The sequence below is a fragment of the Paenibacillus sp. MZ03-122A genome (genome assembly GCF_024213325.1).
Lineage (GTDB): Bacteria > Bacillota > Bacilli > Paenibacillales > Paenibacillaceae > Paenibacillus > Paenibacillus polymyxa_B.
On sequence record NZ_JANAVI010000015.1, the window covers coordinates 1 to 57,671 of the forward strand.

61 protein-coding genes (1 of these 61 running past the window's edge) are annotated in these 57,671 nt (G+C 42.3%); 40 read left to right on the forward strand and 21 right to left on the reverse strand.

The window, feature by feature from the left end; genetic code table 11:
• Positions 1-78 precede the first annotated feature (78 nt).
• Positions 79-729, reverse strand: a complete 651-nt coding sequence (locus tag NLX74_RS21880) for an undecaprenyl-diphosphatase (RefSeq protein ID WP_254330151.1) — start codon at positions 727-729, stop codon at positions 79-81.
• 147 nt (positions 730-876) lie between these two features.
• Between NLX74_RS21880 and NLX74_RS21885 the strand changes: the two genes are divergently transcribed.
• Both NLX74_RS21885 and NLX74_RS21890 read left to right on the forward strand, forming a co-directional pair.
• Positions 877-1,587, forward strand: coding sequence for a response regulator transcription factor (locus NLX74_RS21885; RefSeq protein WP_250261460.1), 711 nt, complete (start codon positions 877-879; stop codon positions 1,585-1,587).
• Positions 1,587-2,963 (forward strand): sensor histidine kinase, encoded by a 1,377-nt coding sequence (locus tag NLX74_RS21890; protein ID WP_254330152.1) that lies wholly within the window; start codon positions 1,587-1,589, stop codon positions 2,961-2,963. The genes NLX74_RS21885 and NLX74_RS21890 overlap by 1 nt, the downstream gene beginning before the upstream one ends.
• Positions 2,964-3,045: 82 nt before the next feature.
• Here the strand turns inward: NLX74_RS21890 and NLX74_RS21895 are convergent, their stop codons facing one another.
• On the reverse strand, positions 3,046-3,519 hold the full coding sequence (locus NLX74_RS21895; RefSeq protein WP_235306311.1) for a C40 family peptidase: 474 nt from the start codon (positions 3,517-3,519) through the stop codon (positions 3,046-3,048).
• Positions 3,520-3,869: 350 nt separating this feature from the next.
• On the opposite strand from NLX74_RS21895, the gene NLX74_RS21900 reads away from it, so the two are divergent.
• Complete coding sequence (locus tag NLX74_RS21900) at positions 3,870-4,904, forward strand: glycosyltransferase family 4 protein (protein WP_254330154.1); 1,035 nt, start codon at positions 3,870-3,872, stop codon at positions 4,902-4,904.
• A gap of 5 nt (positions 4,905-4,909) precedes the next feature.
• Positions 4,910-5,653: a succinylglutamate desuccinylase/aspartoacylase family protein gene (locus tag NLX74_RS21905; RefSeq protein ID WP_254330156.1), complete on the forward strand. Its 744-nt coding sequence runs from the start codon at positions 4,910-4,912 to the stop codon at positions 5,651-5,653.
• 104 nt (positions 5,654-5,757) lie between these two features.
• Here NLX74_RS21905 and NLX74_RS21910 read toward each other — a convergent pair whose 3' ends face one another.
• Positions 5,758-7,101 carry a sugar phosphate nucleotidyltransferase gene (locus NLX74_RS21910; RefSeq protein WP_254330158.1) on the reverse strand — a complete coding sequence of 448 codons (1,344 nt, stop codon included), beginning with the start codon at positions 7,099-7,101 and terminating at the stop codon, positions 5,758-5,760.
• Between the two features lie 61 nt (positions 7,102-7,162).
• Positions 7,163-7,999 (reverse strand): DUF6492 family protein, encoded by an 837-nt coding sequence (locus NLX74_RS21915; RefSeq protein ID WP_254330160.1) that lies wholly within the window; start codon positions 7,997-7,999, stop codon positions 7,163-7,165.
• A 208-nt stretch (positions 8,000-8,207) separates the two neighbouring features.
• Between NLX74_RS21915 and NLX74_RS21920 the strand changes: the two genes are divergently transcribed.
• The gene (locus NLX74_RS21920) at positions 8,208-9,050 is read left to right on the forward strand and encodes a YheC/YheD family protein (RefSeq protein WP_254330162.1); all 843 of its coding nucleotides are present in this window, start codon (positions 8,208-8,210) and stop codon (positions 9,048-9,050) included.
• A 16-nt stretch (positions 9,051-9,066) separates the two neighbouring features.
• On the opposite strand, the gene NLX74_RS21925 is transcribed toward NLX74_RS21920, so the two are convergent.
• Positions 9,067-9,549, reverse strand: a complete 483-nt coding sequence (locus tag NLX74_RS21925; RefSeq protein ID WP_250261454.1) for a DinB family protein — start codon at positions 9,547-9,549, stop codon at positions 9,067-9,069.
• A gap of 137 nt (positions 9,550-9,686) precedes the next feature.
• Between NLX74_RS21925 and NLX74_RS21930 the strand changes: the two genes are divergently transcribed.
• Both NLX74_RS21930 and NLX74_RS21935 read left to right on the forward strand, forming a co-directional pair.
• Positions 9,687-10,235, forward strand: a complete 549-nt coding sequence (locus NLX74_RS21930; RefSeq protein ID WP_250261453.1) for a CGNR zinc finger domain-containing protein — start codon at positions 9,687-9,689, stop codon at positions 10,233-10,235.
• 195 nt (positions 10,236-10,430) lie between these two features.
• Positions 10,431-11,210, forward strand: a complete 780-nt coding sequence (locus NLX74_RS21935; RefSeq protein WP_254330164.1) for an ABC transporter ATP-binding protein — start codon at positions 10,431-10,433, stop codon at positions 11,208-11,210.
• Positions 11,211-11,226: 16 nt separating this feature from the next.
• Here the strand turns inward: NLX74_RS21935 and NLX74_RS21940 are convergent, their stop codons facing one another.
• Positions 11,227-12,153 (reverse strand): AEC family transporter, encoded by a 927-nt coding sequence (locus NLX74_RS21940; RefSeq protein WP_254330166.1) that lies wholly within the window; start codon positions 12,151-12,153, stop codon positions 11,227-11,229.
• A gap of 209 nt (positions 12,154-12,362) precedes the next feature.
• Positions 12,363-13,256: an oxygen-dependent tRNA uridine(34) hydroxylase TrhO gene (gene trhO, locus NLX74_RS21945; RefSeq protein ID WP_250261451.1), complete on the reverse strand. Its 894-nt coding sequence runs from the start codon at positions 13,254-13,256 to the stop codon at positions 12,363-12,365.
• 210 nt (positions 13,257-13,466) lie between these two features.
• On the opposite strand from trhO, the gene NLX74_RS21950 reads away from it, so the two are divergent.
• The 3 genes from NLX74_RS21950 (at position 13,467) to NLX74_RS21960 (ending at position 18,336) form a co-directional block, all read left to right on the forward strand.
• A complete protein-coding gene (locus tag NLX74_RS21950; RefSeq protein WP_254330167.1) occupies positions 13,467-14,756 on the forward strand; it encodes a glycoside hydrolase family 27 protein in 1,290 nt (429 codons plus the stop codon).
• A gap of 257 nt (positions 14,757-15,013) precedes the next feature.
• On the forward strand, positions 15,014-16,057 hold the full coding sequence (locus NLX74_RS21955) for a carbohydrate kinase family protein (protein WP_254330169.1): 1,044 nt from the start codon (positions 15,014-15,016) through the stop codon (positions 16,055-16,057).
• 539 nt (positions 16,058-16,596) lie between these two features.
• Positions 16,597-18,336, forward strand: a complete 1,740-nt coding sequence (locus NLX74_RS21960) for a proline--tRNA ligase (RefSeq protein ID WP_254330171.1) — start codon at positions 16,597-16,599, stop codon at positions 18,334-18,336.
• Here the strand turns inward: NLX74_RS21960 and NLX74_RS21965 are convergent.
• On the reverse strand, positions 18,333-19,079 hold the full coding sequence (locus NLX74_RS21965; RefSeq protein ID WP_254330173.1) for a spermidine synthase: 747 nt from the start codon (positions 19,077-19,079) through the stop codon (positions 18,333-18,335). The two genes, NLX74_RS21960 and NLX74_RS21965, sit on opposite strands and share 4 nt — an antisense overlap.
• Positions 19,080-19,315: 236 nt before the next feature.
• On the opposite strand from NLX74_RS21965, the gene NLX74_RS21970 reads away from it, so the two are divergent.
• Positions 19,316-20,035, forward strand: a complete 720-nt coding sequence (locus tag NLX74_RS21970) for a YebC/PmpR family DNA-binding transcriptional regulator (protein WP_250245220.1) — start codon at positions 19,316-19,318, stop codon at positions 20,033-20,035.
• Between the two features lie 284 nt (positions 20,036-20,319).
• Positions 20,320-20,586 (forward strand): hypothetical protein, encoded by a 267-nt coding sequence (locus NLX74_RS21975; RefSeq protein WP_254330175.1) that lies wholly within the window; start codon positions 20,320-20,322, stop codon positions 20,584-20,586.
• Positions 20,587-20,664: 78 nt separating this feature from the next.
• Here NLX74_RS21975 and NLX74_RS21980 read toward each other — a convergent pair whose 3' ends face one another.
• The 4 genes from NLX74_RS21980 to NLX74_RS21995 all read right to left on the reverse strand — a co-directional run bounded on the left by NLX74_RS21980 (position 20,665) and on the right by NLX74_RS21995 (position 24,933).
• Positions 20,665-22,386, reverse strand: a complete 1,722-nt coding sequence (locus NLX74_RS21980; protein ID WP_254330181.1) for a hypothetical protein — start codon at positions 22,384-22,386, stop codon at positions 20,665-20,667.
• 402 nt (positions 22,387-22,788) lie between these two features.
• Entirely contained in the window at positions 22,789-23,982 is a 1,194-nt protein-coding gene (locus NLX74_RS21985) for an oxalate decarboxylase family bicupin (RefSeq protein ID WP_254330316.1), read from the reverse strand.
• Between the two features lie 88 nt (positions 23,983-24,070).
• On the reverse strand, positions 24,071-24,550 hold the full coding sequence (gene ybaK, locus NLX74_RS21990; RefSeq protein WP_254330183.1) for a Cys-tRNA(Pro) deacylase: 480 nt from the start codon (positions 24,548-24,550) through the stop codon (positions 24,071-24,073).
• Between the two features lie 17 nt (positions 24,551-24,567).
• Complete coding sequence (locus tag NLX74_RS21995) at positions 24,568-24,933, reverse strand: ribosomal protein L7/L12 (protein WP_483311662.1); 366 nt, start codon at positions 24,931-24,933, stop codon at positions 24,568-24,570.
• A gap of 282 nt (positions 24,934-25,215) precedes the next feature.
• On the opposite strand from NLX74_RS21995, the gene NLX74_RS22000 reads away from it, so the two are divergent.
• The 10 genes from NLX74_RS22000 (at position 25,216) to NLX74_RS22045 (ending at position 35,461) form a co-directional block, all read left to right on the forward strand.
• Positions 25,216-26,124 (forward strand): ROK family protein, encoded by a 909-nt coding sequence (locus tag NLX74_RS22000; protein WP_081330751.1) that lies wholly within the window; start codon positions 25,216-25,218, stop codon positions 26,122-26,124.
• 35 nt (positions 26,125-26,159) lie between these two features.
• Positions 26,160-26,768 (forward strand): DUF1349 domain-containing protein, encoded by a 609-nt coding sequence (locus NLX74_RS22005; protein WP_254330186.1) that lies wholly within the window; start codon positions 26,160-26,162, stop codon positions 26,766-26,768.
• A 209-nt stretch (positions 26,769-26,977) separates the two neighbouring features.
• Positions 26,978-28,393 (forward strand): glycoside hydrolase family 1 protein, encoded by a 1,416-nt coding sequence (locus NLX74_RS22010; RefSeq protein WP_250245222.1) that lies wholly within the window; start codon positions 26,978-26,980, stop codon positions 28,391-28,393.
• 317 nt (positions 28,394-28,710) lie between these two features.
• Entirely contained in the window at positions 28,711-29,091 is a 381-nt protein-coding gene (locus NLX74_RS22015) for a VOC family protein (protein ID WP_023988486.1), read from the forward strand.
• Positions 29,092-29,113: 22 nt separating this feature from the next.
• On the forward strand, positions 29,114-29,230 hold the full coding sequence (locus NLX74_RS22020) for a maltose acetyltransferase domain-containing protein (RefSeq protein ID WP_254330188.1): 117 nt from the start codon (positions 29,114-29,116) through the stop codon (positions 29,228-29,230).
• 111 nt (positions 29,231-29,341) lie between these two features.
• Positions 29,342-29,893, forward strand: a complete 552-nt coding sequence (gene yfcE / locus NLX74_RS22025; protein WP_254330190.1) for a phosphodiesterase — start codon at positions 29,342-29,344, stop codon at positions 29,891-29,893.
• Between the two features lie 118 nt (positions 29,894-30,011).
• On the forward strand, positions 30,012-31,043 hold the full coding sequence (locus NLX74_RS22030) for an agmatine deiminase family protein (protein WP_254330192.1): 1,032 nt from the start codon (positions 30,012-30,014) through the stop codon (positions 31,041-31,043).
• Between the two features lie 29 nt (positions 31,044-31,072).
• Positions 31,073-31,948 (forward strand): N-carbamoylputrescine amidase, encoded by an 876-nt coding sequence (gene aguB / locus NLX74_RS22035; RefSeq protein ID WP_254330194.1) that lies wholly within the window; start codon positions 31,073-31,075, stop codon positions 31,946-31,948.
• Between the two features lie 380 nt (positions 31,949-32,328).
• Positions 32,329-34,350, forward strand: a complete 2,022-nt coding sequence (locus NLX74_RS22040; protein WP_254330196.1) for an NAD(P)/FAD-dependent oxidoreductase — start codon at positions 32,329-32,331, stop codon at positions 34,348-34,350.
• Positions 34,351-34,540: 190 nt separating this feature from the next.
• A complete protein-coding gene (locus tag NLX74_RS22045) occupies positions 34,541-35,461 on the forward strand; it encodes an aminoglycoside phosphotransferase family protein (protein WP_254330202.1) in 921 nt (306 codons plus the stop codon).
• A 44-nt stretch (positions 35,462-35,505) separates the two neighbouring features.
• Here NLX74_RS22045 and NLX74_RS22050 read toward each other — a convergent pair whose 3' ends face one another.
• Positions 35,506-35,937, reverse strand: coding sequence for a hypothetical protein (locus NLX74_RS22050; RefSeq protein ID WP_235306293.1), 432 nt, complete (start codon positions 35,935-35,937; stop codon positions 35,506-35,508).
• 180 nt (positions 35,938-36,117) lie between these two features.
• Here NLX74_RS22050 and NLX74_RS22055 point away from each other — a divergent pair, with 180 nt between their 5' ends.
• From NLX74_RS22055 to NLX74_RS22070, 4 genes are all read left to right on the forward strand, one after another.
• Positions 36,118-36,567, forward strand: a complete 450-nt coding sequence (locus NLX74_RS22055; RefSeq protein WP_061830167.1) for an Imm63 family immunity protein — start codon at positions 36,118-36,120, stop codon at positions 36,565-36,567.
• Positions 36,568-36,700: 133 nt separating this feature from the next.
• Positions 36,701-37,684: an ABC transporter substrate-binding protein gene (locus NLX74_RS22060; protein WP_235306291.1), complete on the forward strand. Its 984-nt coding sequence runs from the start codon at positions 36,701-36,703 to the stop codon at positions 37,682-37,684.
• 33 nt (positions 37,685-37,717) lie between these two features.
• Positions 37,718-38,743, forward strand: a complete 1,026-nt coding sequence (locus NLX74_RS22065; protein ID WP_235306290.1) for a FecCD family ABC transporter permease — start codon at positions 37,718-37,720, stop codon at positions 38,741-38,743.
• Positions 38,740-39,747 carry a FecCD family ABC transporter permease gene (locus NLX74_RS22070; protein WP_254330203.1) on the forward strand — a complete coding sequence of 336 codons (1,008 nt, stop codon included), beginning with the start codon at positions 38,740-38,742 and terminating at the stop codon, positions 39,745-39,747. The genes NLX74_RS22065 and NLX74_RS22070 overlap by 4 nt, the downstream gene beginning before the upstream one ends.
• A 165-nt stretch (positions 39,748-39,912) precedes the next feature.
• Here the strand turns inward: NLX74_RS22070 and NLX74_RS22075 are convergent, their stop codons facing one another.
• The gene (locus tag NLX74_RS22075; protein WP_254330205.1) at positions 39,913-40,488 is read right to left on the reverse strand and encodes an NAD(P)H oxidoreductase; all 576 of its coding nucleotides are present in this window, start codon (positions 40,486-40,488) and stop codon (positions 39,913-39,915) included.
• A gap of 233 nt (positions 40,489-40,721) precedes the next feature.
• Between NLX74_RS22075 and NLX74_RS22080 the strand changes: the two genes are divergently transcribed.
• Positions 40,722-41,093, forward strand: coding sequence for a winged helix-turn-helix transcriptional regulator (locus tag NLX74_RS22080; protein ID WP_061830172.1), 372 nt, complete (start codon positions 40,722-40,724; stop codon positions 41,091-41,093).
• A 101-nt stretch (positions 41,094-41,194) separates the two neighbouring features.
• On the opposite strand, the gene NLX74_RS22085 is transcribed toward NLX74_RS22080, so the two are convergent.
• A complete protein-coding gene (locus NLX74_RS22085; protein ID WP_061830173.1) occupies positions 41,195-41,623 on the reverse strand; it encodes a VOC family protein in 429 nt (142 codons plus the stop codon).
• A gap of 179 nt (positions 41,624-41,802) precedes the next feature.
• On the opposite strand from NLX74_RS22085, the gene NLX74_RS22090 reads away from it, so the two are divergent.
• Positions 41,803-42,000: a DUF3934 family protein gene (locus NLX74_RS22090; protein ID WP_013310240.1), complete on the forward strand. Its 198-nt coding sequence runs from the start codon at positions 41,803-41,805 to the stop codon at positions 41,998-42,000.
• A gap of 115 nt (positions 42,001-42,115) precedes the next feature.
• Positions 42,116-42,808 carry a pseudouridine synthase gene (locus NLX74_RS22095; protein ID WP_254330207.1) on the forward strand — a complete coding sequence of 231 codons (693 nt, stop codon included), beginning with the start codon at positions 42,116-42,118 and terminating at the stop codon, positions 42,806-42,808.
• A 54-nt stretch (positions 42,809-42,862) separates the two neighbouring features.
• Here NLX74_RS22095 and NLX74_RS22100 read toward each other — a convergent pair whose 3' ends face one another.
• The 4 genes from NLX74_RS22100 to NLX74_RS22115 are packed head-to-tail and all read right to left on the reverse strand — an operon-like array spanning position 42,863 to position 46,857.
• Positions 42,863-43,957, reverse strand: a complete 1,095-nt coding sequence (locus tag NLX74_RS22100; RefSeq protein WP_254330208.1) for a GerAB/ArcD/ProY family transporter — start codon at positions 43,955-43,957, stop codon at positions 42,863-42,865.
• 13 nt (positions 43,958-43,970) lie between these two features.
• The gene (locus tag NLX74_RS22105) at positions 43,971-44,198 is read right to left on the reverse strand and encodes a hypothetical protein (protein ID WP_254330210.1); all 228 of its coding nucleotides are present in this window, start codon (positions 44,196-44,198) and stop codon (positions 43,971-43,973) included.
• A 5-nt stretch (positions 44,199-44,203) separates the two neighbouring features.
• Entirely contained in the window at positions 44,204-45,412 is a 1,209-nt protein-coding gene (locus tag NLX74_RS22110) for a Ger(x)C family spore germination protein (RefSeq protein ID WP_254330212.1), read from the reverse strand.
• A 14-nt stretch (positions 45,413-45,426) separates the two neighbouring features.
• Positions 45,427-46,857, reverse strand: a complete 1,431-nt coding sequence (locus tag NLX74_RS22115) for a spore germination protein (RefSeq protein ID WP_254330214.1) — start codon at positions 46,855-46,857, stop codon at positions 45,427-45,429.
• 397 nt (positions 46,858-47,254) lie between these two features.
• Between NLX74_RS22115 and mle the strand changes: the two genes are divergently transcribed.
• The gene (mle, locus tag NLX74_RS22120) at positions 47,255-48,097 is read left to right on the forward strand and encodes an alpha/beta fold macrolide esterase (RefSeq protein ID WP_254330215.1); all 843 of its coding nucleotides are present in this window, start codon (positions 47,255-47,257) and stop codon (positions 48,095-48,097) included.
• A 137-nt stretch (positions 48,098-48,234) separates the two neighbouring features.
• Here the strand turns inward: mle and NLX74_RS22125 are convergent, their stop codons facing one another.
• Positions 48,235-48,837, reverse strand: a complete 603-nt coding sequence (locus NLX74_RS22125; RefSeq protein ID WP_254330217.1) for a TetR/AcrR family transcriptional regulator — start codon at positions 48,835-48,837, stop codon at positions 48,235-48,237.
• 188 nt (positions 48,838-49,025) lie between these two features.
• Here NLX74_RS22125 and NLX74_RS25900 point away from each other — a divergent pair, with 188 nt between their 5' ends.
• The 10 genes from NLX74_RS25900 (at position 49,026) to NLX74_RS22165 (ending at position 57,348) form a co-directional block, all read left to right on the forward strand.
• The gene (locus tag NLX74_RS25900; RefSeq protein ID WP_367997054.1) at positions 49,026-49,328 is read left to right on the forward strand and encodes a hypothetical protein; all 303 of its coding nucleotides are present in this window, start codon (positions 49,026-49,028) and stop codon (positions 49,326-49,328) included.
• Entirely contained in the window at positions 49,240-50,226 is a 987-nt protein-coding gene (locus NLX74_RS22130; protein ID WP_367997055.1) for an MFS transporter, read from the forward strand. Before NLX74_RS25900 ends, NLX74_RS22130 begins: the two co-directional genes overlap by 89 nt.
• Before the next feature lie 378 nt (positions 50,227-50,604).
• Entirely contained in the window at positions 50,605-50,877 is a 273-nt protein-coding gene (locus tag NLX74_RS22135) for a DUF6809 family protein (protein ID WP_069291877.1), read from the forward strand.
• A 210-nt stretch (positions 50,878-51,087) separates the two neighbouring features.
• A complete protein-coding gene (locus tag NLX74_RS22140; protein WP_254330218.1) occupies positions 51,088-52,290 on the forward strand; it encodes a WXG100 family type VII secretion target in 1,203 nt (400 codons plus the stop codon).
• A gap of 5 nt (positions 52,291-52,295) precedes the next feature.
• Positions 52,296-52,547: a hypothetical protein gene (locus NLX74_RS22145; protein ID WP_250261422.1), complete on the forward strand. Its 252-nt coding sequence runs from the start codon at positions 52,296-52,298 to the stop codon at positions 52,545-52,547.
• 789 nt (positions 52,548-53,336) lie between these two features.
• Positions 53,337-54,098 carry an ABC-three component system protein gene (locus tag NLX74_RS22150; protein ID WP_254330220.1) on the forward strand — a complete coding sequence of 254 codons (762 nt, stop codon included), beginning with the start codon at positions 53,337-53,339 and terminating at the stop codon, positions 54,096-54,098.
• Positions 54,095-54,301 (forward strand): ABC-three component system middle component 7, encoded by a 207-nt coding sequence (locus NLX74_RS25905; protein WP_367997056.1) that lies wholly within the window; start codon positions 54,095-54,097, stop codon positions 54,299-54,301. The genes NLX74_RS22150 and NLX74_RS25905 overlap by 4 nt, the downstream gene beginning before the upstream one ends.
• A gap of 304 nt (positions 54,302-54,605) precedes the next feature.
• Positions 54,606-54,938, forward strand: coding sequence for a hypothetical protein (locus NLX74_RS22155; protein ID WP_061830184.1), 333 nt, complete (start codon positions 54,606-54,608; stop codon positions 54,936-54,938).
• Between the two features lie 511 nt (positions 54,939-55,449).
• Positions 55,450-56,013 (forward strand): MarR family winged helix-turn-helix transcriptional regulator, encoded by a 564-nt coding sequence (locus tag NLX74_RS22160; RefSeq protein ID WP_061830185.1) that lies wholly within the window; start codon positions 55,450-55,452, stop codon positions 56,011-56,013.
• 60 nt (positions 56,014-56,073) lie between these two features.
• Positions 56,074-57,348 carry an acyl-CoA thioesterase/bile acid-CoA:amino acid N-acyltransferase family protein gene (locus NLX74_RS22165; RefSeq protein ID WP_254330222.1) on the forward strand — a complete coding sequence of 425 codons (1,275 nt, stop codon included), beginning with the start codon at positions 56,074-56,076 and terminating at the stop codon, positions 57,346-57,348.
• Between the two features lie 308 nt (positions 57,349-57,656).
• Here NLX74_RS22165 and NLX74_RS22170 read toward each other — a convergent pair whose 3' ends face one another.
• A protein-coding gene (locus NLX74_RS22170; protein WP_254330224.1) for a class I SAM-dependent DNA methyltransferase crosses the window boundary here: on the reverse strand, positions 57,657-57,671 show its 3' end. The gene runs 735 nt beyond the window's last position; only the last 15 of its 750 coding nucleotides appear in the window; its start codon lies beyond the right edge, outside the window — the gene reads right to left on this strand; its stop codon occupies positions 57,657-57,659.

Sequence of the window (57,671 nt, forward strand, 5' to 3'; positions counted from 1 at the left end):
ATGAGCCCGGTACAATACCGAGCTCATGCCCAACTGGTTGCATAAAAATAGTTGTCTAACTTTAAGGGGTCACTTCATTTAGCGTCTGCTTTTCATTTGGACAGAGGAAGTGTGCTCATTCATCTTAGTTCTGGCCTGTTCACCAGGCTTGAGCCCCAGCTTCTGCTCCCATTTTTCATAAAATATAATAGCCGCCTGCATGAAGATGCCAGGAAGCTTCCGGCTTCGAATGAAATGATGAACGCCGACGGCACAACCTGCACCAATAAGCGCACCTGCCAAAATATCCGAGGGATAATGCACTCCGGTCCACACACGGGATACTGCGATGAGTACAGCCAAGATAACCCAGAGGACACGAAATTTTTGATGATGAAGCCATAAAATTGTAGCCAGAGCAAACGATCCAAGGGCATGGTTACTCGGGAATGAAGCATTAGGATCATGATGAATAAGCTGAATGACTGAATGTCCGACAAAAGGCCGATCTCTGTAAAACAAATGTCCAAGGCCCCAACTAATTACAAAGCCGATACAAACCGTTATGACGGCTTCTAAAACCATCATCCGATGCGGCATTTTAAAAGTGAACCAGTAAATCAGCAAAGCCACTCCGAATAAATACGGTGCATATTGCGCCAAGAAAAGCATGGTTCCATTCAAAAAGGCGAGGGAATTAGCCAGTTCATTGATCCAGTGAAATAAAGCATAGTCTACATTAATTAACATGAATAAATTACTCCTTAACATCAAAAAATTGAATAACAAAGTTATATTATAGAGCGACTACACGGATAAAAGCTTAAAATCAAATAAAAAATGAATGTCATTTCCATTACTCATTTGTTTTTTCTATAGAAAATAGGTGGTTTTGCAATGGAAAAGTCGGTGCTGGTTATTGATGATGAAGAGAAGATATCCAGATTGCTTCAGTTGGAGTTATCCCATGAAGGATATGCAGTTGAAATCGCACAGACGGGCAGAGAAGGATTGGAAAAAGCTCTAGCTGGTAAATGGGATATCATCATTCTGGATGTAATGCTGCCGGAGATGAACGGGGTCGAGGTGCTAAAGCAGATTCGAAAAGTGGACAATCATACACCAGTAATTATGGTCACTGCACGTAACACGACTCCTGATAAGGTTTCAGGTCTGGATGAAGGTGCCAATGATTACATTACGAAGCCTTTTGAGATCGAGGAGTTATTAGCGCGGATGCGGGCCAGTATGAGGCATCAAATGGAGCCAACAGCTACCACTTTACAGGAAGAGGATAAGCCGCCGTCTAGGCTGCAAGTGGACAGCTTGGTGTTGGAACGCAAGACACGGTTAGTGGTGCGGGAGGGCAATCGAATCGAACTGACGCCAAAAGAATATGATCTGCTTCTTTATCTGATGGAGCACAAAAATCAGGTATTGCAGCGGGATCAAATGATTCAGGACGTGTGGGGATTTGATTTTGTCGGTGATACGAATGTCGTAGATGTGTATATCCGGTATGTTCGCAAAAAAATTGATCATGGATACAAAAAGAAATTGATAAAAACCGTGCGCGGCGTTGGGTACTGCATCCGGGAGGAAGACTAGTGAAGCTTCGGACCAAAATAACCCTACTCAGTTCTATTTTAGTGATGTCGATACTCCTGTTTGTGGATGTTACAGTTCACCTATTGTTCGTCAAAATCGCTACGCGAAATGAAAGAGAAGTGCTGCAAAATAAATGGACTGAAATCATTGCCGAAACAGGACCCACGATGATTCTAAAGAATGCATGGGGCCCCAAACTGAAAGATGAGCTTTCTGGAGACACCACTCTGAGAGTGTTTGATCGGCAATCCCGACTTCTGTATGAAGTAAGTCGCCAGTCCCGATTTAAGCTGGGCGATATACGTTTTAACACTTCACAAAGTTCTCAACTGACAGATGTACAGGGTCATAAAATTTTGGTAATCCATCTCCCTGTGCTTTCTCCAGAGGGTAATCATAAGGGGACCCTGGAGATTGTAGAAAAATGGGATGCACTCGAAACCAATCTCGATATTTTAAATACGATCCTCATCACATCCACTATAGGGGCTATGTTGCTAAGTTTGGTAGGGAGCACGATTTTGGCGAATGCGATATTGCTGCCGATTTCAAGTAGTATTCAAACGATGCAGGAAATAGAAAGAAGCTTGAAATTCAAAAAAATCCCCGTTGGTGGTCACAATCAAGATGAATTGTCCCAAATGACCACTACTTTTAACCGAATGATGGAGAGATTAGAAGAAAGCTTTCAGAGTCAGCAGCAGTTTGTTTCAGATGCCTCACATGAGCTGAATACGACACTTATGATTATTGAGGGTTATGCCAACATGCTGCGGCGGTGGGGCACGCGTGACGAGGACATTCGTAAGGAATCCATTGAGTCGATCTATGAAGAAACTCAGCGAATGCGTACGATGACACAGCAGTTGCTGACTCTTGCCTCCTCACAGCAGAAAGACCCTGAGCCGCATGAGCGGATCGAAATGATCGGTTGTTGTCAACAGGTAGTAGCGCATCTCAAGCCTGTACATGATCGTCAAATTTCTATTTTAACAGAAGAGAAAGAAATTTGGCTGGATGCCAACCTGACGAAAATGAAGCAGTTGCTAGTGATCCTGCTGGATAATGCATTAAAATACAGCTCGGATGAGATCGAAATAGGGTTATCTACAGATGAAAAGGATGTCTATATCCAGGTTAAGGATTATGGGATCGGAATACCTGAGGGCGAGATCAAGCGGGTCTTTGAACGATTTTATCGGGTAGATAGCTCCAGACATCGTAAAACCGGAGGAACCGGGCTGGGGTTGCCGATTGCCAAGGCAATTACAGACGCCCATCAGGGTACGATACGTATGGAGAGCGTAGAAGGAGAAGAAACGGTAGTCATCGTCACGCTGCCCCAAAGACAACAGGAAAGGCTGTCCCTCCAGTAGAAATATCTACTCGTGGAACAGCCCTTTTTATTGTTACTTGTAAGTTAAGCATTCGGTGGATGGAAGTTATCTAAAATTTATGCTAAAGGACACGACGTGCTGTTGTATAATTGCGACTCCACCATCCCGAATTTAGATCTGTAACCGTTACGCCGCCTTTACCATACGTATGCAGAATTTTGCCGTTCCCCATGTAAATGGCTACATGATGAATTGGCGCATAGAAAAAGACCAAATCGCCTTTTTTCAGCTGGCTACGCGGTACGAAAGTGCCAACAGTTGATTGCTGTCTGGAAGATCGCGGAAGCTTGATGCCATTTTGTGCAAATACATATTGAGTGAATGAAGAGCAGTCAAAAGAGCTTGTACTGCCAGCTGGGGCTCCATGTTGATAACGTACGCCCATATACTGGGAGCCTTTAGAAATAATCCGATCAGCTTTACTTGCCGAAGCGGCGTGAGTGGTGGCTGGTCCAATGACGAAGCTCCCTGCGCTCAATGCCAAAGTCATAGTAAAGCAAATACCCATCCACAATTTTTTAGAAGTACGTTTCATATATAAATTCCTCCGTTATTCGTATTGTGTTGATGTCCTGAAATGACAATAACACAAATAAAATGTCCGGAATTTACCACTCATGGTTACAAACCTGTTACCCCAACGCTTTGTCCTCATTTATTAGAAAACGATGAGAATTTCCTCCTTAATTTTGGCTTGACAAAATGTATAGATTCCACTTATAGATAGGCTCGTATGACAAAAATCGACTTGCAGTCGATTGGCACAAGCAATCACGCAAAATATACATACCTATATACTACAATTTACCTGTACGGGAGTATGTTCTGATTCCCGTTGACATTGTAAGGATCACACCGTATTTCCGGTCAGGAAGGGGAATTCGTATGGCTTCAAAGCAGAATAAAGCACTCAAAAAACCACGTCTAACCATTGTTCAGGTCATTTCCAACTATCCCGATGCACAGCCGGTACCCTCCAACAAGGGCGGAACGGAAAAGGTCGTGTATGAATTAACGGAGGAATTGGTGAGACGAGGACATCATGTATCTCTTTTTGCCGCCCGTGGGAGCAGGAGCAGTGCGCGATTGATTCCCTATCCCAAGGGGTTGAAACATAGTCAGATCCCCCAATATGTACTCCGGCATATGCCTTCCGACACACATATCATTCATGATCATACCTTTCGTTCTTCTGTAGGGCGTAGGAAGCTGCCTTGTCCATCAGTTTGCACCGTTCATCTTCCAGTGAAGAGACACGGTAAAAACCCAGTATATGTAAGTAAACGAGCGCGCCAGCTGATGGGCAGGGGCAAAGGTTTTTATATCTATAACGGTATCAACACACATGAATACGAGTTCAGCAGTGAGAAGCGTGGCTACTTGCTGTTCATGGGCAGAATCATTCGAGATAAAGGTGTATTGGAGGCCATTCAGGTTGCAGAACGAACAGGAAAAAAACTGCTTATTGCAGGTCCTATCAAAGCACCAGACTTTTTCCGTAAAGAGATTCAGAAACGAATTCAGCGCAATCCGAATATACGCTATGTGGGGGCAGTTGGAGGCGATCAGAAACAGAAGTTGCTGAAACATGCAGAATGTCTGTTGTTTCCGACACTGTGGGAAGAGCCATTCGGACTTGTCATGGTTGAAGCCATGGCTTGTGGAACACCGGTGCTGGCATTAAAAAATGGCTCCGTCCCCGAGGTATTATCGGGCTTTCCGCAGTTGATTTGCAAATCGGTTAGCCAAATGGCACGAAAAGCACAGCAAAAGAACTACCCGTCACCAGCGAAGCTGCGTTTGTATGTGACTCAAAGATTTACCAACAAACAGATGACCAGTAACTACTTAAGATTATACCGTGAAATCATCCGTCGGCGAGAACAGAAGAGAGGACAACGGCAGCCTATACGGAGGTGAAGGAGATGCAGGTCAAACGATATATGCTCGGAAAGGGCTCTTGGGCAACTCCTTATTATATAGTTACAGGGGGACAGAAAGGTCCGTGTGTGATGGTGGTGGCGGGAATACATGGTAAAGAAATAGCAAGCATACGAGCTGCTGAGAAATTGGTAAAGCTTTTGAATCAGCAAAAACTGCGATTTAGCCATGGTAAGCTTATAATTGTACCGATTGTAAATCAAGAGGCTTACCGCAAACGGATTAGAGGAATACCTGATCTTAATCGAACCTTTCCGCGCAAAAAAAAGCAGCTGGCAACACAACCACTTTCCGCTGCTCTATTCAAATTAACACAAAAGCATCAACCTGAATGGTATCTCGACTTGCATGAGGCCAACGGATTGTCACAAAAGGATGCCAAGGTGCTTGGTCAAACGCTAATCTCCAATAAGGCCAATCCCGTGGTTCCTACGGTTCGTCGGATTATTAAGCGAATGAATCGCTCCATCCAGGTGAGCAACCGACATTTCAACATTCGGTTGCATGAGCTTCCAGGTTCCTCCCGCACTGCTGCAGCCCGTATTTTAGGTGCACGCGCGGTTACCGTGGAGACGGGTTGGAGCCTGCCCAAGAAAGTACGCATACACTATCAGTTGGAGATCGTCCAGCATTTTTTAAAAGAAGCCGGAATAGTCAAAGACAACGAGGTATATTTATCTGCCAAGGTTAGAACGGTTACCTCAAGAAAATATGGCACCACAAAATAAAATCGCTTCTGGAGCAAGGATTTTTTCACCTTGCTCAGAAGCGATTTTTTATGTGCGACCTTCGTTCAGAATCCGTGGTGTGCTGATATTATATCTATGTGTTGTCAGGCTTCTGATTTATAGAAGGCGTTCACTAAGCTGTTCCCCAGACGTACCTCAATTAGCTCCAGTGGTGTATCCAGATCGGCACGGATCGTGTGATACGTATCGACCGGAATGCTAAATACAGAACCGCTTGCTGCAGCAAAACGTTCTCCGTTCAGCATGACCTCTCCCCGGCCGGACACGATCGTCCATACTTTAAGTCCACTGCCGTGAATACGGCCATTCAAGCGGTGATCTGGCAGTACCGTCAGCCGTATGGCCAGTATATCGTTCAGACTCCGATGATCAAATTCGTCCAGCAATCGGTAACTGCCCCAAGAGGTTTCGCCATGCTTGGGATGTAGTTGAAGTTTGCCTAGCTGGTCCTTGATCGCGTGAGCATGGCTCTTGGAAGCGATGAGAATGCCGTCGGGGCTCGCAGCTGCAATAATATCTTCTACACCAATGACATGAAGTGGATAGGGCAACTCATTGACGATGTACGTGCCATGAGTTTGGCCACTGATCTGTCCACGCCCGATCACTTGGCTATTTAGCTGCTCTGTTAGAGCCTGCCAGTTGCCGATGTCGTGCCATTCGCCATCGTAGGGCAGGACGATGGCATGTTCGGCTCGCTCTGCAATCTCCTCGTCGAAACTGCGAACCGGGAGGCCATCATATATTGCGCATAATGCTTTATCGTTCAGCGGCAAATAACTTCGCTCCATACAGGAGAGCATATACCGTAATGTAAAAGCGTAAATACCACAGTTCCACAGCGCACCCTGATGAATAAGCTGCTGTGCCCCGGAATGATCCGGCTTTTCTGTGAAGCGAGCAACTTGCGCATAAGAAGGTTTCCCTTCCCGTATCATTTGCAGACCCGGAACGACATAGCCGTATTGGTCGGAGGGATGAGTGGGCCTTGTCCCAAGCATAGCCAAATCGGCTCCGCTCTCAAGCAATAAGCCGGAGAGCGCTGCTATGCTATGGAAGAAATCCTCCCCTGCAAACATGTCCGCTGGAGCAATGCAGAGAACTTCATCCAGCCCCATGCCTCTGGTGTGAAAATAAGCAGCCGCCAGTGCAGCCGCGGTGAAGGTTCCCCGTTTGGCAGGCTCGCCCAAAACGGGCAGACGACCTTCTGTATGGCGAAAGGCTAGATTTACCTGGCTTCGATGAGCCAGAAGCAGGGCAGAGGAATCCAGCCCGGCTAAGGTAAGCTGACGGTACACCCGGCCGAGCATAGATTCCTTTCGCCCGTCAGGGGCGGGCAACAACTGGAGAAACAGCTTCGACCGGATTTCGTTGGATAGTGGCCATAGCCGTTTTCCAGCACCACCGCATAACAATACGATGCGCACGGACGTTTCCTCCTTCAATGCAGATCCATTTGGATTGCATCATTTTGCAGGATTTTAAGAACTATTTTAGCGATGATTCAATCTTTGTTTTTGGAGCAAGCTGGTACACCTTGCGTTGATGAAAAGATAAGGAACGATAGCTCTTGGCCAAGACACCCAATTGTTTTTGCGACAGGGAAGAAGCCCGACTATGAAGCGCTTTATTCAATGACTTGCGCAAAATCATCTGAGAAGGCTTATTGCTGTATAAATAGTTGGCATACGTTTCATATTCGGAAAACCCAAACTGTTTTGTCCGGTTTATACTTTGGATAATCGCATTGTACCAAGGTTTTCCATGTCGGGCCTCGATAACTTGCTTGAGCTGGATGAGCCGCGCTTTTTCAAAAAGCATATAGTGAGTGACAAAGGATTTTGGTGAGGGTGCTTTAACGCCAATCAGCTTGTGGTAGGTGCGAAAATACTCAGGCTGGCTCCAGCTGCGGTAGTAAAAAATCGTTTTTCCGTCTTTACGGAACGTATGTGGACGAATCAAAATCGTGTCCGCGTCAATGACGAGAAAAAAAGAGGCTTTACTGATTTTGTCGCCATTCATTTTGAGTAATTGTTGATACAGCCAGCCTGAGCGGTCCCAGCGCGTTGTCCCGTAATGAATATGTTTTTTGGTGATGGGCAGCACTGTTTTTTCGTCAATAAATGTACATTTCTTGTTTGCGCACAGACGGCGAATCCCGGTGCTTTGCGGTGAGACGATATAAATAGTTCCAATTCGGTGCTGCACGTGACGGCGCAGACTGTCAATCACCAGCGGTAGTGTGGCAAGATCTTTATCAATTGCTGGAATCAGAACATCGATTGTAAGGGAACCCTTCCGTGGCCCATCCGATTGCGCTGACATGTCATTCACTCCCTATATGTGCAAATATACGCTCCCAGCGTCTCCCAATATCGTATGCTTGGACAGGCGCTTTCGACCGGGCAAGGTCAAACGTCCATTTCTATGCAGGACAGGGCTGATGAAGCTTCGAATGGGGAGTTAGCGCATACGATAGATTGATCTTTTTTAACAGGAGCGTTCTACCTGAGAGTAGAGAGGAGAGGGGCAAGTGAATTCTTCACAAGCGCAGGCGTTGCGCAGCAAATGGCATAAAACCCAATTGTTGCTCCAGCATGGCAGCATTAAGCCGTATGTACCTGAAACTCGCAAATATAATAAAGCAAATTTGAAATCAATGCTGGAGAAGTACGGTATGGTCTATGTAAAACCCGAGCGAGGTACCTTTGGTAAAGGTGTAATGAGAGTAGAGCAGGAGACCGGCCAGCGTTTCGCCTATCAATATGAGGAAACGCGCCAAGAATTCAAACATTTGGATGCACTATATATCAGCCTATCGAAACATACGGGGAAGAAAAATTATCTCATTCAAAAGGGAATCCATTTACTACGCCATCAAATGCGTTATTTTGATATTCGGGTCATGGTGCAGCGTAATGAAAAAGGGCTATGGGAGTCTACCGGAATTATTGGACGTCTTGGTCATCCCCGTAAAATCGTGACCAACTATCATAGTGGTGGTAAGCCGATGGCCTTGGAGCAGTTACTAAAATCCCATTTATCGCAAAACAAGCAGGCGGACCTGGTTAAGAAACTAAATGAACTGGGTCTTACTATCGCCAAACAACTGCAAAAAACATATCCGAAATTCCGGCAAATTGGTGTGGACATTGGACTGGATCATCGCTTTATCCCGTGGATTATTGAGGTGAATACGAAGCCGGACCCATATATTTTTAACCAATTAACAGATAAGTCCATGTACCGTAAAGTGTTAAGCTATTGGCGACTGGCTAATGAAAAAAGGAAGGTCACCGTCCCAAGCAAAGATACAAAGAGTAAAGATAAAAATAAGAATGTAATTAAAGATTCTAAAAAACAAAAAATATCTTGACTAAAGGATTACATTTTTAAACTCGCCAAGTCCCCAATTGTTTGCGTATAAGTACGATTTGTCCGCTATGATATGCATCGTGCAGCGTCCACCGCGATAATTCAGCACCGAGAGTGTCGGAGCCGAGAGGCTTATCCAGATCAGCATCATTCAGAGCAGTAATGGCGACAAGCAGTTGGTTTACAAGAGCTTCCGCTTCTTTCAGCGTCTCCTGCCATCCTTCATCGTCTTCAGCATCCCCTGGCGGACCGAATGTCTCATCATTGCTTATTCCAGTTGAACTTATAGGGCGGTCAGTTAAACGTCTCAAAATACGCTCATTGTAATAATTAATGTGACGAACCGTTTGCCAAATCGTGTTTCCTCCACCTGGTGGTGTCCAAGTGGCCTCCTGTGTATTCACACCCTGAAGTGCTGCGGCAAGAGGAACAATCCATTCTTCCTTATCCCATGAATTTTCTCTTTGCAATACCAGCATATTTACTCGATCTCGGCTCACCTAACCCAACTCCTTTTGTAGGGATGTAACTAGCTAAACATAGGATAAATCGTTACAATTAACAATATAGCATGACAAATTAAGATTTGCAACCAGTTAAAATGATTTTAGTGGTTACAGACGGTGGAGGAACTCTTTTGAATACACTTTGGACTGATTTTGTAAACAGCGAATGGCACGATTGGAGAGGGAGCGGACGTTCAGAAGATCGTTTGTTGAAGCCCGAATGGCAAAATGAATTTCTTATGCGGTGGCAATTTACCGCTTCGGTCCCAGCCAGTGCGGAAGATATCGAAGAAATGCAAATTCTCCGGCGGGAATTACGTAGCTTCGCTGAGCACCTGACTTCTGGTGGACAAATGACAACTGATCTGGTGGATATGATTAACCGAAAGATGATGAAAGGGGGGCCGGTCACTCGCTTATTAAAGCAACAGGATGAGCATTTCAGCATTGTGCTGGAACCCGTGGCAAATGGTTGGAAAAAAGTGCTGGCAGAGGTTGTAGCCGATTTTGCCCAGGCACTTGTCAATAGCGGCGGCTCCAGAATTCGTATTTGCGATAATACCGATTGCCGATGGGTATTTTACGATGATACCCGAAATCGGTCAAAGCGATTTTGCGACGATAAGATGTGTGGTAATTTGATGAAGGTACGCCGTTTTCGCGAGCGTAAGAAAAAGTAGATGGAGCAAGAGAATTTACATGAGCAGTACATGTTGAGCCCACTCCTATATGAACAATGGAGTGGGTTATTTAAAATTGAACAACCTGTGACCCTGTGCTATGCTTACATAAAAGAGAAGCTAGACGTACTAACGATAATCTTTACTATGCGTATAAACATCTGATGATACGACGAATAGAAAGGATGTACAGCCATGAATTCTGTCATTGAACTTAATAATGTAAGCTGGAAGAGAGATAACCGCACCATACTGGACCAAATCAATTGGCAGGTAGCTGAGGGAGAGCACTGGGCTGTACTCGGCTTGAATGGGTCAGGTAAAACAACGATGCTCAATATGATTAACGGTTACATATGGCCAACTACAGGTAGTGTCGGTGTATTGGGGCATACCTTTGGAGATGTGGATCTGAGGGAGCTGCGCAAATCTATTGGTTGGGTCAGTTCCTCTTTACAGGAAAGAATTAATGGGACTCAGCGTACGCAGGATGTTGTCATTAGCGGCAAATTTGCCTCCATTGGACTTTATGACCAGACGACGGATACAGAGTATGAACAGGCCGTTCAGCTTATGACGCAACTGGGGTGTGCTCATCTCGTGGATCGGTTGTATCAGGGATGCTCACAGGGAGAAAAGCAAAAAGTGCTTATCGCCCGCGCATTAATGGCCTCGCCCAAGCTACTGATTTTGGACGAGGCGTGTAATGGTTTGGACTTTTTCTCCCGGGAAGCATTGCTAGATAGCATTCGCCAGTTATCGGAGTCGCCGGCTTCGCCGAATTTACTGTATGTTACACATCATATCGAAGAAATTCTACCGATGTACACGCATACGATTTTAATCCGCCGGGGCACGGTATTTGCCAAAGGTAAAACGACTGATATTCTGAGTAGTGACACACTTAGTGCTTTTTTTGAAACGCCTGTACAAGTAGAATGGAGACAGAATCGCGCTTGGCTCTCTATGGTGTAGAGAGTCTTTTTTCTCGCTAACCTGCTACCAACATAATCAGAATAGGCAATATCAGGAATGAGGCAAGCGTGCTCCACAGGATGCAGGTGGAAACCAGTTTTGGCGATGCATTAAATTTTTCTGCTAAAATGACAGCATTCACAGCAACCGGCATCGAGGCCAAAATGAAGAGAACGGAGAACAAAAGGCCTGAAATTCCCAGTATCAGCATAGCAAGACAAGCCGCAAGCGGAGAGAGCAAAAGGCGAATTGTTAGTCCGGCGTAGCTGGCTTTTTTAATAGACGACTCCAGTTTGAATATTTTTACATAAGCCATCTGGGTACCAAGGATCGCCAGCACGACTGGAGAATAGGCGGCAGCAATCATCGATACGCCCGACTGAATGCCAGAGGGAAGATGCCAGTCCAGCAGCCGCAGTACCATGGCGAGTAGAGCTGCATAGATCGCAGGAAGTGAAAATACCGACTTAACAGCACTTTGAACAGAAAATTCAGAGCGGGCTGCAAAGTAAACGCCAATGGTATTGACCATAATCATCTGGATGACGACATACACGGAGGCTTTATCCAGACCGAGCTGCCCAAAGGCAAGTAAAATAAGGGGCAGGCCATAATTTGCACTATTGGTCAGCGTGGAGATTAAGGTAAGTCCAGCCGTTTCCGGAGTGCTCAGTCTAAAGATTTTCCCCGCTAATTGTGCAATTCCCCACAACAGCAGCAGGTTCAGTATTGAAAAAGCGGCAGTCTGCGCTACATCATGCCAAGAAAGCTGTGCTTTGAGTAGCGTGTCCAGAATCATGGCGGGGCTTAAAAAATATAAATACAAAGTCGAGAGCGGTTTCGTTTCCAGCTTCATGAATTTTCCGAGTAAAAATCCGGCGATCACTGGAATGGACAGCGGAACGATAACGGATAATAGAGTTGAAAGTACGATTTGTATCATGAATTCCACCCATCCTTTCTGTAATGACATTTTCCATTATAAGGCGCTACTTTCGAGCCCGTCCAAGATGAAAACACAATCAAGGTCATAGGTATATACTATGGAGCCTTCGACACTTATTGTGAAAACAATAAAAGGGATGCCCTATTAACCGTTTATCATGGCTGTGGGCATCCCTTTTATTATAATGAACCAATGATACTGCCGATTTATGCAGTAGCGACGGTTTCCGCTTTGGTTCGGCAATCATCAGAGCAATAGTGCTGATGCTGTTCTTCGCAATCCGGACATACGATATGCTGGAGATTGCACACCGGGCAGTTGATATAATGATCGCTGGGCGTTTCACAATGAAAGCACTTGCCGACAATGACGTCTTCATCCGTATGATTGATCGGAATGGAGATTCGTTCGTCAAATACGTAGCATTTACCGTCAAACAAACGTCCTTGTACTTCCGGGTCCTTGCTGTAAGTCACAATGCCGCCATCCAACTGGCCTACATCGTTAAACCCTTCTTTGATCAGAAGACCGGACAACTTTTCGCAACGGATACCTCCGGTGCAGTACGTCAGGATTTTTTTGTCTTTGAACTGAGTCATATTGTCGCGAATCCATTGTGGAAATTCACGGAACGATTCGACTTCAGGGCGAATAGCCCCGCGGAAATGACCGATGTCATATTCATAATCATTACGTCCGTCCAGAACAACTACATCTTCATCTTGAAGCTGTTCATAAAACTCCTTTGGTGACAGCCGCTTACCGCTAATTACATTAGGGTCCAGTTCATCCTCATGACGCAGCGTAACTAGCTCCTGACGATGGCGTACAAATATTTTCTTGAACGCATGACCGTCAGACTCATCTATTTTAATAACAATATCGTGGAATTTCGGATTGGCGCGCAAATCACGCATATATTGCTCCGTTTGCTCTACTGTACCAGACAGTGTTCCGTTGATTCCTTCTGCAGCAATCAAGATTCTTCCCTTGACGCCCAGCTCCTTGCAGTAAGCCAGATGCTCTGCCGTAAAGGTGGCAGGATCTTCAATGTTGACATATTTGTAAAACAACAAAATTCGATAAGCATGTTCACACACGTAAAATCACCCTCTGATTCAAGTCAAAGTTTTTTAACAAGCAATTTTAAATGTACCACATTCTTTAAGTTAGTCAACTTAAATGTATAAAAAGTGGAAATGGAAAAGATGACGAGCGACAAAAGTAAGGGTTTACATTATAATAGTAACGTAGTAATGAGGGGATTTCTGGTAGCAGGATGAGTTTTACTAGGTGAAAGGATGAATGAAATGAAACATCATTTGACAGCGCATACACCACCTATGGGGTGGAATAGCTGGGATTGCTACGGTGCAGCAGTACAGGAAGAGGAAGTACGGGGAAATGCTCAATATATGGCGGAGCACCTGAAGGAATATGGTTGGGAATATGTCGTGGTGGATATTCAGTGGTATGAGTCAGGAGCAGTTTCTTCACAGTATCGCCCGTTCGTCCCATTGGAAATGGATTCATTTTCACGTCTTATTCCAGCGGTGAATCGTTTTCCTTCGGCAGCAGATGGACGAGGCTTCCAAGCTCTTGCGGAATATGTACACGGTCTGGAATTGAAATTTGGTATACATATTATGAGAGGCATCTCCCGTCAGGCGGTTCACCAGGATACCCCGATTTTGGGAACCACAGCCACGGCGAGACAAATTGCGCATCCCAACTCTATTTGTCCCTGGAACACAGATATGTATGGGGTAGATGCATCCAAGGAAGGCGCACAGGAGTACTATAATTCGTTGTTTGACCTGTATGCGGAATGGGGTGTGGATTTTGTCAAAGTAGATGACATTGCTGCATCACGTCTCTATGGTATTCATTTGGCGGAAATTGAATTGATTAGGCGGGCTATCGCCCAATGCGGACGTCCGATGGTGTTGAGTCTATCACCTGGTCCTGCGCCGCTGGAGCATGCATCTGATTTAATTGCAAACGCGAATATGTGGCGTATGACTGATGACTTCTGGGATGTATGGCCTTTACTGTATGGTATGTTTGAGCGCTGCGAGAAGTGGGCGGAACATGTAGGTCCGGGTCACTGGCCGGATTGCGACATGCTGCCACTAGGTCATCTGGGTATTCGTTCGGTAGATTCGGTGGATTCCGGCAGCCATGACCGATGGACACGCTTTACGAAGGATGAGCAGCTAACGATGATGACCTTGTGGAGCATTTTCCGGTCTCCACTGATGTTCGGGGGAGAACTGCGGGATAATGATGCATGGACCCTTTCCTTGCTAACGAATGAAGAAGTGTTAAATGCTCATCGCAACGGTTTGAATGCGCGGCAGGTGTACAGAAAGGATGAACATATCGTTTGGAATTCACATAACGGGGAAGGTCATATATACGCAGCTTTGTTTAATGCTGGAGATGAAGCTTCAAAGGTGCGTGTATCCTTAAAAGACCTTGGTATTGAAGGACAGGCAAATGCCAGAGATTTGTGGAACCATGTGGATTTAGGTGTTTTAACACAAGAACTGTCCGCAGATTTACCTCCTCACGGAGCAGCTCTATTTATTTTGAAATAGAGGATTTTGCAAAAATCCTGAATAAATAATGTAAGGAAGAACTATGCTGCAATTCCAACCCAATCACCCTATCGTAAAAGTGGAAGGTAAACTTTACGATAGGGTGATTTTTTTGCATGGGTAACTTTAGGATATTTTAACGAACTCGACATTATTCTTGGGAATTTGACATTTGGAACGTGTTAATTTTATAGGGTGCCTATTTCTGTACAAATTTAAATCATTCTAGCGAATAGACTCGAGAAAGGAGTCAAATCATGAAATTAAAAAAAATCCACAAAAATGAACAGGACGAGCCTTGGCCCTCTAGCAAACCAATACTATGTATCGGGGGGGCCAATCTGGATCGTAAAATCATGATTAAAGGTACATTTCAGCTTCATACCTCCAATCCGAGCAGTACAAGGCTGCAATCTTGCGGTGGGGTAGCACGAAATGTAGCCGAAAATTTAGGGAGGTTGAGCCAACGGGTCAGCCTGCTAACTGCGGTTGGGGACGATGCGGAAGGTGAATTTATTATTGAACAGTCCAGCCGTTACATGCACGTGGTTCCTCTGCAAGTCAAAGGTGAACCGTCAACTGGGGTTTATACTGCCTTGCTGAATGAGCGTGGTGAACTGATTGTAGCGACAGCAGAAATGGAGATTTATGATCAGATTCGTCCTTCAGTAATTTATGAAAATACTCCTTTAATCGCCTCGTCCCGACTCGTTCTGCTGGACACTAATTTCTCTATGAACGTAATTGCAGCCACCATACATGTCTGCCATAAACATCGGGTTCCGATTGTCGTTTCTTCGGTATCGGCCTCCAAGATGAGAAAGCTTCCCCGGAATTTGCATGGGGTGGAATGGCTGGTATGTAAACCGGTGGAGGCTGAAGCTTATTTGGGGCTAGAACTTACAGATGATCAGCATATGTTGGATGCCACCCGGATTTTTCACAAACTTGGGGTTCAAAATGTCATTTTTATCTGTGGTGCTGATCGAGTTTTGTACGCCTCTCAGGATGGAACTCATGGACAAATTCCTATGCATCCCGTTCAAGAGGTCATTGATGTCACAGGCGCAGATGATGCTTTTATTGCCGGGATGATTTATGGAATCACCCAAGGTTATCCTATGGAGCAAGTGTGCCAATTTGGAATTAGCTGTGTCGACTTGACCCTGCAAACGGATCGGACGGTTTCAGAGACCCTTTCTATGAATAAACTCCATTCTAGGTTTCAAGAGCTGTATGGCACACATTCGCAAAATTTTGTGTTTTTCAAGGGTGTGTATTTTAAAAAGGAAGATACATAAGTAATCAAGAGAACTCTACCCTACAACAGCGCGTATTGGGAGCTTCACATACGTAATGGCTTGGTAGTGTCTGCTTTGTTCTGGGTTTTCGCAGGTGTATCCGTTCTAAAGTCTGGCCACTCATTATGCAATAGGGTAACCAACGGAATTTAATTATCTTGAAAATTAAATATCGTTCATGTCCCTGGTTAATCTCAGATAGACGATTATCTCCTTGACTAGAAATTACATTTCGTGTAAAGTGGTGAAAATTGTAATATATAGGAATAGTGTAGACCAAGGATCAAAGGTTCAATACCCGCTGTACAGAGAAGAAACTCATGGGCTGAAAGGTTTCTCGCCGCGAATGAACGTTTCCCTGCCTTGCGAGCTGTAGCGGTTTGTAAGATAAACCGTTACCGGCTAGACGCCGTTATCTGATGAAGGACCGTTCCGTGTATGGCTACGGTCAAATTAAGGGTGGTACCACGACACATTCGTCCCTGACGGATGTGTCTTTTTGCGTACATTTTATCGTCCATACAAGGAGGTAGCTACACATGCGCCAAAGCCAATTATTACTGACAACCTTGCGTGAAGCACCCGCAGAGGCCGAAGTGAACAGTCATCAGCTTATGCTGCGGGGAGGATTTATCCGCCAACTGGCGGCTGGAATGTACACCTACATGCCATTGGGCAGACGGGTGCTCAGAAAAGTAGAGCAAATCATACGAGATGAAATGGATCGCGCCGGAGCTGGGGAGCTACTGATGCCTGTATTGCAGCCAATGGAGCTATGGCAAGAATCAGGGAGATACGATGTTTACGGTCCTGAGCTGATGCGTCTGCAAGATCGACATGATCGAGAGTTTGCATTGGGGCCTACACATGAAGAGGTTATTACGTCTTTAATACGAAATGAAGTGAATTCTTATCGCAAATTGCCTGTAACCCTGTATCAAATTCAAACCAAATTTCGGGATGAACGACGTCCTCGATTTGGCCTGCTTCGCAGCAGAGAATTCTTGATGAAGGATGCCTATTCGTTTGATGCACATTGGGAAGGACTAGATCATACCTATTGGACTATGTTCCAGGCATATCAGCGCATTTTTACCCGCTGTGGTCTGTATTTTCGTGCAGTAGAAGCAGATGCGGGTGCCATTGGTGGCGAAGGTGAAACCCATGAATTTATGGCTCTAGCTGATATTGGAGAGGACACCATTGTAGCATGCACCTGCTGTGAATATGCAGCTAATCTTGAAAAAGCCGTCGCGCGGTCGACGGAGAAAATAGAAATAGCTCCAGTCTCAGATGAAAATGAACATGTCAGCCATCCTTCTTTTGATACAGCTAAAATGGAAAAATTCCATACTCCAGGCCTACGTACAATAGATCAACTGGTTGAATCGCTTCACATAGAACCTGAAGAAATCATCAAAACACTGATTTATATGGCTGACGATCAACCTATTGCTATAGTTGTCAGGGGGGATCATGAGGTTAACGAAGTGAAAGTTAAACATATTTTAGGTAGTGAAAAATTCGAAATAGCAAGTGCAGACACCGTGTCAAAGGCGATTGGAACCCCCTCGGGGTTCGTAGGCCCATGCGGATTGACGATCCCTGTGTGGGTAGATGACGCCGTTGTCCAAATGTCCAGCGGTATCGCGGGCGCGAACGAGCTAGATTATTATTATCGACATGTGAATCCAAGGCGCGATATAGATCTTCGGCATGTGGCTGACTTGCGGAATGTTATAGAAGGGGATAGATGTCCTCGATGTGACGAAGGGGAATTGAAACTTTATCGTGGGATTGAGATCGGACACGTGTTTAAACTGGGCACCAAATACAGTGAGAAGCTGGGTGCGACTTTTCTAGATGCGTCCGGAACGGAGCAAACGATGATTATGGGCTGCTACGGTATTGGGGTTTCCCGAATCCTTTCTGCCATTGTAGAACAAAATCATGATCAGAACGGAATGATATGGCCTCATGCGCTGGCCCCGTTTCAAGTTCATATCATTCCGATTTCTGTGAAAGACAGGCTTCAGATGCAATTAGCCGAGAAATTATACAACCAACTGCAGGATCACGGTGTGGAGGTGCTGCTGGACGATCGGGAGGAACGGCCCGGGGTTAAATTCAAAGACTCTGATTTAGTAGGTATTCCCGTGCGCATTGTCGTTGGTAAAGATGCCGAACACGGGAAAGTAGAGTTAGTGGAACGAAAAAGCTGCAACAAAGAGACGATTCATATCGAAGATGTAGAGAGACGAATATTGGAACTACGCTAAGCATCTGTATCCCGTAGAATATGGCCTTCTCCAAGTGTAATCTCATGAAAGTCCGCCATCTGACGTGCCTGAAACCGGATTGGCTTGTCCCGACCTACCATAATGATATTTTGAATGTCGGCAGCGCCGTCCGAGGGGAGCGAGAAAGTTGTGACATAGGCGAATTCTTCACGCAACGTTGTGTGAATGGCATTGATCAGGTGGTCGTGTTCACTTTTGCCCATTAAATTCATGATCAGGGAGCCTTCGGAATCCAGCTTTTCTTTGGCCATCTTGAAAAATTCCCAGGATACTAAATGCAAGGGTGTACCCTGCTCTGTGAAGGCGTCCAGAATAATATAGTCATAAGCATCAGGCGCTTCCTTCTCCAGAATGCGTCGTCCATCGCCAACAGTTACATTATCCTGATCGTATCCAAAGAATGTTCGGCTGAACTCTACGACTTGTGCATCCAGCTCGGCAATCCTAAAGCGTTTATCTGTAAAATGGCCCGCTATTGTACCTATACCGTGCCCAATAACAAACACGTCTTCAAATGTCGGATCGTTCAGTTCCATGAGATGGATGATTGCTCTCGGATATTCGAACAGAATGCGTTGCGGATGATTCAAGTCCAGCCCGCCTTGGATGGCTGTATTTGAAAACTGCATCACCCGAAATAATCCTTTTTCACCGTACAGCTCGGTGGTTTCGTATACTGTGATTTCATGATTATGGCTCAACTTTTTGTACAAGACATCCAATTAAATGATCTCCTTCAAGTCAGACTTCCTCCTCATCTTAGACATGGATAGGGGGATTGTCCATAGATGAGGAGAATTGAAAGTTCACATTTTCAAGCATACCTAATTAGGTAGAATTGTTTATTTTTCCATAACGGAGTTGTTTGAACTTGTTCGTATGTCCTTTAGGAGATATAATATACAAGGATATAATGAAGTTCGTTGTGTATATTCATACAGGAAGAGAGCGGGATATTATGGGACGTAAGTGGAATAACATTAAAGAAAAGAAGGCATCCAAGGATGCTAATACGAGTCGTATATATGCTAAATTTGGCGTGGAAATTTATGTGGCAGCCAAACAGGGCGAACCTGATCCTGAATCCAATCGGGTATTAAGAGTCGTTTTAGAACGTGCAAAAACGTACAATGTACCCAAAGCAATCATTGACCGTGCCATTGAAAAAGCAAAAGGTGCTGGCGATGAAAACTACGTAGAGCTTCGTTATGAAGGTTTCGGACCGAACGGTTCCATGGTCATTGTAGATGCACTGACCAATAACGTTAATCGTACAGCATCGGATGTGCGTTCTGCTTTTACTAAAAATGGCGGTAGCCTGGGTGTGAGCGGATCTGTAGCCTACATGTTTGATTCAACAGCAGTTATTGGTCTGGTGGGTAAAACCGCAGATGAAGTGCTGGAGCTGTTGATGGAGGCAGATGTAGAGGTGCGAGACATCATTGAAGAAGATGAAGCCGTCATCGTATATGCAGAGCCTGATCAATTCCATGCTGTGCAGGAAGCTTTCAAACAAGCAGGAGTGACTGAGTTTACCGTTGCGGAGCTCACCATGCTTGCTCAAAATGATATTTCTCTTCCAGAAGATGCACAAGTTCAATTCGATAAATTGATTGATGCATTAGAGGATTTGGAAGATGTTCAGCAGGTTTACCATAATGTAGACTCTGACGAATAGTCAGATTGCATCATTTACATCTGAGCGTTTGTATAAAATAAACATTCCTAAACCATCGTATTTCGGTACGATGGTTTTTTTGTGAATCAACATCTACATAAGATCGCTTTAACTTTTTTGACTGATCGGTCTGTAAAAATTATAATCATAGGCAGGAAGGTGAAAATGAGGTTTGGAAAGAGCTAAAGAATTCGATACTGAAAGTTAAGGATGCAATAGCGATAATTTTTAATGAATCTGTCAGGATTTTGACGGATAAGAGGCTGTCCAAGGAATGCTTTATTATGAACAGTGCTATTGAACAGGTGCCGCATCATCATGAGATCAAAGCTTTTATTTCTGAAAATACTGAAAAGCTTGAACTTGCTTTTTACGACGCCCTAGTCTGCGCCCAAAAAGAGGGGGAGATTCATGCTACGGAATCTGAGCTATTGTCAATCGCCAGATTTCTAAATCATGCCCGACTATCGTTGACATTTACTGCTAAGACAGGCGAAAGCACTGAGGTGCTTAGAGATATCGTGCGTACGACACTATCAATTTTGGATTGATCTTTATGAACGCTTAAGGCGTCTCAAACAGATCCTGATGGCCTGGTTGCGACGCCCTTGTCAGTTGGAGACAGACACTTACATAATGCTTGATGTTACCTTCCAGTTATTGAAATCATAGGTCCGTCTCTCTCTATCATGAACCAAATCGAGTTTATTTCCATTATAATCCTGATGCATCCACGGATCATCCAGCAGAGGCCAATTAGCATAATTGACTTCTGCACCCTGAATTTTACGTGAGGTGGCATATACGATTTCCATCTCTTTACCTGTTAATCCTTTGTAATAGACCCGGGGATTCGTATCGTTAACACCGCTGAAATCCACTACGGTTTTCGTCAGTACAGCCTCAGCAAAGCAGTCAAGCTCTCTAATACAAGTACCTCCTGCATAGTCCATAAGAGGTGCTGTTTCAACGATGACTGCATTTTTTGCCCCGTCACTCCGCAACGATCTCTGATAACCTCCATATTTCCACGATTCCGTGTCATAAGGCCAAACGTAACGTTGTGCCGTCCTGACAGCCATCAGCATTTTACCTGTGTGAAAGAATACCCAGCCGTTCCTGTTGAATGGGTCCTGTTCGATCGTTGCTTTAATTCCGTTGTATGAAACTGGGCCGTCGATCCATGTATTTGAATTTGTGATATTGTATACTGCAATGAGTGCACCATCGTCCTGAAGTACTTCCTCCATATTCGTTCCGCCAATCCAATATTCCGAGTTGGACGGATTCAAGTTAATCGGCTCACTGAAGTGTTGCTTCATGAAAAACGTATTTGGTTCGTCACTGTATGTATCCCCCACCCATTTGATGCCCCAACGATGAAGCTGATTTTGTGCGAGCCGACTGTCCTTTTGACTGAATACGGCATAATTCGGGGTGATGTAGCTTGTCTTATACGGTTTGTTACTGTTTCTAGACATCCGTTCCTTATGTGTGTAAGTTGTAGAACGGGCTGTTGCTATACGCTTGAAAATGTCTGGTAACTCGTAGTCCGCAACCGCAAATGGAATCGTGGTAAATTTCAGATTGGTTTCATTGCCGAGATATATCGGCTTACGACTGTCTCCAAACAACATCCACAGCAGTACTACACTCTCATCAAGTGTATATCCCGGCTCTTGCTGCGCATTATATGTTCTGGCCTGACTGGTCACCCAGTACCCATGCAGCCACTCTCCTACAATACTGGAAAAATACCACTCCAACGTCAGTTTGGCCATATTCCGCAATGTCGCATCTTTCAAGTGTTCGGTAATGAACAATAGCGGTCCCACATGATGGATAAAATATGTCGGAGAGTCGTATTCAAAGTACCCCTGTTTTGTAATTGTGGGAAGTTCGGATAGCAGATAGCTTCTGGCGATGGTAGCATAATTCACCGGATATTCTGGCCATTCTTCCGCTCCGACAACCCCGACCGCTGCGTACATGAGCCGTTGATTTTCTGTATTTCCCGACAGAGCCGTCCCATCGGCATTCAAAATATTAAAACTGAGCATTTTTGCTTTTACTTTATTATTTAACTCAGATGTGTAATACTCTTTAAACTTCATATAAGCTTCCATTACGTTAATTCCCCAGAACATGTCTTTGTTCCGATCCAAATGAATGTTGACGTAGGCAAGTCCAGTGCTGATATCTCCTTTTGAAAATTGGGCCATAGCCGCATAACCACCGACCTTTCGCCCCTGATCGTACTCATTGTAAGGATAGCCCAATGCTGCTACATCATCGATTACAATCTGTTTGCGCTCCTGTAGTGAGCTTGTTAAAATCTCATTTTTAAACATAATTACAGCCACATCCCTAATCATAGAATAATAACGCGAAAATAGTATGAATAATTGTTAGAAGAGATTGTTTTTGTAATTATAAGGCATTTGTCTATTAATTTCAGTAATTTACTATATTATATTATGAAAATATTGCATTAGATGGCGAAGCGTATCCATCCACATGTAGTGTTGATGGATGTTCAAATGCCAGAAGGGGAGGGATTGAGTCTGCCACAGTTATAATGCTACAAAAGATATAGGCTACTGGCTAAAGTGGGATGCCTATATCTTTGCATACAAATCCAATCCTTAAGGCCGGAACTATCCGCTAAAAAATTACCTAAAGCAGTAAGAAATGCGCATGAGATTATGTTTTTTTAATGAGAGCACGGACAAGACACACGTTCAGCGGATTCTTCAGAGCCCATCCTTTGGGTAAAAAGAATACCCGGGATACTTAACGACAGGCCATTTTACCTTTCGTAAATTAGAGATTACATCAACACCTACATGTAAATTACTCTGAATCAGTTCTGTGGGGGTAAGAGCCATCCATTGATTTAGTGAAACATCCGCAAAACGGTCACTCTTAAACATTTCAAGAAACCATAATGAGCTAGAGCCAGTATTTTGAATGTAATGACCATAAGCAAAGGGCACATATCCGACATCTCCGGCTCTAAAATCAAATGTGCGGGCAGCGCCATTACCACCAAAGACAGTCATCCGTCCTTGCCCTGTAAGATAGTATTGCCATTCGTCATTATTGGGATGCCAGTGCATTTCTCGCATGGCTCCGGGCTCAATCTCAACAAGGGCGGCTGCGATGGTTTTGGAAATCGGAAAATTAGAGGAGTCGACGATTCGTACGCTTCCGCCCGGTGTTTTGATTGGGGGCTGGGCTAGTAATTCATGCTTGAAGGATTGGGGCAACGTCCCGTAAGGAGAGGGAACCGCTTGGCTTTGAATTGAACCAGGAATTGAATCCTGATAGATGTATACTTGTTCTTGAGGAATTGCTGCAAAATCAGCTTCTGATACACCAAAATTTGCAGAAAGCACGTCTTTGGGAGTATGTGCGAACCAATCCGAGATGGATAGGGTGTTCAGATCGGAAAAGCTGCCATCATCAAAAACCAGCAAAAATTCACAGCCATCCTCAAGCCCCTGTATAGAGTGGGGAATGCCAGGAGGAAAGTACCAGAGATCCCCGGGACCCACATCAGCAATAAAATTACGTCCATTTTGGTCAACTGCCGTAATACGAGCACTTCCCAACAGCATATAAGACCATTCCGCCTGCTGATGCCAGTGAAGCTCACGTACACCTCCCGGCGTCAAACTCATATTCACCCCGGCAAGGGTTGTGGCAATAGGTAATTCTCTTACCGTTACTTCTCTTGACCACCCACCATGATTAAGCTGCATATGGGCGTCAGAAAAAGAAAATCTCATATTCGGAATGAGACCATTGTCCGTTACGGGGGGAACCAGCATATCGGGATTTTGTAGATCCCTCATCACATCACGTGGGCCCTTGTCGATGCCCCCAGCACCATCGCTTCTGATGGGTTGGGGGATTCTTACATTTTTCGGGCAATCATTATGCATCATTAGATCTTCCTCTCCAAGTTGAAGCTTGATGAAGCAAGGGATTAGAGAAAATCTGCATAAAGATTTTATGATCATGTGGTGAGTTTTATGCTGTATACGTCAGATCTGCAAACTGTGCTTGAATGATTTGAGCTAAATCGTGTGGACTCAACTCCAGTTGGGTCCCAATTTTCCCACCGCTCACAACGATGGCTTCCAGTTCCAATGCAGGCTGGTCGATAAAAGTGGGGTAGAGCTTTTTCATTCCTATGGGGGAACAGCCACCGCGAATATATCCCGTATACTTTTGCAAATCCTTAACTGGAAGCATTTCAATTTTTTTCTCTCCCGCGGATTTGGCTGCTTTTTTGAGATCAAGCTCTTTATGTACAGGGATTACAAAAACAAACAGATTTTGTTTGCTGTGTGCAATCAAAGTTTTGAAAACCATTTCTGGGGCTCTCTCTATTTTCTCAGCCACATTCATCCCGTCTATTTTTCCGTCTTGATGATCATAACTCAAAATATTGTATTGTATGTGTTGCCCATCCAATATGCGCATGGCGTTTGTTTTGCTGGAACTCATCTTATTTCTTCCTTTCTTTAGAGTTTTTCCAATTGATCGACATAATCCTTTGCATCCTTAAGGGAAAGATCCTTAGCGGTTCTCAACTCTTTTATGGCTTGAATCTTTTTTCCTTCCCTAATTAGCAGGAGCAACTTTTCATTGATATCTTCTGAAGCTCCTGCATCTAGAACATGTGAAGGAGTGGCAGCAATAGTACCTGACAGCGATGTTCCTTGTATTCCTGAACGATTTTCAAGACGCTCCACGTCGGATTTCAGGTCATTAAGACGCGATTGAAGGCTATAGACCTTAATAAAAAGTATGACGGAGAGGAGCAACGCGATTATTGCTATATACTCAATAGCTGACAACAGAATCCCTCCTAATTCACTTAGTTTCATCGCAAAGATGCGCACTAAAAATTTGTTTCTTATTTATAGTATAGCATGATGATAGAGGAGAAGAGGAAGACGCGTACAAATTGACTTTTTGCAGGCAGAGCGGTATATTACAACTTATTATAAACCTTTTAATAAATACTGGAAAAGGAGTGTATTCAAATACAACCAGTCTCCAATAATACCATTCGGGTTAAACAAATTAATGTAGAGTTAGTTAAAAACACACTGAAATCCAAGGAATATGCAACCAAGTCATCCATAGCCAGTATCACAGGTCTTAGTGTGGCAACCTGCGGAAATATTCTGAATGAGCTTCTTCAAACCGGGGAAGTATTAGAGACGGAATTGGAAGAATCGAACGGCGGACGTCCGGCTAGACGGTACAAATATAACGCTGATTATTCATATATTATCTGTTTAAATGTGAAAACGGAAGGCGGTATACATTCTCTTACTTATGCTGTTGCTAATTTGCTTGGTGATATCATCATCGAGAATACTTCCATAGTGCCCCATATTGATTATGAGGTCATAGAAACCCAAATTGGAGAGCTGATTAATAACTATGGAAACGTCAAAGCCATTGGGATTGGCATACCTGGGGTTGTTCATCAAGGGATTATCGATGTTTGCGATCTCGACCTGCTCATAGGAGTCCCTGTAGGTCCACGGCTTCAAGATAAATACGGATTAGAAGTTACCATTGAAAATGATATGCATTTGACAGTCTACGGATTTTATAACATGCAGAATTATGATGAGGATAAAACCTTTGCTATTGTTTCGTTTCCCAAAGACAATTTCCCCGGAGCGGGTTTTATTGTCGACGGACATTTGTTAAAAGGAAATACCAAGTTTGCGGGGGAGGTGTCCTTCTTACCCTTTGATTTAACAAGAGAGGAACAGCTTAAACAGTTAAATAGCACAGAGGGATTTGTTCCTCTGGCGATCCAAACGATTACTTCCATTATTGCAATTATAGACCCTGTATCTATCGCTTTGACTGGAGAGTTATCCAAGCCGACTCTGTTGGACGATATTTATAACGGCTGTCTAAAAGATGTACCCAAAGAACATATGCCCGAGATTTTTGTGAAAAACGATACGCATGATGAATATATGTATGGGTTGATTTCGGTGACCCTTGAAAGTCTGACGTACAATTTGCAATTGGTGGAGAAAAGGAAATAGGACATCGTTCAATAAAGCATGAGAGGATGAGATCAATGACTCAAAAATCAATTGCATGGACTACAGGAACATGGACTAATCACCCTGTATCATCCATAGAAGAAGACCAGTTTCTTAAAGTTGAAACCAGAGAAGGAAGCGACTACTGGGAAAAAACTTTGTATGGATTTGAACGCAGTAGCGGACATTCCCTGCTTACAGACTGGGAAGAAGGCTCAGCCATCGAAGTCACGTTTCAATTAGGCTCATTTACGGAGCTCTATGATCAGGCCGGTATAATGCTGTATCAAGGACAGCAAAAGTGGATTAAAGCTGGGATTGAATTAAATGACGGAATTCCTCAATTAGCTGTCGTAGTCACAGATGGCTATTCCGATTGGTCATTAGCTCCTGTACCTGAATGGGTAGGGAAAAATGTCACGATTCGTGCTTCACAGCTACAGGATGCAGCTATCATTAGAGCTCGAACCGAAAATCAAAGCTGGCGCACCGTACGTGTAGCACGCTTTCCTTATGAAACGGGACAACAGGCGGGTCCTTTTGCCTGCGCGCCGACTCGAGCCGGATTTCAGGTTATCTTTACACGTTGGGTAAGCACTGAACCAGATAGAGATATTCATGTAGATCCGCCAATTAAAGAATAGTCATTTTACTCAATAATAGAAGAGTTATAAATAGGGGAGTACTTATTGGAGATAATACAGTTATAAGCTCTAGAAGTTTTTAAAATAATACTTGACATGAAACGCGTTACAAACCTTAAGATTCATTTAGAAGTACTTATAACACATTAGCATAGAGGTAACGTATTTCTATCTAGTTAATGAAAAACATCAGCAAAGGCGGAGAAAATATGAGTACACAGTTTCCAAAAGATTTCCTGTGGGGCGGAGCAGTTGCTGCTAATCAGCTCGAAGGCGCTTATCAAGAAGATGGAAAAGGCTGGTCCATTCAGGATGTAACTCCTCGTGGTGGCTGGGGGCCCGTTACGGATGTACCAACAGAAGATAACATGAAGTTGATCGGTATTGATTTTTATCATCATTATAAAGAAGATATCAAACTTTTTGCGGAAATGGGCTTCAAAGTATTCCGTACTTCTATTGCATGGTCACGTATCTTCCCTAAAGGTGACGAACTGGAGCCTAACGAAAAGGGCTTGCAATTTTATGATGATTTATTTGATGAACTTCACAAATATGGAATTGAGCCACTCGTTACATTATCTCACTATGAAACACCTTTACATTTGTCCAGAGAATACGATGGTTGGGTAAACCGTAAGCTTGTTGATTTTTATGAGCGCTATGCTACAACTGTATTTAATCGCTACAAAGATAAAGTTAAATACTGGTTGACTTTCAATGAAATCAATTCCATTCTTGAAGCACCATTCATGAGTGGAGGAATTAGCACACCAAAAGATCAACTTAGTGAGCAAGATCTTTATCAAGCTATTCACCATGAGCTTGTAGCGAGTGCAAGAGCGGTAAAAATCGGTCATCAGATCAACCCTGATTTCAAAATTGGCTGTATGGTGCTGAGTATGCCTACTTATCCGCTGACACCTAATCCAGACGATGTGATTGCTGCGATGGAATTCGATCACAGAAACATGGCATTTGCCGATATTCACGCAAGAGGTCAATACCCAGGTTACATGAAACGTTTCTTTAAAGAAAACGGAATTTCTATTCACTTTGAACCAGGTGATGCCGAAGATTTGAAGCATACCGTTGATTTTATCTCGTTCAGCTATTATATGAGTACTTGTGAGACAGCTGACGAAGCTAAAAAAGTCAAAGGTGAAGGTAACATCCTTGGTGGTGTCATCAATCCGCATCTCGAGGCAAGTGAGTGGGGCTGGCAAATTGATCCGCAAGGTCTGCGTTATGTACTGAATACGTTCTATGATCGCTTCCAAAAACCACTTTTCATCGTTGAAAATGGCCTGGGCGCCGTTGATGAACTGATCACGAATGAAAAAGGCGAAAAAACGGTTGAGGATGACTACCGAATCAACTACCTGAATGATCATTTGGTTCAAGTTGGAGAAGCTATTGAGGACGGAGTAGAGGTTTTGGGCTATACGTCTTGGGGATGTATTGACCTTGTCAGCGCTTCGACCGCTCAGCTTAAAAAACGTTATGGCTACATTTACGTAGACCGTCATGATGATGGCAGCGGTACACTTGAAAGATATCCGAAGAAATCGTTCCATTGGTACAAAGAAGTTATTGCTACGAACGGTGAAAGCTTGAAACGTTAATTTATAAATAAACCAGTGATTAAGTATTAAATATACAATGAAGGCTTATAGATAGCGACCGCTTCTTCTCTTTTACGAAGCGGTCGCTAATTTTTTAAGGGGTATTAGCAACCGAGTTACAAACTGAGGACGAAAGAGCTTTCATGAATGATTCGTAAGCGTTATTTATTGATAATTGATGATAAATAGATTGGACAAAAATGAATTACTGAGATATATTGAGACTTATTAAAACATTAATAATAACTATGCTAAAAATTGAGTCCAGTATAAATTAATGATTTTTTAATGATGAGGGCTGCAGAAGGAGGAAAATAATGAAGATTGAGCATGTAGCGATCTGGGTGAGAGACTTAGAAAAGATGAAAAGCTTTTACGAGCAATATTTTGATGGTAAATCTAACGATAAATATTATAACGCTACAAAAGGATTTGAGTCCTATTTTATCACCTTTGAGGATGGAGCAAGGTTAGAGGTTATGCGTAAAACGGGAGTAGATCATTCACCACAGATAAATATTACGGGCTGGGCTCATGTGGCATTTTCCGTTGGAAGTAAAGCTCGAGTGAATGAAAAGACAGAGCAGCTCATGCATGCAGGATATGAAGTTGTGGGTCAGCCAAGATTGACAGGTGACGGCTATTATGAAAGCGTAATTAAAGATCCAGAAGGTAATTTGGTGGAAATTTCAATGTGAGTAGCTTTCCAGTTCTGAAGAGTTGATTGAAGAACGTTTATACGCCAAAAGTCTCTGCCACGAATATAATCAGCTTCATCCTAGGAAATATCGAAGAACGAGAAACACTCATCAAAACTTTACTTGGGAAGACAACTGATAGAGTGTTACCAAACAAAAGAACAATTTTGCACAGATTTGTTCAGGGAATAATGCAATAATGTGCTTAAGTGGAATATTCTTTAGCCTATTCAGAAAGGAAAGAACAATCATGAAATTGATGTTTATATCAGATATTCACGGCTCATTACACTGGTTGCAATTGGCACTGGAAAAGTACAGGGAGGAGAAAGCCGATCGTCTTATTCTGCTCGGAGACTATATGTACCACGGACCACGTAATCCATTACCAGAAGGGTATAATCCGGCAGAAGTGGCAGCTCTGCTGAATAAGTACAAGTCCCATATTGCGGTTTCTGTGCGCGGGAATTGCGATGCAGAGGTGGATCAGATGCTACTGGAGTTTCCTATGATGGGTGATTATGCTTTGTTGCACCATGAAGGACGGAGAATCTATGTCACGCACGGACATGGCTTTAGTATCGGAAATTTACCACCACTGGAAGCGGGAGATGTGTTCATCCAGGGACATACTCATATTCCGGTAGCAGATGTGGAGAATGGGGTCTTTATACTGAACCCCGGTTCGATCTCGCTGCCAAAAGAAAACTATCCATCCTCTTACGGTGTGCTGGAGGGAGCACAATTCACTGTGAAGGATTTTGATGGGAATACGGTGAAAGCAATCACGTTTTCAAACTAATTTATTCCAATGTGAATGTAAATTATTAAAACTTTTCCGCTTCGATTGAGACAAAGATCATATTATTGTATGATAGGAGCGGAGTCTACATTATGAAAAAGAAAGAGAGCTTCAATACATGCAAATTAAGGATTCACATTATAAGATGCCGCCTGAATGGGCGCCACATGAACGCACGTATATTTCTTGGCCTGTAAAATCTTCAATGGTTTACCCAGATATGCATGCTGATGTATGCAAGGGGTATGCCGGAATTGTACGCGCCATGGCGGAATTTGAACCAGTTACTGTGGTCGTAAATCCGGATGATCTGGAGAGCGTTAAGGCGCTTGAACTTGGGGAACGGGTAGAACTGCTGCCAATTGAGCACAGCGATGCGTGGCTGCGTGACAACGGCCCTACTTTTCTCACAGACGAGCATGGTCAGTTGGCAGGTGTAAACTGGAAGTTTAATGCCTGGGGTGGAAAATACGCTCCATGGGATCTAGATGACCAGGTTGCGCCGCAAATTTTGGACCAACTTGGAGTTCCACGGTTTGATGCACCGCTTGTGATGGAAGGCGGCTCATTGCACGTAGACGGCGAAGGCACACTGATTACAACCGAAGAGTGTTTGCTCAATCCCAACCGAAATCCGGAATTAAGCAGAGAAGAAATTGAACGGTATGTATGTGAGTATGCAGGTGTAGAGAAAATAATATGGCTAAAACGTGGTCTTAGTGGCGACGAAACAGATGGTCATGTGGACAATATTGCTTGTTTTGCAGCTCCTGGCAAGGTCATTATGCAAGTATGTGATGATCCTGAGGATGAAAATTACGAAATCACGCAGGAAAATCTGCGTATTTTGGAGCAAGCAACGGATGCTCAAGGCCGTAAGCTGGAAGTGATTCGGATCGGCCAGCCACCACGCGTGGATTATGAAGATAGCCGATTGACACTGAGCTATATTAACTTCTACTTTGTGAATGGCGGCATTATTTTGCCGGTGTTTGGCGGCACTGCCGCTGAGAGCGATCTTGCAGCTGAGCAAGTGCTGGCAAATGTATTTCCAGATCGCACCATTCGTACTGTAGACGGTATGGCGGTCATCCGTGAAGGCGGTAACGTACACTGTACGACCCAGCAGATGCCTGCTGTAAAGCGTTGAATGATACAACATCTAAAAGGAGGACTAACGTGAGAAAAGTAAAAGTGGCAGCAACTCAAATGAGCTGCTCTACCAATATCGAAGAAAATATTAGTAAAGCAGAGAAGCTAGTACGTGAAGCGGCAGCGCAGGGCGCACAAATTATTTTGCTACAGGAGTTGTTCGAAACTCCATATTTCTGTCAGAAGGAAAAATCTGATTATTATTCATATGCAACTGAGCTGGAGCACAACAAGGCGGTTAACCATTTTAAGAAGATCGCCAAAGAATTACAGGTTGTGCTGCCCATCAGTTTTTATGAAAAGAAAAACTACGCGCGCTACAACAGTCTTGCTGTCATTGACGCAGACGGTGAAGTGTTGGGTAAATACCGTAAAAGCCATATCCCTGACGGTCCTGGGTATGAGGAAAAATTTTATTTTAATCCGGGCGATACCGGTTTTAAAGTATGGAATACACGTTACGCCAAAATTGGGGTAGGCGTGTGCTGGGATCAATGGTACCCTGAGGCGGCCCGCTGTATGGCGCTCATGGGCGCAGAACTTTTGTTCTATCCGACAGCTATTGGCTCAGAACCACAGGATTCTGCCATTGATTCCAAAGATCACTGGCAGACCTGCATGCTGGGTCATGCGGCTTCCAATCTGATCCCAGTCATTGCTTCCAATCGGATTGGAACTGAAACAGACGAGGACTCCAGTATTACATTCTACGGTTCTTCCTTTATTGCCGGGCATCAAGGTAACAAGATCTCAGAAGCGGGTCGTACCGATGAGGAAGTGCTTACTGCTGAATTTGATCTGGATGAGCTGGAAGTAGGACGGATTGAATGGGGCATTTTCCGTGACCGTCGTCCTGAACTGTACAATATGATTGCCACCTATGATGGTGATTTAAAAGTATAATCTGTATACGGATAGATAAGTCTCCCTTGACGTCAAGCTGAGGTGTTTCCTTTCATTGGACTCACCCAGCTTTTCGGGCAGGGGATTTTGGAGCGTGTGCCCAACGGTTTCAAAAGCATGATTTTTTCACACAAAAGGGACATTCCTCACAGGTTTGTTCCTTTTTTATGTCTTAATCCAGTTAATCTATAGACTGAAACTATGATTCACTACATAAAATAGCATTAGAATTTATGAATTAGATGATATAAAATCAAACCATAAGGAATGATCGTACTCAATAACATCTCGATATTCCCAAAAGTGAAAAAAATCACATATGAAAATGCTTTAATGGAAGCTTGAACATGAAATTTGTAAACTCGCAAGGAGGAAGAACAATGAACCACTATCCTGCTATCTTTGAACCTCTAACCATACGACGAATGACCTTGAAAAATCGGATTGTTATGCCCCCGATGGGAACTAACTTTGCTGCCATGGACGGAAGCTTTGTTCAGGATCATATTGACTATTACGTGCAACGGGCCAAAGGTGGTACCGGCTTGATAACAGTAGAAAATGTTTGTCTGGATTTCCCAATGGGTACGAACGGAACAACCCAGTTGCGTATGGATAACGATCAGTTTATTCCCGGACTGTTTAGATTAACAGAAGCCCTGCACTCTTATGGAGCTTGTGTTTCTGTACAAATTAACCATGCGGGTGCTTCGGCTTATGTGGGACGACTGAACGGAGTTCAGCCTGTATCTTCTTCGAATATTCCTTCCAAAAAGGGCGGAGTGATTCCAAGACCTCTGCAAAAAGAAGAAATTTACGCCATTGTGCGCAAATACGGAGAAGCAGCGGGAAGAGCGCAACGAGCAGGATTTGACTGTGTTGAAATTCATGCGGGACACTCCTACTTGCTGAGTCAGTTTCTTTCGCCGATGTATAATAAACGCACGGATGAATTTGGCGGCAGCGCAGAAAACCGTACCTGTTTTGCCAGATTAGTCATTGATGAAATTCGTTCAGTGGTGGGCCCATTTTTCCCTATTTGCTTACGGTTTAGCGCGGAAGAGTTCACAGAAGGTGGGAATACACTGGAAGATACACTCGAGTTATTGGAGTATCTTAATGATGAGGTAGATATTCTGAACGTTTCTGCTGCTCTGAATGATTCCATCCAGTTCCAGATTGACGGGATGAACCTGCCGGATGGTTGGCGCTCTTATATGGCCAAAGCGGTCAAAGAAAAATTCGGGAAGGTCACGATGACTTCAGGTAATATTCGGAGCCCACAGGTTGCGCAGGATATCTTGGAGAGAGGTGACGCTGATCTTCTGGCAATGGGTAGAGGCTTGATTGCAGAACCGAACTGGGTGCTTAAAGTGCAAAACGGCTACGAACATTTGCTTAGAAAATGTATCTCTTGCAACATTGGTTGTGCAGATCACCGTATCTCCAAAAGTAAACCGATTTGCTGTACGGTAAATCCGGATCTGTTCAAGGAAGCTGAATACCGGAAACAACGTGTAAAAAACAACGTTCAGGTTGTTGTGATCGGTGGTGGGACCGCTGGTATGGAAGCTGCATGTACGGCAGCCGAAGTAGGCTGCAAAGTAACCCTCTTTGAGGAAAAACCAGAGTTGGGCGGCTTGGCTCGTGATATTGCCCGCCTGCCAGACAAAACACGCATCAATGATTTCCCTGATTATCTGATTCAGCGCACCAAACAGTTAACCAATCTGAACATTGTAACAGGGACCCGAGCCGATTTGGCGATGATTAGTGCTCTGAATCCTGATATTATTGTCAATGCGACGGGGGCCACACCACTTCTTCCGCCCATTGCAGGTTTACATGAGCAACTGGATAAACCAGGTACAAAAGTGTTCTCCATCTTTGATCTTTTGCACAACATGGAGAAATTCCAGGAATTTGAAGGTAAACGCATTGCTGTAGTTGGCGGCGGAGCCGTGGGACTGGATGTCGTCGAATATTATGCAGAGCGTGGAGCACAAGAGGTTTCTATTATTGAGATGATGCCGTTACTGGGTAAAGATCTGGATATGATTACTCGGATTTCCATGATGAAAATGGTAGAGGAGCGGGAAGTGAACGTCCATACGGAAACAGCATTGACAGAAGTGTGTAGCGACCGCTTCAAAGTAAAGCATGGAAAACAGGAGTTTGAGATTCCTTTTGATCTTGGATTCGTATGCTTGGGTATGCGTTCACACAGTCCACTGATGGACAGCTTGCTCGAATATGGTAAAGAACATCAAGTAGAAGTTATTAATATCGGGGATAGTAAACAAGCTCGACGTATTATTGATGGCACACGTGAAGGTCGAAATATTCTGAAAACCATTCAACGGGTAGACGAATTTAAACATGAGTTTTCTTATTCTTACTGATTTGACAATACAAGTGATGGGTCTTCACGATGGCAACTCAGTGAATATTGAGGTTGAAGAGACGGCTTGTCTTTTCAGCCTTTTTTATTTGAGTTTTTCCGGGAAGGAGATTGATTCCTCTGTCATTTCAAAGGTAAACTATGGAAAGCATATATAGTAAGTAAGGCTATTTTAACGTGGGGGGATGAGCGTGAATCAACTCTTTAGTGAAATACCGGGTGCCAGCAGGTGGAGCCACGTGGAAGAAATTCATAGAGGCTGGTCCAGTGACAAAAAATATTATATTCAAACCACTGACGGTAGGGACTTGCTGCTAAGAATAGCGGATATGGTACATTATGATAAAAAGAAGCGCGAGTTCGAAGCTGTAACAAAACTGAACCACGTGGAGAATCTGTTCATGTCCCGGCCGCTTGAATTTGGGATTTGTCATGATGGTCAATCTGTATATTCCCTGTTCACCTGGATCGAAGGGAAAGATGCTGAAGAGATTATCCCTACGTTAACCGCAGCACAACAGTATCAACTCGGGGTTCAAGCAGGAGATGCATTGAAAAAAATGCATGAGATTCATGTGGAGCAAGATCGAGTCCCATGGGCTGAACATTATAATGGCAAAATAAACAGATATATTACAAACTATAAGTCATGCGGTATTCCCCTAAAGGGAGCAGATCAAGCCATAAGCTTTATTGAGCAAAATCGTCAGCTATTAGAAAATCGTCCCCAGACTTTTCAGCATGGGGATTATCATGTGGGCAATATGGTGGTTACCCCATCCGGTGAACTGGGTATCATTGATTTTAATAGAATGGATTTTGGTGATCCTTGGGAGGAATTCAATAGAATTACCTGGTGTGCAGCATTAAGTCCTTTATTCGCTTCGGGCCGTATCCACGGTTATTTTAATAACCATGTACCTGATTTATTTTTTCGATTAATGGCTCTGTATATTGCAAGCAATCAGCTTTCATCGGTTCACTGGGCCATTCCATTTGGCAAAAAAGAGGTGGACGATATGGTGCAACGAGCTGAAGAGGTTTTGGAAGCGTATGATTACTTTCAAACCTATATACCGAAATGGTATGTGCCCAGTTACCGCGACTTGTAAAAGCGAAGACCGCCCCTCCTGGGAGTGACGGTCTATTTTTTCTATTATTGTTTCTTAATCTTATACGTAAATTCCCAAACGGCTTGATGACCTGAGTAACGTCCACGGTTTTCAGTAACCGTCACTCTTAGCTTAACGGTAGAACCTTTGGCAGAAACAGAGGAGACCTTTACATTCTTGGTGGCTTCACCTTCATCAGGAATTTTGTCTTGTTCCTCGGCATACGCATAGAGCTTAATGCTGCCCCCTGATTTGACCTTTACCTTTACGCTGTTGTCTTCACTAATGGATTGGCCCGCCACCTGGGCAGCAATGGCCCATTCGTTGCCTACGTGATCGTTGGATACCAAGGTTGCTTGTTGAAACGTAACGATATACGTTGATGTTGCTGAAGCTGCGAGCGCGTACGTTCCATTGAACATCAGGGATATTACTACCAATAAAATAGCCGATGCTTTCGTCCATACTCTATTCATTCGCCTGTCTCCTTCAGTTGGATATATTGAGGGAAATCCCTCTATTCTAATTATCGTTTGCATCAAACAAAATTGTTAATGGTTGGTAAAAAAAGAGTTTGACTTCTTATTGCATCACTTGTGATTCTAATTTAACTATGACTTGAATTTATTTAGTAGAGAAAGGCAAGGGAAAATCTGATGAAAAAAATATACAGTGAACAAGAAATCATAGATATGACTATTAAGCTGCTTGAACAAACTTCAATATATGAAGAGCAGTATGAGCAATATGTAAGACGACCTTTCCGTACGGATTTTTATGATGATCTTAGTCCGTATGTGCAAGTAGGCAAGCGGGGTTATACGCTCCAGATGTATGAAAGAGGCATACAGATGCTAAACAAGCTTACGAAAGATGTAGAGGATGTGATTTATTGGATTATCGAAGATACGATTCACATCATTGCTCATCTAAATCTGCTTCGCAAATATAAAGTGGATAACATAAATACTCATTTAAAATATACCAAGGAGATCATGAAGGAGCTGACAACTGTAATGAACAAAGCTTTTTATGAAATTGGAGGAATCTATCAGGAATGGCATGAAGCAAATAGAAGAGGGGAGCTGGAGAACCCATTAAAGTAAAACATAAAACTTAAAGAAACAGTTGACAATCAGTGAGGTAAAATTTACAATTTGATATCAGTGATAATGATTATCAATATCACTGATTTTAAGTATGTTTTGCACTTACTATATTTCAAAGGAGATTTACAACATGCATCGTATGATGAATAAGAAGTTTCACATGATTTTATGTGCACTATTCGTAGTGATTTTCGTTATTTCAGGTTGCGGGAATGCTGGCAGTTCCTCTGATTCATCTGCTAAACCCGCGTCGTCCGCGAAGGAAGAGGCAAGCAGTGATTCTGATACGCGTACAGTCTCTACGGTAAAAGGAGACGTGAAGGTGCCCGCTAATCCTCAACGGGTAGTCGTGAACTGGTATGTTGGCGATGTATTTACACTAGGGATTAAGCCAGCCGCAGTCATGGGGTGGAAACAAGAAACGATGCCTTTTTACGATAAGTTTAACGACATTCCCAATATTGAAAAGTGGGAAACTGAGGAAATTATGAAGTATGATCCTGATCTCATCATTACATATGATACAAAGGATTATGATAAGCTGTCTAAAATTGCGCCTGTTCTTGTAATACCTGAGGATAAAATGACCTCTATAGAACGTTTGAAATTCCTTGGTCAGGCCACAGGACATGAAGCAGAAGCAGACAAAGTGATTTCACTGTTTGAAAGCAAGCTGAGTCAGGCCAAAGAAAAACTAAATTCCGACATATTCAAGGACAAAACGTTTAGCATTTTCGAGGATTGGGGCAGTGGCTCTTACGGAATATATTATGAAACAGGCTCACGTGGAGGAACGTTGCTTTACAATTATCTGGGACTTCACAAACCGGAAAAGCTCAACACATTGGTTAAAAATTCTGGAGAGAGTCGGGGTTCTTTATCCTACGAGGTAGCTGCAGAATACTTTGGAGATTATGTCCTTTGGTTTAAGCAGGAAGGCAAGGAATCTGAATATGCGAAGACAAAAATCTGGAGCAGTATTCCAGCCGTTAAAAACGGACATATCATCGAAATTCCAGCGAAATATGCAGGACTGTTCTATTATTCGGACGTTGCTAGTATGACGGGACAGCTAGATTATATGATTAGCAAATTGCTGGAACAGACTAAATAACGATGCATAATTGACCAACTAAGGGTGTAATCGATGTCTACTCACAAAGAGCCAAATAAAAAAGGAATATTTCATTTTGTAAGCTACATGATCGTGGGCGTGTTCCTGCTCCTGCTGGTTACCGCAGCATCTATTACCTTTGGTGCTGCGGAAATGAGCCTGAAGCTGGCATGGGGTGCTATATTTCAGTTTGATCCCAACATTACAGAACATCAGATTATTCACACCTTGCGTTTTCCACGAACCGTGGCAGATATCATTGTAGGGTGCAGCTTGGCTGTGTGTGGGGCAATTATGCAGGGAACCACTCGTAATCCACTAGCGGATTCGGGACTCATTGGCATAAGTTCTGGCTCGACATTTGCTATTGCGTTATGTATGGCCTTTCTGCCTGGTCGCACCTACGGAGAAACCATGCTGTATTCTTGTCTAGGTGCAGCAATCACTACAGGCATTACGTATTACATCGCATCTATAGGCAAGCGAGGAATGACGCCTCAGCGACTGGTGCTGGCAGGAATGTCCATCTCCATGCTTTTTGGTGCGTTTAGTACGTTTATCGCTATTAAGTATGAGATTGGCCAAGCCCTTGATTACTGGTCTGCTGGTGGTACAGCCAGTGCCAAGTGGGGTGAATTAGCTTTCATTGCGCCACTGTTTGTAGTGGGTTTGATCTGTGCCATCGTGCTTTCTCCCTCGATTACGATTTTGAGCTTCGGGGAGGATGTGGCATCAGGCTTGGGTATTCGTGCAAACAGGATTAAGCTGTTTTCAACCTTAATTGTATTAATTCTAACGGGGTTATCGGTTATTGTGGTCGGCCCTGTTGGCTTCGTTGGTTTGATCGTGCCACACATTATGCGCCATCTGGTCGGAACGGATTATCGGTATATTATCCCGGCCTCAGCTTTGTATGGAGCAGTCTTTCTGTTGGCGGCGGATTTACTCGGACGTCTGATCAATCGTCCTCACGAAACACCTCTTGGCATTATTTTTGCCTTGGTGGGCGTACCCTATTTTCTCTACCTTGTGCGCAAGCAGAGGAGGGAGTTTAGTTGAAACTGTCCCGTAATACCAAGGGGATTAGCATTATTTTACTGTTAGTAGTGTTGACGCTGCTAGTGGCTGTACTCAGTATGAATGTTGGGAAAATGAACCTTTCTCCACTCGAAGTTTTCAAGGTCATCATTGGCGAAGGAACGAGCAAACAGAACCTAATCGTGTTTGACTTTCGACTGCCACGTATTGTGCTTTCTATATTGGTAGGTATTGGCATGGGGATATCAGGCTGTATTATGCAAAGCTTGCTCAAAAACGACATGGCCAGTCCGGGAACACTCGGCATCAGCTCAGGCTCAGGGTTATTTGTACTTATGTATATTACGTTGTTCGCTAGTGAAGGATTGCTATCGCCTATTCTTCTTCCTGGGCTGGCTTTTGCAGGCGGCCTTACGTCAGCATTTTTGATTTTTATGTTTGCTTTCAGGCGGGGAAGAGACATCTCGCCTACAGGCTTAATTTTAACTGGTGTCGCTATGGGCAGTGGCTACAGCGCATTATCTCTGATGTTGACACTCCGGCTAGACAAGCAACAGTATGACTTTGCTTTGAGATGGCAGGCTGGAGACCTGTGGGGGGACGACTGGAGCTATATTATGGTGCTGCTCCCGTGGGTGCTTATCATCTGTTTTTACGTTTTTTACAGGTCTAACACACTCAATACGTTGAATTTGGGGAATCAGACAGCATCGGGCCTCGGCGTAGCAATTAAAAGGGAGTTTATCGGCTTGACGATTGCTGCCGTTGCGCTTGCTTCTGGTAGCGTGGCACTTGGCGGAAATTTCTTTTTTGTAGGCATGGTCAGCCCCCATCTAGCGCGCAAGCTAGTAGGGCCCAATCATAAGCTATTGCTACCTACGACGGCATTAGTTGGTGCACTCGTCATTTTGATTGCTGACACACTTACTCGGACGATTAGTTTTGGGGCAGCTATTCCAACCGGAATTATTATCACCATACTGGTCACCCCTTATTTCCTTTACTTACTGTCGAAAGCCAGTTAAATGTAGATAAATGAAAAGACGCTAACCCATGTCCATAGAAAAAATGGCTAGGTTAGTATCTTTTTTTTGTTACTACTTAGGTCTCCTTGTGGAAAAACAATTCTTTCTCACATTCTGTTAGGATTTCCGGCCTTCGTGTTGAAGGGTGAGGATTGTAAATAAAGCCTAATCCTTGGCATAATTCAAACCCAAGTGATAAGCTTGGTCCAGCAGCATTTCAAAATGACCGGAATTTGAACTCAGGGTCTCATATAAGAATTCAACCTTGGAATTGGAAACCCCGCAATAATCTGCAATTCCCACATTCAGCAAATGAGTAATCATTTCATCATAATTACGCTTTTTCATCTGTTCCTTCGAAACTCCGGCCAAGCCAATCCACAAGACATGCTGATGATGCAGGTAATTCGAACCGTACGCAAACCCATTGTTCCATACACGGTCAATATAACCTTTCAGCATAGCTGGCAAATTCCACCACCAAAGAGGGAAAATAAATGCCAATGCATCATGCTCCTTCATCCGCCTCATTTCCATTTCTACTTCAGGGGAAAAGGACTGTTCCGCAACTGTCAAATCCGGTTCATCTACTCCTTTTAAAATAGGATCAAAACCAATCTCATGCAAATCCAATATCTCATAATCGTGGCCTGCATCGGCAAGACCCTGTACGAAACGATCAGCAACCTTAAAGGTCAAGGAATCTTTTCTCGGGTGTGAAACAACGGTTAATACTTTCATGCTTCTTCACTACCTTTCTCAATAGTTTACTTCTAGGAATGCTCAATGCTTGATGCTATTATATACAGTAGGAGAATAATCTGGAAGTACGCACTTTTAAGTTCTATAGGATGATACAGGTGCCATAGGAACATGGAAGTGCCCTAGGTAGATTCCCTAGTAACTGATCTGAGTAATGAATTGAAGTGATGGTTGTTCTGAGCAAACGAAGCCTTCTAAAGGAGGATTAAGAAATGACTGAACAGATAAAAAATAGGGTTCAAAAGAAGTATCAAGTTGGAGTGGAAGCGGCTTTAGAGGTGATGGGAGGGAAATGGAAGCCTTTGATTATCTACCATCTGATGACAGGACGGAAACGAACATCTGAGTTTCGTCGGTTAATACCCGGCATTACACAAAAAATGCTGACTACTCAGCTCAGAGGCCTAGAAAAGGATGAGATCGTTACACGAAAGGTTTATAATGAAGTCCCCCCTAAAGTGGAGTATGAGTTAACGGACTACGGCTGGGGATTAAAACCCGCGCTAGACCATTTATGCTACTGGGGAGAGGATCACTTGGATAAGATTCATGGAGACAAATTCAAGGTCTTGGAAGAATTCTAAGGCTGCTGTATAGAGTAACTTCAAGCTAATATTAAGCCCTCACAAAGCATTCAGTCAGAATAGCTTGTGAGGGCTTAACTGTCGTAGGTTAATATAACAGACTAACTGTCGGTCATTCCGTTATCATAGCTTAACTGCCATTCAATTCCGAACTTATCTTTAAGGCTACCGTAACATTTACTCCAAAATGTTTCTTGAAGTTCCATGCTTACGGTTCCTCCTTCTTTTAACTTATGAAAGTACGATCGAATTTTCTCTTCGTCCTTATTGACGATGGCGAGGCTGATGTTGTTTCCGGCTACGAAAGGCATACCAGGAAAAACGTCTGAGAACATGACATTACTACCATCAATTTGAAGGCGCGTATGCATGACCAAATTTTTGGCTTCTTCAGGGAGAGGATAATCGGGATTGGGTGGTGCTTCACCGAACGTCATGATTTGTGGTTTCTCAGTCCCAAATGCCTCTGCGTAAAACTCCGCTGCTTCACGACAATTTCCATTAAAGTTAAGATAAACATCAACAGACATGTGTTTCACTCCTTCAAGAATCATTATTTACTTGCAAACAAACAAAAATACAACAAGATCCGTTTTGCGAAAGTATTTGCGGCTTAACATGTTCAATTTTTAAAAGAAATGGGCATTATGATCAAAGTAATGGTATGATAGCTTAGTTAAATCTGAACGACTAGTAATGGAGTGATCATATGGGTGGAAAAAGCAAGGGCGGCGGGACCGGCAGAGGTACAGGTAGTAAGGGCTGGACACGCTGGAACAAAACTGCGAAGCCAGTAAGGACAAAAAGCGCTTCTACAAGCGCACCGGGAAGCAAAGCCGCAGGTGGCACAAAAGGCGGCACTGCCAAACCAACAAGGAATAAAAGCGGCGGCAACAGTAGCAAATAAGCCGGGAAAGTATAAGTTGTCGTAAACGTCGAACATCTGATTAAGCAAGAACAATCAGGTGTTTTTTTAATTATTTTACTTAAACTCGCATATTATAATCAGAAGCAGGTGAATCGTGAGAATTAACAAGTACATCAGTGAGACAGGATTTTGCTCACGTCGGGAAACCAACAGGCTGATTGCAGCAGGACGAATTACGATTAATGGAAATGTTTGTGAAGCGGGCGCAGAAGTAGAGCCACAGGATATCGTGCTGATTGATGGGGAAGCTATTCCGCTTAATTCCAGTGAACCTGTATATTTGGCTCTGAATAAGCCCATAGGCATTGTTTGTACCGCAGCGGAGCAAGTGGCTGGCAATATTATTAGTTATGTCAATTATCCTTCGCGGATTTTTGCCATCGGCAGGCTGGATAAAGCGTCAGAGGGACTCATTCTATTAACGAACGACGGAAGCATTGTCAATCAAATGATGCGTTCCGAACATGGTCATGAGAAGGAGTATGTAGTGACTGTAGACCAACCTGTTACAAACGAGTTTACGCAGGCCATGTCTTGTGGCGTTGAAATATTGAACGTCATTACCAAACCGTGCAAGGTTGATCGTACGAGCGAATACGAGTTCCGCATTATTTTGACGCAGGGTCTGAACTTGCAAATTCGCAGAATGTGCAAGGCCTTGGGGTATAGGGTGCTAAAGCTGGAACGTGTTCGAATTATGGATATTACCTTGGATCATCTGGAGCGTGGACAATGGAGACATCTTGAGAAGGCGGAACTGGAGCTACTTCTTGCTAAATTGCAATAATGAGTACAACAAAAGTTTATTTGAGAACAGTATGTTCATACAGCCAACGCAACTTTAGTGATACTTTTTCCGTAATTTCAACGATACCTTACCCACCAGCCATAGCACAATAGGAAACACGATACCGAAAATCATGGCATAAAAAGGCCATACTGAAAAAAACTTGATTAAAAATTGCATATTTGGCCAAATAGAATGAACCATTGCCAATGCGATTAGGATCAGAGGAACTAAGAGAGAGTTAGCGCTTCGAAGACGAAAAGCATCTGCAAGCCCTTGCGCTGAAACATATAAAAGCAGTGCGAGTCGGAAAAAAATGGTGACAAACCAGAACACTGCAACGAAAATTTCAAACCGTTGAAAAAACTCTCCGTTACTGATTGTTCGGTTAATAAAAAAAGTAGGAAATGTCAAATTAGATACAACACCTTCACTCATCACGGCGATTATTTGTAGAACCATGAAAAAATACATGCCGCCGCTAATCAAAGCACAAGTTATCACTGTCTTTCTCCACTTTTTTGGATCGGGGATGTGCTGTGCAAAAAAAAGATACAGAATTGCCTCAAGGTAGGGAAAGGCAAACAAATTGAACGAAGCGAGAACGATAGGGTTCAAACCATACTCTAAAATAGGGAGCACATTATCTATGGTGGTATCAGAAAGAAGGGTAACCCTGACCAACAGATACAGAACCAGAAGGAAAAAAAATAGGATTTCCGCACAACGGCCAATTACAGCAGGGCCTGATCGAACGGCAAAATAAATGACTATAAGCATGATGAAATATATCGCGTCGGAGGGAGTTTCCGGCATAATAGCTATCGTGATAAAGTCGCCCAGATTTCGAAGTGTCATAATGAACACAAGAAAGGGAAAGAAAAAAATGAAAACGATGCTGATCGTCCCGCCCAAGGGACCGAAGAGGCAACGGAGATGCTCTACGAAAGATTTCCCCTGCATTTGCCTAGCGATGGAGGCATATAAAGGTATCAATAACAGATGGAAACCTAAGGAGACTGGGATGGAGAGCCAGGCATCTTGTTTTGCGACAGCGGTAATTACCGCTGGGAGCACCAGATATGCGCTTCCTATTTGATACAATGCAAACCACAAAATAGCTTGTCGAACCGTCAAATTGGAGTTCATTCCAATCCCCCCCTTAAGATAACATTTCTGTAAGTAACCGACTTATTGGTTGAAATAGGATTTGAATGCCCTTCAGTGGAGTCGGCAGTTTAATGTTGGCGATCCGTAGGATAATCAATATAACGCCTATAATCAACAATATCGAGCTGAATACAATTTCACGCACATATTGTTTCTCCTTGAATTTTTTAAACTCATACAAAGATGTTAAAATGGAAGTTACGAGAATCACATAAAGCATTGCATTCACTCCTGATTGTGTATTCCCATATCGATTGGACTGGTAATGTCTCCGAACCGGACTAAACGATAATTGAGCTGAATATCGACTTTAAGCGTTTGAAATTTTTGTGGCCAATCCTCTTTCCATTTATGCCATTCACGTGGGAACTTGCGGTGAAAAGCTTCTCCAAACCCGAATATATCGGAACCGATTTGTTGTGCGTACGAAATGCCCTCCTTCAAAGATTGTTCCAGATGCTCTTTAGCTGATTCTTGAAGATCTCTAAATGTCTCTTCATTCTTAAGGTTGGCATTGCACGAGACCGTTCCGATATTGGATTCTGTATCCACAATAAAAGAAATGTGCGGCTCATGATCTATTATTTTTGGACGCATCTTTACTTTGGAACGGATTACTTCAACAACAAATTTTCCTTTGGAATTCGGACAATCGATGGAAGCTACGGTGCTGGAAACACGATTGGATATATAGGTAAAGGCTTTACTTTGTGAATCATCCATCCAATTGATAAGTCGGTCGCCCTTGAAAACACCAATTCCAGTAAAAAAGTATTTAACATGTTGGGGCGACTTTGTCACATTATCAATAGTTAGACCTTTTTCTAGGTTTGTCAGTCGAATACCGGTGAGAACCGGTTCAATGCCATCCTCTGTGAAACTCTGTAAAATATCTTTCACATTGACCGCGGAAGTTGGAGCCCATGCTTTTTCAGAAAGCCTTAATGCCTTATACATATCCATTGCAGGCAAGACCTCGGTTGGAGTTACAAAAGTAACGGCCTCCTTTGCCGAGCTTCCTCTGACAACGGCCAAATAGAAATCAGGCCGAACTTCATGATCACGGAACAGAAAGTCCAGCGGCTCCTTGATTCCTTTTTTTGCCGTTTTTTCATCAAAAATGACAAACTTTAAGTGAGACATATACATTTTTCGGGACGATTCCGTTGTTAATTTTCGAATAGCTTCAAATATGGTATCGGCGCGTTTGGAAAAAACGATCGTTGGCGTCCGTTCCATGGGGGAATTCTGAGACATTTTCGATGGGTCAACCACTTGTAAACTGACTTCATATTGGTCATCAACTGCATCAATGCCCAGAGCCATCACGACGGAAATTGCGCTCAATTCCTTACTGTTCCAGCAACCCGTAAGAAACACCATTAGCCAGATGGACATAATCAGTAATAAAATGGTGGATCGATACGAGTTCATGATGGTCTACTCCTTTAGTTTTTGCGATGTTTTTTGTTAATTCTATATGGAAAACGCAATATGGCGTCCCTCTGCTCAGACGATTTGTAATTGGCAAAGGGACTTAAATACGGTACACCGAATGAATGAAGCCCATTGAGATGCACAAAGAGCATGAGAATACCAACAGTCAATCCGTACACACCAAACATAGCGGCTATGCCTATGAAAGCGAAACGTAATATCCGGATTGGAATGGCAAAGGTGTACGAGGGAATGACAAAGCTCGAAATGGCAGTTATTGCAACAACAATGACCATAACAGCCGAAACGATGTTTGCTTCTACAGCAGCCTGGCCGATCACTATTGACCCGACAATAGAAACGGCTTGACCGACCGTCCGTGGCATACGAAGACCTGCCTCCCTCAGAATTTCAAAAACCACTTCCATGATCATCGCCTCAATAAATGCTGGAAACGGAACTCCTTCACGTTGCGCGGATAAGCTTAATAACAAAACTGTTGGAATCATATCCTGATGAAATGTCGTTAATGCGACATAAATGGCCGGAGCCAACATACAGATTGCCAGGCATATGTACCTTAATATTCGAATGATACTACTGTAAATAAAGGATTGATAATAATCTTCTGCGGATTGAAGAAAGTCTACAAACACCGCAGGTGCAAGGATGGCGAAGGGAGATCCATCCACAAATATCGCAATTTTCCCCTCCATAATTCCTGCTGCAATAGAGTCTGGGCGATCAGAATTATAAAAGATCGGAAATATCGTGAGTTGTTTATTTTCTTGGAGACATTCTTCCAAATATTCGCTTTCAAGCACACCTTCTACATGCATGTTCTTTAACTTGGATATCATGTCCTGCACCTTTTTTGGGTCAGCGACCCCATGCAAATACATGACCGATATATCGGTCTTGGTTTTTTCGCCAACTTTTATGGTAGTTAGACGTACTCTTGTATCCTTCACCCTTCGACGAACCATAGTCGTATTCGTACGTAAAGTTTCTGTAAACGACTCTTGCGGACCTCTGACCACAGGCTGTGTCTTCGAATCTGTAATGCTGCGTTCTTCCCATCCAGGCAAAGAAATGATCAATCCTTCATCCATATCGTCCTGGAGTAGGAGAAGACCACCTGAGAGGATCTGTTCCAAAGCATCATCAAAGTTTTGAGCAAAGCTTGCTTCACCAATGTCCAAAATTGCGTTTTTCAATAACGGTAAAGTGATCTCGTCAGAGGAGACACGATCATGCAACGGACGGATCACATTGTCCTGTACCTTTTGCATGTCAGTCATTCCGTCCAAATAAAAAAGTGCGGCGTGTTTATGGCCAGCTGTGATTTCACGAACAATAAAATCCGAACTGTTTCCCATGAAGTCACAAATGAGATCGATATTCCGGCATAATTGTCTTGAAAATTTGGTCTGTAACTTCATTTTCACCCTCCTCAGATACGTAGTATTAACAATAATCCAAAATAATACCACAATCATCCATAATTGTGTTTGTTGTCGTAAGGTCCATGACATCTTCAACGGTGGAGGATTCGGGCTAAGTAATTGCTAGGTCTAGTCAAGACTAGTAGAAGGGTGACTACGAGGGGACAATACCTGCAATAATATACTATATGCCATTATCTTAAGATGTATTATTTCATGAGAATACGTTAAGGGAGTTTTTCTCATGAGTATTACATCTGTTATTTTAATTGAGGAGAGGGCATAGAATCCGTTTATATTGGGTTCATTTCTAAATTATTTTTCGATTACTGTAAACATAGACTAATATTCTGTGTTTTTTTGTTTTATATATCATTGAGGGGAGGAATTCTACATGAACGAACAACTCATAAAAAGCGATGGAATAGTAATTTGTACTGACAGTTTCGGAAAGCAAGTTAACCCGGCAATATTACTGATTATGGGGGCTCAATCATCACTGGTCTGGTGGGAGGAAGAATTCTGCCAGCGTTTAGCAGAGACAGGTCGCTTTGTCGTTCGCTATGATAACCGAGATGTTGGACGTTCTACAACCTATGAACCTGGGCAACCGGACTATACTTTCGAAGACATGGCAGATGATGCTATTCGAGTATTGGATGCGTATAAGATTGAGCAAGCGCATATTGTGGGCATGTCCATGGGCGGCATGCTGACTCAAATGATAGCTCTGCGACATCCAGGCAGAGTTCTAACCGTTACCCTCGTATCAACGTCCAATTTTGCTCCCGATCTTCCACCGATGGAGGAAAAGGTTATGGACTATTTCTCGAATATGGGAGCAATAAACTGGACGAACGAACAATCGGTGGTCGATTTTGTGATAGGTAGATCAAGAATTCTAGTAGGTTCAAAACACGCTTTCGATGAGAAAAAAGTTTATAAATTAGTAAAAGAAGAATGGAAAAGAAGCAACAATATAGCCAGCATGAACAATCACGCAATGCTGTCAGGTGGAGAATCCTATCTGGCTAGGACAGGGGAAATAACCGTCCCTGCTCTGGTGATTCACGGTACTGAAGATCCGATTATCCCTTATGAACACGGAATAAATCTTGCTAACGAAATTCCAGGTGCAGTTTTACTGACATTGGAAGGTGCTGGGCATGAACTTCACTACGACGATTGGGATTTAATAATCGATTCTATTTCAAATCACACTTCAATACTCAATTAGGTCAGCTGATGTGTAGGATGTTGATTAAAGCTGTTTTTTAGAAATAGAATCTTCCTAATTAAAAAGGCAATCTCCTCTTTCGGAGATTGCCTTTTTCTATTGGCATGTCCTTATTGGTTATGAAAACTCAGCCAATCTCAGGCACAAGCATCCCAAAGCTCCATCAATTTAGTTATGGCTGCATCAATGTTGTCTAGGGACACACCATCTCTGGCTTCTGTAGATATACCTTCCAGGAAGGTAACGAATAGTGTGGTTAACATGCTAACATTTGTGGATTCTTGAAGTTCTCCGTTCTTGGTAGCTCGCTCAATACGAGCATGGAACTTGTTCCTAGTCACTGTTCTTTGCCTGGTCAATAGTTCTCGAATATGAGTGTTTTCCGGCGAACAAGTATTTGCAGAGAATATGACTAAACAACCCAAGGGATGGGTCTGCTCAGTCTGCATGATTGCTGAACTTCTTAAGGCTAATTCAATAGCTGTGCGTGATGAAAGTGAATAGTTTGTAAGGCTTGTCGATACTTGTCCGTATGTAGCCAAATACTGGTCCAGCGCTTCTTTGAATAATGCGTCTTTTGATTCAAAAGCTGCATAAAAGCTGGCTGAGGAGATGCCGCCCATCGCCTTTTTGAGCTGAGCCAAAGAGGTTGATTCAAATCCATGCTCCCAAAACAACATCATAGCTTGGGAGATCGCTTCGTCGCGACTGAATTTACGTGGTCTTCCGGTTCTAACCATGGAGTCGCCTCCTTTTATCTTGTACTTATATACTAATCGATCCAAAAGTAATTGACAAGACCGAGAGGCATCTTTAAAATATGGAATGATTGATCCATAAATAAAATAAAAGGAGGGCAAATCATTGGTATATGTGCTTGATTTTTCGCTTGAACTTGTTTTGAAATCGATTTTAAGGAGCTGCGCTAATGTCCAGCAATAATTCTTCTACTACTGCAAAAATCGCGTCTTCCGCTTCCTCTAGGTCCTTTCCCTGGCTTGGCCTGCTCGCTTTGGCTATGACAGGATTCATCTGTATTATGACGGAAACGATTCCGGCTGGTTTGCTTCCGCAAATAAGCAAGGGACTTTATATTTCAGAGGCAATGGCTGGTCAACTGGTCACTGTCCATCGGTTCTTTAGTGGCTGCCATCCCTGTAGCTATAGTTACCCGCCAATGGCGGAGGCGTCCGCTGTTACTTCTGGCTATCTGCGGGTTCCTGGTTTTTAACAGTGTCACCGCAATTTCCTCCAGCTACATACTGACGCTGGCTGCCCGTCTGCTGGCAGGAGTTTCGGCTGGAGTTCTATGGGGTATGATCGGCGGTTACGCTCTCCGCATGGTCTCTGCTACATTGAAGGGGAGGGGGATGGCGGTTGCCATGGTTGGAACGCCCATCGCCTTGGCTATTGGTGTCCCGGCGGGAACGTTTCTGGGGAATCTTATGGGGTGGCGTTCTGTTTTTGGAATCATGTCGCTACTGACTGTTATACTGATCGCGTGGGTGCTTTGGAAGGTGCCGGACTATCCGGGACAGTCCTCCGATAAGCAAGCTTCGATCTATGCAGTCTTCCTTACACCGGGGATTCGGCCCATACTATTGGTTGTACTGACCTGGATGACAGCACATAATATTCTTTACACTTATATTGCTCCATTTCTTGCGGCCAATGGGATAGGGGAGAGAGTGGGTCTGGCGCTGGCTTTCTTTGGCATTGCTGCTCTTGTAGGTATATGGATAACTGGCGTATTCATCGACCGTTGGCTGCGTAAGCTTGTCCTTATTAGTCTTATTTCCTTCGTCTTAATTTCTATTGCCATGAGCTTTAGCAACTCCAATGTCCTTATCATCTATATCATTGTTACGGTATGGGGTTTAACTTTCGGCGGCGCAGCAACGCTATTGCAAACGGCGCTTGCTCAGGCTGCAGGGGAGAGCAAAGTGGATATGGTGATGCCGATTAACACGACCGTATGGAATCTGGCTATCGCTGGCGGCGGGATGGCTGGGGGTGTTTTACTTGAAACTTTTGGTGCGGGATCATTTTCATGGGCATTATTCATACTCTTATTCCTTGCGCTTCTCGTGGCTTGGGGTGGCAAAAAGCATTCGTTCCCTCCACAGTAATTTGGTAATTAGTGAGGCTTTTTGGAAAAAATTAGCTTGTTATGACTTCTAACGTTAATGAGTAGAAGATATGAAGTCCTGCTTATTTTCCAAGAAGGGCTGACTTCGTCCAGCACTTACTCAGGCAACCGGACCGAATCCGGCCACCCATACAGTATTATCCTCGATGTGGACGTGATTCTTTTTCACTGCGTTCATAATGGGTGTAAATCCTCTGATCACATTTCAGATACTCGGCATTAGTCCTCAATTACCTTAGTGAAATATTCGCTAAAAATCAGTATTGATTTTTTTCTGAGATATCCTTGTTTTGAGGAACAAAATGCACTCTGTATTCGAACTCAAAACCTTATCTATATCATGAAGGAGAAGATGAATATGAGTATCTTAGAGGATTTATATTACGGAAAATGGTACCCAAGCGAACGAACCAAACCTAAAAACCCTGAGCTTGAACTAGTCCATCAGAAAATATCCGCTTCTATGAAAGCACTAAAAGCAAGACTGTCGGAACAAGATTACGAATTAATTGAAGAACTATCCGATTTAAATGATGTTTTGTTTTCTATATTATCCGCCTCAGATTATATTTCTGGATACAAAGCTGGTGCTTTGACGATGGTTGAAATATTTGATAGAAAAATTATTTAAATTAAGATAGATCCTAGTACTTTAAAGTTAAAAAAATGTATAGTTAAAAGGCTTTACATTGTGATTAAGGGGCACCAACGTTTAATAATATATAAGTCAGAGGTCGTAGGGATTAAGTCTTCTAATTCATATAACAATTAGTAATAAAGTCGGTTTTCCAAAAATTTGAATAATGTTATTATGTCTTAATGAACTCAACCGAGGTAAATTATGACAACAATTAAAGTGACACCTGAACAACTTATAACTGTCTCTAAGAAATTTGAGCTTGCGCAGCAAACGGCGATGCAAATGAATAGTCAGTTATCGCAGCAAATTTCGTTTATGGAACGATTTTGGGAGGGGATAACAAAGGAGCAATTCTATTATAGATTCCAAACATCTCAGAAGAATATGGCTGACTTTGTTACACTAACAGATTCGATTGCTAGAGAACTACGGCAGCATGCAAATAAGTTTAGATTAACAGATATGATGGAGGATGGGAATCTAGACCCAGGTTGCTTGCCACCTCCACCGAATACTTGCACAGTTCCTGTTGCAGATACACGAAATGCGCTCCAGAAATCGGCGGATAGCTTAACGGAGCTTGGGCAGGATTTTGTAGCAGCTAATTCAGAACGATATGAGAAAAAATTTGATTCAGTGTGGAGCTTCCTGGATTATATGTCGTACGGCATTCCGAAGGGAATGTATCAAGGGTACATGGAACGGGCAGCTAAACAAAACGATTCATGGAATGACATGCTCAATTTCGGTACATTTGGAGTATCGGGCATGATTCAGGGAGCATTTAATCCCACAAATGCATGGTCAAAAGAACATATGGCAAATTTGATTGGTACAGCTGGTTTGATGATAGGTTCTACGACAACCAAAGCGCTGATTAAGCCTAAAAATATTTTGGAAGGGTCTGTAAAGTTTGAATCGACTCAGAGTAAAGCCAATATTTTAAAAGAAAGCGAACAGCGCTCTTCTAATATAAAATCAGACGATTTTAATTATGCTGAAACTGGTGCTCGTAATATTTCTCCAGAGCAATTTTTTAGAGAAGAAGCTATTGCAGAAGAGTTGTATGAAAAATTTAGGAATTTAGGAAATCAAGACGTGGAAGCCATTTCTAAAAATACTGGTTTTTCAGAAAATAGAATTCAAAGAATCAAAGACCATGTTTTTAACGATACCCACATTAAAGATCATGGAATCGGGAGATTTGACCCAGACTTTGAGTTATCACAAGCGTGGGAGAGATTAATGGATGGGAAGTATGTGGATTCTGATGTACAATTACTACATCATGAGCTTTTTGAATCGAGATTTGAAGGTATATTCCATACGAATTACAGAACAGCACATGATAAAACTATAGAATCTGGAAGACCATGGAATTGGGAAAAGATTTATGAGGAGTGAGAATAATGGCCGTATATATAATCATGTTAAAAGATTACGAAGATGAGGAAAGAGTTGTATATAGTTATGGACCGAGTGAAGATGTAATGGGGAAAATAGAATATGACAAAAAAAATGAGGTTATAAATCAAATTTCACCGATAGTTTCAGAGAATTATGCTGACGAATTTTTCTTTAAGAGAGCGGGACGAAGGTTGGCAAGGATGATTATTAAAGAGAATGGAAACTTCGTAGAAAAAACTACTATTGAATCGTAAGTGAAATATATAAACTATCTTTACAAGAATCGTAGAAACAAATGGCGATGCCATTTTAGTTTTTTAAAGTAGCTCTCACATTAGGAGTTACTTTTTTTATTACAAGAGGTGCAGTACGAGGCTTGGGAAATACGTGTAGACAGAAGGCTTTCTTTATAGATGAGAAAGTTTGCTAGTGAAATCGAAGATATTGTAAATGAATTCTATTTAAGGGAATTACATCTGATTCAGATTATGTTAACAATCAATAATATTAAGGGGAGTACGTAAAGGGGATTTTGAGAATGGAAGCATTTATTTTACTTTATAAAGAACAGTATGATGAGACTGTGGTTGTGTATAGATAAGGTCCAAAAAAGAATTCATGAGAGAAAATCCAATTGAATAAAGATACTAAGTTATTTTCTGAGATTGAGCCTATACAAGATTCAAATCATTCAAACACATTTTTATTTTGACAGAGCAGCACAACAAATGGCTCGATGCTTCATTAAAGAAGGGGAGTATTTCCTGATAAAATGACAATTGGATCATAACTAAACTATAATACAATGATTATAACCAGAGCTTTCTCCTTAATTTACTGGAGTGAGCTTTTAGCTTAGTTAGCCAATTACGAAGACTAATGTAATATTTTTTTTCGAAAATGGCTCTTAAGTATTAGGTAAAAAGATCAGGTAACATCGACCAATAGTTCATTTGTATGATACTATAAGTACATAAAGTCGAAATAAGGAAGAAAATTCTTTAATTGTATCTTATTACATTTTATTAGTTTGAGGTGAACTCATGCAAGCTAATAGAAAAAGTATGAATGAAAATGATAATATGATCCTTTTTTCTGAGGTAGAAGGTATGTGCCCTTTCTGTTCTAAAAGCTTACTATATGTGAAAGATGGAATTAGGAGGAAGATATTTGAAGCTGCTCATATTTACCCATTAAATCCAACAAAAGAAGAATCCTTATTGTTAAAAAACGTAGAGAAATTATCTCAAAATGTAAACGATTTGAACAATTTGATTGCCTTATGTCGTGATTGTCATAAAAAATTTGATTCCCCACGAACTATAGACGAATATAAAAAATTACTCATCATAAAAAAGGAGATTATTAGAAGAAATGAGAGGAGAGCAGACTATCATAGTTATCAAATTGAGGCAGAAATTAAAATAATACTAAATAAACTTGTGGAAAACGAAAATGAATTATCTCCTCAGATTCTAAATTTAGATGCATTGAAAGTTGATGAAAAGGCGAATATAACTCTGAATAGACTTACAAAGAGACGAATTAAAAGTGATGTAGCGGACTACTATTTCTTTGTGAAGGAACAATTTATAATGCTGGACAAAGAATGTCAATATTCCTTTGATACAATTGCTTCTCAAGTAAATACATTTTACCTAAAATTGAAGAAAAATAAACATACACAAGAAGAGATTTATAATCATATGGCTGAATGGTTAAGTAAAAAGACAGAGAATAGTTCTCTAGAAGCATGTAAAATTATAATCTCTTTTTTCATACAAAATTGCGAGGTGTTTTCGTGATTATACCAAATAAAGTTATAAACTATAATGATTCGATTATAAATAAAATGTTAGTGCTACTAACCGAACTTTCTCAATCTAATTTCCAAATTAAAGAATTATACTTTAGTACTCAAAATTCTTTTGAAGAGATTGATGAATTTTTCTTGGAGAACTTTATATTGAAGAACGATAAAGGGGCAACGTTAAAATGGGGAAAATAATGGATGTTAGTTTAACTTTTGAGTCAAAAGATGAAGGTACAATTATAGTAGGAACAAACAAAGGATTAGATCATTTAACCTACCCAGAAATAAAAAAATGATAGGTAATAAAATTCTTATTAAATATGCAAATCAAAATGAAATGGTATTAAGCGTTAGCTCTGTTCAAATTTCAACTTCAATGGCTGAAAAGAAGAATATTGGAATACGCATTGGTAAGTTAGCATCTCCTGATCTTGTTCAAGTGGGGGCAAGTATTTACAGTTTGGAACATTAATTAATATCTGTTTAAAGGAAGAATAAAATGAATATAGTAAAAAAAATAGAAGAAGGAAAATGTTCAATACAGGAGTTAGAAAATTTGCTGGATGAAAAGAACCCCATAGTTTTATATCATGCATTGACCCATATCGGAAAAGAAGGCCTCCGTACAGAGGGAATTATAAAAAAGTTGAGTGAATTGTCTTCAAAAAGGGAACCTCAAGATAAGATGATAGGTCATTATAAAGTAGGAGACTTAGCAATAGCTACTATGATAAAACTTGGAGAAAAAGAAGATGAGATAACTGGGTTTAAGATATTAGATGAATTTGAAAAAAAGATGGTTTTCCGTTTATTTGAAGAAATCGAATGGTAATGCCTCCTGTTCGTTTGAATGAATGCACTTAATTCAAAACTTATTTCACCTCGAACCATGAGGAGAAATAAGTTTTTTTCATATCTAATGGAGGTGAACCAAATGAATAGAATACTTATTCAAGCTGTAGAGCGTTTGTATTCAATTCATTTTGAAAGTTTAGTCAAGTCCAAAATTCGCCGAAAACGTCGCTCTAGGAGAAACTACTTAGCTGCTGAGTGTGTAGAGTAAGAGCCTAACCAAAAATGGGTAACGGATATTACGCAATATTGAGTGGGCGAACGCTGGTGGTATCTTTCTGCGATAAGGACTTGCCAAAGCTTTTGCAGGGCAAAAGATGTGACCAGGCTGATCGTTCATAACGACTAGGGATTCCAGATACAAAATAACAATTGTTTATTTGATGTATTAAATTTCCAAATGATTATTGTCACCATGTTGACGATAATACAAAATGCTGTTATTGTAATTATAGTCAGTATGCTGACAATAAAAATAAAAGGATATATTTATGGAATATTCTAAAGCGCTTAGAGAGTTATATATAATGCAACAAACTTACGCTACTTTTTTTTCCGTCACTAATAAGTTGCAAATACAAGGCGACAACTATTTTGAGAAATTAACATCACGACAGTACATGATCATGCTGGCAATAGCTCATTTGCCAGAGGATGAAACGACACTTGTTAATATTGCAAGAAAGTTAGAAACAAGCAAACAAAGTGCACAAAAGCTTGTAGTCAATTTAGAGAATAAAGGATACTTGATTACGACACCAAGCAAACGGGACAAACGTGCCATTAACGTGGAAATCACGGAATTAGGGAAAAGAGTCATGCTGGAATGTGGTGAGAAAGCAATATGCCTAATGGCAGATATTTTTAATGAATTCACAACTGAAGAATTAGAAGTGTTATGGAGTTTATTGAAAAGAATATATGGTACTCACAACGAAGAGTACGTTGGTTTTGAGGAAGACGTAAATTATAAATTTGAAGACCTGGAAGGGTTTCAAGGAGCACAAATTCGAGCTTTAGATAGTTTTATTTTGCGGAGAAAACATTTTAAATGATGGAATTGAAAATAGGCAATATTTCCATTCAAGTTCTATATTTTTTTTGGAGGCTACGAGATGAAATTACAAGTACAACCAAGAGTTGCACTTATTGATGAAAAAATCGATTTTTGTGTCACAGGGTTACCACCAGAGGGCAAAACGAAAATAACTGCAACCATGCATTTTCCATGGGCAGTAAGTGAAAAGTATCAATCATTTGCTTGGTTTACTGCGGATTCAAATGGCAGTGTTGATTTATCAAAACACAAACCTGATTCTGGAACTTATGATTATATAGATAGTATGGGGCTTATTACTTCTTTACAAAAGATTAATAGTGAGGGAGGGAATATCGCTCTTAATATTTCAATAGATGATAGTGTATTTATTGATATAGTATGTGAAAATGGACAAGATCGAGAATGTATAAGACTAGAGCGTATGTTCAAGTTACCGGAAGTGAAAAGACAACAGATCACTGATGAATTTATGGGAGAGTTATTTTATTCTGAAAACTCAAATAATAAAACGATTGTAGTATTGGGTGGATCTGATGGTGAACGAAGTGGTCTTTCGCTTTTGTCAGGACCATTGGCATCTAGAGGTTTTAATGTTTTAACCGTTGGATATTTCAATGAAAAGGGATTGCCTAAAAAACTAGAGGAAATTCCCCTTGAATATTTTGAAAAGGTGTTCTCTTGGCTTAAAAAAAATCCATTAACACGTGCTAATGAAATATATGTACATGGTACATCTAAAGGCGGAGAATTGGCGTTACTTTTGGCAGCGCGATATAATTTCATTTCTAAAGTTGTGGCTTCTGCACCCCATGCATATTGTTTTCAAGCGTTGGATGGTTTGATGAGTGGTAAAAATGTTTCATCATGGTCATATGAAGGGAGATCATTACCATTTATACCCGTTGATAATGATATTTTTTACGACCATCAGCGTCATTGCTTAGAAAAGAATATACCTTTTGGTTTTACTACTACATATAAAAAAAGTGTGGAAAGGGCAAGAAATAAAGAGGAGGCTCGAATAAAAATAGAGAATGCAAATGCGAATTTATTGCTAATCTCAGGTCATCAAGATAATATTTGGAATACTCACGTGGCATGTGTAGAAATAATGAGTATTTTGAAAAAAAACAATTATAAATACAAATACAATCTTTTAGACTATAAGGATTTAGGTCACTCATTACCAATACCGTTTATTATACCTTTAAGCGAAACATTGAACTTAAAAATGGGTGGAGGCGTTTTTACTTGTGGTGGTACTTTAAAAGGAAATTCTTTTGGTCAATCAGATTCTTGGCAGAAAACAATAGAATTTTTTATGAATTAGGGCGTGTCTTCAAACTCTAGGCAAGCCAAACCATAATGGTGGCCAAGGCAAAAAAAGACTTGAAAGTACACGCCAATTTATCATAGTGAGTCGCCAGACGACGATAAATTCTTTACTTTATTAAAGAAGCATTCCACCAAATACCGTTTTTTTGTAAACGTCCTGATCATATTTTAGGGTGACTCGGCGATTTTTCTTTCCGGGAATCACTGAAATAGCCAGTTGTTCCTTCAAAAACATGCGAATGACATGGATATCTTACGCGCGGTCGTCAAACACTTGGGATGAACATTCCGGGATTATTCGTTTTAGGCTCCATGTTT

Coding starts and splice junctions, on each gene's coding strand:
- NLX74_RS21880 (WP_254330151.1), bottom strand. CDS start 729: ATGTTAATTAATGTAGACTATGCTTTATTTCACTGGATCAATGAACTG.
- NLX74_RS21885 (WP_250261460.1), top strand. CDS start 877: ATGGAAAAGTCGGTGCTGGTTATTGATGATGAAGAGAAGATATCCAGA.
- NLX74_RS21895 (WP_235306311.1), bottom strand. CDS start 3,519: ATGAAACGTACTTCTAAAAAATTGTGGATGGGTATTTGCTTTACTATG.
- NLX74_RS21900 (WP_254330154.1), top strand. CDS start 3,870: ATGGCTTCAAAGCAGAATAAAGCACTCAAAAAACCACGTCTAACCATT.
- NLX74_RS21905 (WP_254330156.1), top strand. CDS start 4,910: ATGCAGGTCAAACGATATATGCTCGGAAAGGGCTCTTGGGCAACTCCT.
- NLX74_RS21915 (WP_254330160.1), bottom strand. CDS start 7,999: ATGTCAGCGCAATCGGATGGGCCACGGAAGGGTTCCCTTACAATCGAT.
- NLX74_RS21935 (WP_254330164.1), top strand. CDS start 10,431: ATGAATTCTGTCATTGAACTTAATAATGTAAGCTGGAAGAGAGATAAC.
- NLX74_RS21940 (WP_254330166.1), bottom strand. CDS start 12,153: ATGATACAAATCGTACTTTCAACTCTATTATCCGTTATCGTTCCGCTG.
- NLX74_RS21950 (WP_254330167.1), top strand. CDS start 13,467: ATGAAACATCATTTGACAGCGCATACACCACCTATGGGGTGGAATAGC.
- NLX74_RS21955 (WP_254330169.1), top strand. CDS start 15,014: ATGAAATTAAAAAAAATCCACAAAAATGAACAGGACGAGCCTTGGCCC.
- NLX74_RS21960 (WP_254330171.1), top strand. CDS start 16,597: ATGCGCCAAAGCCAATTATTACTGACAACCTTGCGTGAAGCACCCGCA.
- NLX74_RS21970 (WP_250245220.1), top strand. CDS start 19,316: ATGGGACGTAAGTGGAATAACATTAAAGAAAAGAAGGCATCCAAGGAT.
- NLX74_RS21975 (WP_254330175.1), top strand. CDS start 20,320: ATGAACAGTGCTATTGAACAGGTGCCGCATCATCATGAGATCAAAGCT.
- NLX74_RS21980 (WP_254330181.1), bottom strand. CDS start 22,386: ATGTTTAAAAATGAGATTTTAACAAGCTCACTACAGGAGCGCAAACAG.
- NLX74_RS21985 (WP_254330316.1), bottom strand. CDS start 23,982: ATGCATAATGATTGCCCGAAAAATGTAAGAATCCCCCAACCCATCAGA.
- ybaK (WP_254330183.1), bottom strand. CDS start 24,550: ATGAGTTCCAGCAAAACAAACGCCATGCGCATATTGGATGGGCAACAC.
- NLX74_RS21995 (WP_483311662.1), bottom strand. CDS start 24,933: ATGAAACTAAGTGAATTAGGAGGGATTCTGTTGTCAGCTATTGAGTAT.
- NLX74_RS22005 (WP_254330186.1), top strand. CDS start 26,160: ATGACTCAAAAATCAATTGCATGGACTACAGGAACATGGACTAATCAC.
- NLX74_RS22010 (WP_250245222.1), top strand. CDS start 26,978: ATGAGTACACAGTTTCCAAAAGATTTCCTGTGGGGCGGAGCAGTTGCT.
- NLX74_RS22015 (WP_023988486.1), top strand. CDS start 28,711: ATGAAGATTGAGCATGTAGCGATCTGGGTGAGAGACTTAGAAAAGATG.
- yfcE (WP_254330190.1), top strand. CDS start 29,342: ATGAAATTGATGTTTATATCAGATATTCACGGCTCATTACACTGGTTG.
- NLX74_RS22030 (WP_254330192.1), top strand. CDS start 30,012: ATGCAAATTAAGGATTCACATTATAAGATGCCGCCTGAATGGGCGCCA.
- NLX74_RS22040 (WP_254330196.1), top strand. CDS start 32,329: ATGAACCACTATCCTGCTATCTTTGAACCTCTAACCATACGACGAATG.
- NLX74_RS22050 (WP_235306293.1), bottom strand. CDS start 35,937: ATGAATAGAGTATGGACGAAAGCATCGGCTATTTTATTGGTAGTAATA.
- NLX74_RS22055 (WP_061830167.1), top strand. CDS start 36,118: ATGAAAAAAATATACAGTGAACAAGAAATCATAGATATGACTATTAAG.
- NLX74_RS22060 (WP_235306291.1), top strand. CDS start 36,701: ATGCATCGTATGATGAATAAGAAGTTTCACATGATTTTATGTGCACTA.
- NLX74_RS22065 (WP_235306290.1), top strand. CDS start 37,718: ATGTCTACTCACAAAGAGCCAAATAAAAAAGGAATATTTCATTTTGTA.
- NLX74_RS22075 (WP_254330205.1), bottom strand. CDS start 40,488: ATGAAAGTATTAACCGTTGTTTCACACCCGAGAAAAGATTCCTTGACC.
- NLX74_RS22080 (WP_061830172.1), top strand. CDS start 40,722: ATGACTGAACAGATAAAAAATAGGGTTCAAAAGAAGTATCAAGTTGGA.
- NLX74_RS22085 (WP_061830173.1), bottom strand. CDS start 41,623: ATGTCTGTTGATGTTTATCTTAACTTTAATGGAAATTGTCGTGAAGCA.
- NLX74_RS22090 (WP_013310240.1), top strand. CDS start 41,803: ATGGGTGGAAAAAGCAAGGGCGGCGGGACCGGCAGAGGTACAGGTAGT.
- NLX74_RS22100 (WP_254330208.1), bottom strand. CDS start 43,957: ATGAACTCCAATTTGACGGTTCGACAAGCTATTTTGTGGTTTGCATTG.
- NLX74_RS22105 (WP_254330210.1), bottom strand. CDS start 44,198: ATGCTTTATGTGATTCTCGTAACTTCCATTTTAACATCTTTGTATGAG.
- NLX74_RS22110 (WP_254330212.1), bottom strand. CDS start 45,412: ATGAACTCGTATCGATCCACCATTTTATTACTGATTATGTCCATCTGG.
- NLX74_RS22115 (WP_254330214.1), bottom strand. CDS start 46,857: ATGAAGTTACAGACCAAATTTTCAAGACAATTATGCCGGAATATCGAT.
- mle (WP_254330215.1), top strand. CDS start 47,255: ATGAACGAACAACTCATAAAAAGCGATGGAATAGTAATTTGTACTGAC.
- NLX74_RS22125 (WP_254330217.1), bottom strand. CDS start 48,837: ATGGTTAGAACCGGAAGACCACGTAAATTCAGTCGCGACGAAGCGATC.
- NLX74_RS25900 (WP_367997054.1), top strand. CDS start 49,026: ATGTCCAGCAATAATTCTTCTACTACTGCAAAAATCGCGTCTTCCGCT.
- NLX74_RS22135 (WP_069291877.1), top strand. CDS start 50,605: ATGAGTATCTTAGAGGATTTATATTACGGAAAATGGTACCCAAGCGAA.
- NLX74_RS22140 (WP_254330218.1), top strand. CDS start 51,088: ATGACAACAATTAAAGTGACACCTGAACAACTTATAACTGTCTCTAAG.
- NLX74_RS22145 (WP_250261422.1), top strand. CDS start 52,296: ATGGCCGTATATATAATCATGTTAAAAGATTACGAAGATGAGGAAAGA.
- NLX74_RS22150 (WP_254330220.1), top strand. CDS start 53,337: ATGCAAGCTAATAGAAAAAGTATGAATGAAAATGATAATATGATCCTT.
- NLX74_RS22155 (WP_061830184.1), top strand. CDS start 54,606: ATGAATATAGTAAAAAAAATAGAAGAAGGAAAATGTTCAATACAGGAG.
- NLX74_RS22160 (WP_061830185.1), top strand. CDS start 55,450: ATGGAATATTCTAAAGCGCTTAGAGAGTTATATATAATGCAACAAACT.
- NLX74_RS22165 (WP_254330222.1), top strand. CDS start 56,074: ATGAAATTACAAGTACAACCAAGAGTTGCACTTATTGATGAAAAAATC.